Source organism: Nocardia salmonicida NBRC 13393 (assembly GCF_001613085.1).
Lineage (GTDB): Bacteria > Actinomycetota > Actinomycetes > Mycobacteriales > Mycobacteriaceae > Nocardia > Nocardia salmonicida.
Window position 1 is genome coordinate 1 of record NZ_BDBR01000053.1, and the last position, 57,671, is coordinate 57,671.

The 57,671-nt window shown below is 67.6% G+C and carries 50 protein-coding genes, 1 tRNA gene and 1 riboswitch (1 of these 52 running past the window's edge); of the genes, 18 read left to right on the plus strand and 33 right to left on the minus strand.

The features are described 5' to 3' along the window. Nucleotides 1–1,932, minus strand: a 1,932-nt coding sequence (gene ftsH / locus NS1_RS34545) for an ATP-dependent zinc metalloprotease FtsH (protein ID WP_062991377.1), incomplete at its 3' end; no start/stop codon positions are given. A gap of 224 nt (nt 1,933–2,156) precedes the next feature. Here ftsH and NS1_RS34550 point away from each other — a divergent pair. Then, complete coding sequence (locus NS1_RS34550; protein ID WP_235569727.1) at nt 2,157–3,146, plus strand: hypothetical protein; 990 nt, start codon at nt 2,157–2,159, stop codon at nt 3,144–3,146. Between the two features lie 23 nt (nt 3,147–3,169). Here the strand turns inward: NS1_RS34550 and NS1_RS34555 are convergent, their stop codons facing one another. After that, nucleotides 3,170–4,027 carry a DUF1266 domain-containing protein gene (locus NS1_RS34555; RefSeq protein ID WP_062991379.1) on the minus strand — a complete coding sequence of 286 codons (858 nt, stop codon included), beginning with the start codon at nt 4,025–4,027 and terminating at the stop codon, nt 3,170–3,172. A gap of 125 nt (nt 4,028–4,152) precedes the next feature. Between NS1_RS34555 and NS1_RS34560 the strand changes: the two genes are divergently transcribed. The 3 genes from NS1_RS34560 to NS1_RS34570 all read left to right on the plus strand — a co-directional run bounded on the left by NS1_RS34560 (nt 4,153) and on the right by NS1_RS34570 (nt 7,376). Further along, on the plus strand, nt 4,153–4,425 hold the full coding sequence (locus tag NS1_RS34560; protein ID WP_056819053.1) for a DUF2277 domain-containing protein: 273 nt from the start codon (nt 4,153–4,155) through the stop codon (nt 4,423–4,425). Between the two features lie 119 nt (nt 4,426–4,544). After that, a complete protein-coding gene (locus tag NS1_RS34565; RefSeq protein WP_062991381.1) occupies nt 4,545–6,095 on the plus strand; it encodes an aldehyde dehydrogenase family protein in 1,551 nt (516 codons plus the stop codon). A gap of 384 nt (nt 6,096–6,479) precedes the next feature. Further along, the gene (locus NS1_RS34570; RefSeq protein WP_056819057.1) at nt 6,480–7,376 is read left to right on the plus strand and encodes a LysR family transcriptional regulator; all 897 of its coding nucleotides are present in this window, start codon (nt 6,480–6,482) and stop codon (nt 7,374–7,376) included. A gap of 9 nt (nt 7,377–7,385) precedes the next feature. Here the strand turns inward: NS1_RS34570 and NS1_RS34575 are convergent, their stop codons facing one another. Then, complete coding sequence (locus NS1_RS34575) at nt 7,386–8,732, minus strand: amidase (RefSeq protein ID WP_062991440.1); 1,347 nt, start codon at nt 8,730–8,732, stop codon at nt 7,386–7,388. Between the two features lie 223 nt (nt 8,733–8,955). Here NS1_RS34575 and NS1_RS34580 point away from each other — a divergent pair, with 223 nt between their 5' ends. Together NS1_RS34580 and NS1_RS34585 are read left to right on the plus strand one after the other, a co-directional pair. Continuing rightward, nucleotides 8,956–11,361, plus strand: a complete 2,406-nt coding sequence (locus tag NS1_RS34580; protein WP_084504734.1) for a protein kinase domain-containing protein — start codon at nt 8,956–8,958, stop codon at nt 11,359–11,361. Nucleotides 11,362–11,412: 51 nt separating this feature from the next. After that, nucleotides 11,413–13,329: a serine/threonine-protein kinase gene (locus NS1_RS34585; RefSeq protein ID WP_255284808.1), complete on the plus strand. Its 1,917-nt coding sequence runs from the start codon at nt 11,413–11,415 to the stop codon at nt 13,327–13,329. Here NS1_RS34585 and hpt read toward each other — a convergent pair. The 4 genes from hpt to dacB are packed head-to-tail and all read right to left on the minus strand — an operon-like array spanning nt 13,307 to nt 17,433. Then, nucleotides 13,307–13,858: a hypoxanthine phosphoribosyltransferase gene (gene hpt / locus NS1_RS34590; RefSeq protein ID WP_062991383.1), complete on the minus strand. Its 552-nt coding sequence runs from the start codon at nt 13,856–13,858 to the stop codon at nt 13,307–13,309. The genes NS1_RS34585 and hpt overlap by 23 nt on opposite strands. Before the next feature lie 24 nt (nt 13,859–13,882). Continuing rightward, a complete protein-coding gene (gene tilS / locus NS1_RS34595) occupies nt 13,883–14,899 on the minus strand; it encodes a tRNA lysidine(34) synthetase TilS (protein ID WP_062991385.1) in 1,017 nt (338 codons plus the stop codon). Further along, a complete protein-coding gene (locus NS1_RS34600) occupies nt 14,900–15,961 on the minus strand; it encodes an Rv3626c family coenzyme F420 biosynthesis-associated protein (protein ID WP_062991387.1) in 1,062 nt (353 codons plus the stop codon). Nucleotides 15,962–15,975: 14 nt separating this feature from the next. Beyond that, entirely contained in the window at nt 15,976–17,433 is a 1,458-nt protein-coding gene (gene dacB, locus NS1_RS34605) for a D-alanyl-D-alanine carboxypeptidase/D-alanyl-D-alanine endopeptidase (RefSeq protein WP_062991389.1), read from the minus strand. A gap of 163 nt (nt 17,434–17,596) precedes the next feature. On the opposite strand from dacB, the gene NS1_RS34610 reads away from it, so the two are divergent. Beyond that, nucleotides 17,597–18,085, plus strand: a complete 489-nt coding sequence (locus tag NS1_RS34610) for an inorganic diphosphatase (RefSeq protein WP_062991391.1) — start codon at nt 17,597–17,599, stop codon at nt 18,083–18,085. A 59-nt stretch (nt 18,086–18,144) separates the two neighbouring features. Here NS1_RS34610 and NS1_RS34615 read toward each other — a convergent pair whose 3' ends face one another. Next, on the minus strand, nt 18,145–18,372 hold the full coding sequence (locus tag NS1_RS34615; protein ID WP_056819071.1) for a hypothetical protein: 228 nt from the start codon (nt 18,370–18,372) through the stop codon (nt 18,145–18,147). A gap of 200 nt (nt 18,373–18,572) precedes the next feature. Between NS1_RS34615 and NS1_RS34620 the strand changes: the two genes are divergently transcribed. Next, complete coding sequence (locus tag NS1_RS34620; protein ID WP_255284809.1) at nt 18,573–19,760, plus strand: serine hydrolase domain-containing protein; 1,188 nt, start codon at nt 18,573–18,575, stop codon at nt 19,758–19,760. 11 nt (nt 19,761–19,771) lie between these two features. Next, the gene (locus tag NS1_RS34625) at nt 19,772–21,265 is read left to right on the plus strand and encodes an alpha/beta hydrolase (RefSeq protein ID WP_062991448.1); all 1,494 of its coding nucleotides are present in this window, start codon (nt 19,772–19,774) and stop codon (nt 21,263–21,265) included. Here the strand turns inward: NS1_RS34625 and NS1_RS34630 are convergent. The 5 genes from NS1_RS34630 to NS1_RS34650 all read right to left on the minus strand — a co-directional run bounded on the left by NS1_RS34630 (nt 21,235) and on the right by NS1_RS34650 (nt 26,310). Continuing rightward, nucleotides 21,235–21,894: a response regulator transcription factor gene (locus NS1_RS34630; RefSeq protein WP_062991392.1), complete on the minus strand. Its 660-nt coding sequence runs from the start codon at nt 21,892–21,894 to the stop codon at nt 21,235–21,237. The two genes, NS1_RS34625 and NS1_RS34630, sit on opposite strands and share 31 nt — an antisense overlap. Next, nucleotides 21,882–23,132, minus strand: coding sequence for a sensor histidine kinase (locus tag NS1_RS34635; RefSeq protein WP_062991446.1), 1,251 nt, complete (start codon nt 23,130–23,132; stop codon nt 21,882–21,884). Before NS1_RS34635 ends, NS1_RS34630 begins: the two co-directional genes overlap by 13 nt. A 7-nt stretch (nt 23,133–23,139) precedes the next feature. Then, the gene (locus NS1_RS34640; RefSeq protein WP_084504740.1) at nt 23,140–24,903 is read right to left on the minus strand and encodes an MDR family MFS transporter; all 1,764 of its coding nucleotides are present in this window, start codon (nt 24,901–24,903) and stop codon (nt 23,140–23,142) included. A 5-nt stretch (nt 24,904–24,908) separates the two neighbouring features. Then, entirely contained in the window at nt 24,909–25,400 is a 492-nt protein-coding gene (locus tag NS1_RS34645; protein WP_062991396.1) for a MarR family winged helix-turn-helix transcriptional regulator, read from the minus strand. 88 nt (nt 25,401–25,488) lie between these two features. After that, entirely contained in the window at nt 25,489–26,310 is an 822-nt protein-coding gene (locus tag NS1_RS34650; RefSeq protein ID WP_062991398.1) for a crotonase/enoyl-CoA hydratase family protein, read from the minus strand. A gap of 242 nt (nt 26,311–26,552) precedes the next feature. On the opposite strand from NS1_RS34650, the gene NS1_RS34655 reads away from it, so the two are divergent. After that, nucleotides 26,553–27,029 (plus strand): YbaK/EbsC family protein, encoded by a 477-nt coding sequence (locus NS1_RS34655; RefSeq protein ID WP_062991399.1) that lies wholly within the window; start codon nt 26,553–26,555, stop codon nt 27,027–27,029. A gap of 172 nt (nt 27,030–27,201) precedes the next feature. Further along, complete coding sequence (locus tag NS1_RS34660; protein ID WP_228536961.1) at nt 27,202–27,669, plus strand: flavin reductase family protein; 468 nt, start codon at nt 27,202–27,204, stop codon at nt 27,667–27,669. Nucleotides 27,670–28,129: 460 nt separating this feature from the next. On the opposite strand, the gene NS1_RS42300 is transcribed toward NS1_RS34660, so the two are convergent. Next, entirely contained in the window at nt 28,130–28,384 is a 255-nt protein-coding gene (locus NS1_RS42300) for an excalibur calcium-binding domain-containing protein (protein ID WP_307620424.1), read from the minus strand. A 16-nt stretch (nt 28,385–28,400) separates the two neighbouring features. Between NS1_RS42300 and NS1_RS42040 the strand changes: the two genes are divergently transcribed. Beyond that, nucleotides 28,401–28,658: a hypothetical protein gene (locus NS1_RS42040; protein WP_062991401.1), complete on the plus strand. Its 258-nt coding sequence runs from the start codon at nt 28,401–28,403 to the stop codon at nt 28,656–28,658. 179 nt (nt 28,659–28,837) lie between these two features. Here NS1_RS42040 and NS1_RS34670 read toward each other — a convergent pair whose 3' ends face one another. Next, the gene (locus NS1_RS34670) at nt 28,838–30,154 is read right to left on the minus strand and encodes an aminotransferase class V-fold PLP-dependent enzyme (protein WP_062991403.1); all 1,317 of its coding nucleotides are present in this window, start codon (nt 30,152–30,154) and stop codon (nt 28,838–28,840) included. Nucleotides 30,155–30,194: 40 nt separating this feature from the next. Further along, nucleotides 30,195–30,309, minus strand: a riboswitch (SAM riboswitch). 239 nt (nt 30,310–30,548) lie between these two features. Here NS1_RS34670 and NS1_RS34675 point away from each other — a divergent pair. The 3 genes from NS1_RS34675 (at nt 30,549) to NS1_RS34685 (ending at nt 36,406) form a co-directional block, all read left to right on the plus strand. Next, nucleotides 30,549–30,983, plus strand: coding sequence for a MarR family winged helix-turn-helix transcriptional regulator (locus tag NS1_RS34675; RefSeq protein ID WP_062991405.1), 435 nt, complete (start codon nt 30,549–30,551; stop codon nt 30,981–30,983). A 156-nt stretch (nt 30,984–31,139) separates the two neighbouring features. After that, on the plus strand, nt 31,140–35,051 hold the full coding sequence (locus tag NS1_RS34680; protein ID WP_062991407.1) for a Pls/PosA family non-ribosomal peptide synthetase: 3,912 nt from the start codon (nt 31,140–31,142) through the stop codon (nt 35,049–35,051). Next, nucleotides 35,051–36,406, plus strand: coding sequence for a M1 family metallopeptidase (locus NS1_RS34685; RefSeq protein WP_062991409.1), 1,356 nt, complete (start codon nt 35,051–35,053; stop codon nt 36,404–36,406). Before NS1_RS34680 ends, NS1_RS34685 begins: the two co-directional genes overlap by 1 nt. Here the strand turns inward: NS1_RS34685 and NS1_RS34690 are convergent. Both NS1_RS34690 and NS1_RS34695 read right to left on the minus strand, forming a co-directional pair. Then, entirely contained in the window at nt 36,391–36,576 is a 186-nt protein-coding gene (locus NS1_RS34690; protein ID WP_056819096.1) for a hypothetical protein, read from the minus strand. The two genes, NS1_RS34685 and NS1_RS34690, sit on opposite strands and share 16 nt — an antisense overlap. Before the next feature lie 38 nt (nt 36,577–36,614). Next, on the minus strand, nt 36,615–37,079 hold the full coding sequence (locus NS1_RS34695; RefSeq protein ID WP_056819098.1) for a DUF2752 domain-containing protein: 465 nt from the start codon (nt 37,077–37,079) through the stop codon (nt 36,615–36,617). 224 nt (nt 37,080–37,303) lie between these two features. Here NS1_RS34695 and NS1_RS34700 point away from each other — a divergent pair, with 224 nt between their 5' ends. Next, complete coding sequence (locus tag NS1_RS34700; RefSeq protein ID WP_062991411.1) at nt 37,304–38,392, plus strand: alpha/beta fold hydrolase; 1,089 nt, start codon at nt 37,304–37,306, stop codon at nt 38,390–38,392. 95 nt (nt 38,393–38,487) lie between these two features. Here the strand turns inward: NS1_RS34700 and NS1_RS34705 are convergent, their stop codons facing one another. The 6 genes from NS1_RS34705 to NS1_RS34730 all read right to left on the minus strand — a co-directional run bounded on the left by NS1_RS34705 (nt 38,488) and on the right by NS1_RS34730 (nt 45,883). Then, nucleotides 38,488–39,861, minus strand: coding sequence for an alpha/beta hydrolase family protein (locus NS1_RS34705; RefSeq protein WP_062991413.1), 1,374 nt, complete (start codon nt 39,859–39,861; stop codon nt 38,488–38,490). A gap of 8 nt (nt 39,862–39,869) precedes the next feature. Then, the gene (locus tag NS1_RS34710) at nt 39,870–40,451 is read right to left on the minus strand and encodes an ArsR/SmtB family transcription factor (RefSeq protein WP_062991415.1); all 582 of its coding nucleotides are present in this window, start codon (nt 40,449–40,451) and stop codon (nt 39,870–39,872) included. 641 nt (nt 40,452–41,092) lie between these two features. Further along, nucleotides 41,093–41,165 (minus strand) — tRNA-Thr (locus NS1_RS34715). Between the two features lie 58 nt (nt 41,166–41,223). Next, nucleotides 41,224–42,423 carry a DNA polymerase III subunit delta' gene (locus NS1_RS34720; protein ID WP_062991417.1) on the minus strand — a complete coding sequence of 400 codons (1,200 nt, stop codon included), beginning with the start codon at nt 42,421–42,423 and terminating at the stop codon, nt 41,224–41,226. A 91-nt stretch (nt 42,424–42,514) separates the two neighbouring features. Continuing rightward, nucleotides 42,515–45,439, minus strand: a complete 2,925-nt coding sequence (gene topA, locus NS1_RS34725; RefSeq protein WP_062991418.1) for a type I DNA topoisomerase — start codon at nt 45,437–45,439, stop codon at nt 42,515–42,517. Nucleotides 45,440–45,676: 237 nt separating this feature from the next. Next, a complete protein-coding gene (locus NS1_RS34730; protein ID WP_019044597.1) occupies nt 45,677–45,883 on the minus strand; it encodes a cold-shock protein in 207 nt (68 codons plus the stop codon). Between the two features lie 435 nt (nt 45,884–46,318). Here NS1_RS34730 and sftH point away from each other — a divergent pair, with 435 nt between their 5' ends. Further along, on the plus strand, nt 46,319–48,709 hold the full coding sequence (gene sftH / locus NS1_RS34735; RefSeq protein WP_062991420.1) for a DEAD/DEAH box helicase: 2,391 nt from the start codon (nt 46,319–46,321) through the stop codon (nt 48,707–48,709). A 301-nt stretch (nt 48,710–49,010) separates the two neighbouring features. Here sftH and NS1_RS34740 read toward each other — a convergent pair whose 3' ends face one another. From NS1_RS34740 to ssd, 7 genes are all read right to left on the minus strand, one after another. Further along, the gene (locus NS1_RS34740) at nt 49,011–49,376 is read right to left on the minus strand and encodes an Rv3654c family TadE-like protein (protein ID WP_062991422.1); all 366 of its coding nucleotides are present in this window, start codon (nt 49,374–49,376) and stop codon (nt 49,011–49,013) included. Between the two features lie 83 nt (nt 49,377–49,459). Next, nucleotides 49,460–49,774, minus strand: a complete 315-nt coding sequence (locus tag NS1_RS34745) for a TadE family type IV pilus minor pilin (RefSeq protein WP_062991424.1) — start codon at nt 49,772–49,774, stop codon at nt 49,460–49,462. Between the two features lie 41 nt (nt 49,775–49,815). Beyond that, entirely contained in the window at nt 49,816–50,025 is a 210-nt protein-coding gene (locus NS1_RS34750) for a DUF4244 domain-containing protein (protein ID WP_157125554.1), read from the minus strand. A 72-nt stretch (nt 50,026–50,097) separates the two neighbouring features. Next, nucleotides 50,098–50,718, minus strand: a complete 621-nt coding sequence (locus NS1_RS34755) for a type II secretion system F family protein (protein WP_062991428.1) — start codon at nt 50,716–50,718, stop codon at nt 50,098–50,100. A 177-nt stretch (nt 50,719–50,895) separates the two neighbouring features. Further along, nucleotides 50,896–51,474: a type II secretion system F family protein gene (locus NS1_RS34760; RefSeq protein ID WP_373864384.1), complete on the minus strand. Its 579-nt coding sequence runs from the start codon at nt 51,472–51,474 to the stop codon at nt 50,896–50,898. A 271-nt stretch (nt 51,475–51,745) separates the two neighbouring features. After that, the gene (locus tag NS1_RS34765; RefSeq protein ID WP_062991430.1) at nt 51,746–52,927 is read right to left on the minus strand and encodes a TadA family conjugal transfer-associated ATPase; all 1,182 of its coding nucleotides are present in this window, start codon (nt 52,925–52,927) and stop codon (nt 51,746–51,748) included. Nucleotides 52,928–52,997: 70 nt separating this feature from the next. After that, a complete protein-coding gene (gene ssd, locus NS1_RS34770; RefSeq protein ID WP_062991431.1) occupies nt 52,998–54,167 on the minus strand; it encodes a septum site-determining protein Ssd in 1,170 nt (389 codons plus the stop codon). Between the two features lie 413 nt (nt 54,168–54,580). Here ssd and NS1_RS34775 point away from each other — a divergent pair, with 413 nt between their 5' ends. Beyond that, a complete protein-coding gene (locus tag NS1_RS34775; RefSeq protein ID WP_062991432.1) occupies nt 54,581–55,375 on the plus strand; it encodes an HAD-IB family hydrolase in 795 nt (264 codons plus the stop codon). A 422-nt stretch (nt 55,376–55,797) separates the two neighbouring features. Here the strand turns inward: NS1_RS34775 and NS1_RS34780 are convergent, their stop codons facing one another. From NS1_RS34780 to NS1_RS34785, 3 genes are all read right to left on the minus strand, one after another. Then, the gene (locus NS1_RS34780) at nt 55,798–56,544 is read right to left on the minus strand and encodes a Fic family protein (protein ID WP_062991434.1); all 747 of its coding nucleotides are present in this window, start codon (nt 56,542–56,544) and stop codon (nt 55,798–55,800) included. Between the two features lie 10 nt (nt 56,545–56,554). Next, nucleotides 56,555–56,719 (minus strand): hypothetical protein, encoded by a 165-nt coding sequence (locus NS1_RS40540; protein WP_156677517.1) that lies wholly within the window; start codon nt 56,717–56,719, stop codon nt 56,555–56,557. A gap of 169 nt (nt 56,720–56,888) precedes the next feature. Further along, nucleotides 56,889–57,671, minus strand: the 3' end of a protein-coding gene (locus NS1_RS34785) for an ABC transporter ATP-binding protein (RefSeq protein ID WP_062991436.1). The gene runs 885 nt beyond the window's last position; 783 of the gene's 1,668 nt are visible here — the last part of the coding sequence; its start codon lies beyond the right edge, outside the window — the gene reads right to left on this strand; its stop codon occupies nt 56,889–56,891.

The following is a 57,671-nucleotide window of genomic DNA, read 5'->3' on the forward strand; positions in this document are numbered from 1 at the left end:
GCCGCGCTCCACGGCCAGCTCGCCCGGCGTCTTCACCGGCGGCTTGTCCGACGGGTGCCGGTCACCGAAATCGTTGAACGCGGTGATCCGCGGACGCTTCTCGACACCGGCCAGAATCGTCTCGAGATCCTTGCGGTGCAGCGTCTCGCGCTCGAGCAGCGCGGTGGCCAACGCGTCGAGCTGCTCGCGGTATTCGCTGAGGATGGACCATGCCTCGGTGTGCGCGGCCTCGATGAGGTTGCGCACCTCCTCGTCGATTTCGCGGGCGACCTCGTGCGAGTAGTCGGCCTGCACGCCCATCGAGCGGCCGAGGAACGGGTCGCCCTGCTCCTGGCCGTAGCGCACGGCGCCGAGGCGGGCACTCATGCCGTACTCGGTGACCATGCCGCGGGCGATCTTGGTGGCCTGGTCGATATCGGAGGACGCGCCCGTGGTCGGCTCGTGGAACACCAGTTCCTCGGCCGCACGGCCACCCATCGCGAAGACCAGCCGCGAGATCATCTCCGAGCGGGTCATCAGGCCCTTGTCGTCCTCCGGCACCGTCATGGCGTGACCGCCGGTGCGGCCGCGAGCCAGGATGGTGACCTTGTAGACGGGCTCGATATCGGGCATCGCCCAGGCCGCCAGGGTGTGGCCGCCCTCGTGGTAGGCGGTGATCTTCTTCTCGTGCTCGCTGATGATGCGGCTCTTGCGGCGCGGGCCGCCGATCACGCGATCGACCGACTCCTCGAGCGATTCGCCGGTGATGACCGTGCCGTTCTCCCTCGCGGTGAGCAGCGCGGCCTCGTTGATGACGTTGGCCAGATCGGCGCCGGACATACCGACGGTGCGCTTGGCCAGACCCTCGAGGTCGGCGTCCTGCGAGATCGGCTTACCCGCCGAGTGCACCCGCAGGATCGCGCGGCGACCGGCCAGGTCGGGGTTGCCGACCGGGATCTGCCGGTCGAAGCGGCCCGGACGCAGCAGCGCGGGGTCGAGGATGTCGGGCCGGTTGGTGGCCGCGATCAGGATGATGTTGGAGCGATCGCCGAAGCCGTCCATCTCGACCAGCAGCTGGTTGAGGGTCTGCTCGCGTTCGTCGTGACCGCCGCCGAGGCCGGCACCGCGCTGGCGGCCGACCGCGTCGATCTCGTCGACGAAGATGATGCACGGACTGTTCTGCTTGGCCTGCTCGAACAGGTCGCGCACGCGGGAGGCGCCGACACCGACGAACATCTCGACGAAATCCGAACCGGAGATGGTGAAGAACGGCACCCCGGCCTCGCCCGCGACGGCGCGGGCCAGCAGCGTCTTACCGGTTCCGGGCGGCCCGTAGAGCAGCACGCCCTTGGGGATCTTCGCGCCGAGCGCCTGGTAGCGGGCCGGATTCTGCAGGAAGTCCTTGATCTCGTAGAGCTCTTCGACGGCCTCGTCGGCACCGGCGACGTCGGAGAACGTGGTCTTCGGCATGTCCTTGGTCAGCAGCTTGGCCTTGGACTTTCCGAAGCCCATCATTCCGCCACGGCCGCCGCCCTGCATGCGCGACATCACGAAGATGAACAGGCCGACCAACAACACCATCGGCACGATGAACAGCAGCAGCTGGGAAAGCCAGCTCTCCTGCTTGACCACGGTGTCGTACGGCGCGCCGGACTTCTGCACAGCGTTGAGGACCTGCGCGGAGTTCTCCCCGCCACTCGGGTACTTGGCGACGATCTTGGAGTTGTTGCTCGTGGCCTCGTTGCCGTTTTTCAGTTCGATGCGGAGCTGCTGCTCCTTGTCATCGATCTGCACGTTCTTGACGTTCGCTTTGTCCTCGAGCTGGGTCAGCGCAACGGAAGTGTCGACACTCTCCCAACCGCGCGTGTCATCGCTGAGAAAGCTGAACAGCCAGATCATGAGCATGATGCCCGAGATGATCGCCAAGGTGCGAAACACTGTCTTGCGGTTCATAGAGCGTCGGCCGGACGGCCCAGTCCTTTCCGGTTATTACTCCGGGTGTGCTTGCGAAGCGTCGAGATCGGCGGGTTTCGGATGCGGACATGCCACGTTACCGCGTACGGTCTAGTTCGATACATCGCGCAGTTCGGCTGCTGGTGCAGTTGCACTGGTAAACGGCCGGAGAACGCAAGAGGTTCCCGAACGCTCCGACCGGGTTGTGGCAAGTGGCCACAATCATGTCATGCCCGCCTTATCGTGGGCGACGACACAACTACAGCGCAGGGGGTATAGACATCGTCGAGCTACGAACACCCACAGCGATTCTGCGCCACGGCGGTGGACGGCTTGTCGTCCTCCGGCCGGGTACCGACGGCGAACGTGTTCTCGACGTTCCCATTGCCGACCTGCTCAAGGTGCGCCTCAATCGGCGCGCCGACGAAGCGGTGGTCATCGAAATCTATCTGCGTTATCCCACGGCGGTCCTCACCGGCGTTCCCGCCGACCGCACTCCGCTTCCGGTGCTCATCGCCGAGCACGACGTGCCTGCCGCCCTCGGCATCGTCGACCGGATCAACGACCAGATCATGACGACCCAGCGCATCGACGTGGCCGCGCCGGATCTGACCCCGCCCCCGCCCGAGTGGGGAAAGTCGGGCCCGACCCGCGCCGATGTCGAGCGCGCCGTGCGCCGGATGGCCCCGCGCAAGGACGCCCGTACGGCCGTCACCGCGCTGAATCGGTATGTCACCCCCGACGAATACGTCCTGGAAACGGCGATCGCCGTGGCCGCCCCGCCTGCGGGATCGGGTACCGGTCTGCTCGCGGCGACGACCTCTCGCGTGCTGTTCATCTCGATCGGCAGCAGCGGCGAACGCTATGCCTTCGAATTGGCGGTGGCCGCGATTCTCGGCGCCCGCACCATCGAGGGCACGCGCTCGGCGCCGGGCGAGGTCGATACGCGCCACGGCGGATCGGGCATCGACATCAACGACGGCAATCGCACCCTGCATTTCGCCGGCGTGGATCGCGCCGACACCGAGCGGGTCACCTGCGCGGTGAACTTCGCCGTCCGCAGACAAGCCGCCGACGGTGCCGCGGGCCCCGCCGATCCGGGCGTCAACCAGCTCTACGCGGAGTGGGAACTGCTGGTCGAGCGGCATTCGCTCGGCATGGTCGACGACACGCAATTCCAGCGCTACGGCCGCGGGATCCTCCGCAGCCTGTAGTCACCGGCGGCCGAACCGAATACTCAATTCGGTTCGGCCGCTTCGGTTTCCGCCTTCTGCTCGGGCTCGTTGAGCTCGATACGTCGCCACGGGCTCGTCGGCCGGGTCCACAGGCGCACCAGTTCCATCCGCCGGTCGACGCCACCGTTCTTGAGCTCGGCGAGGTCCTCGGTGGCCTGCCAGTAGGTCCAGCCGGTGAGGTAGGCGTCGCCGAATTGACGCCAGTTGCGGTAGCGGCGCTGCGCGGGCACCAATGCGCGCATGCAGTATTCCCACGCCACGTCGGCGTCGATATATCCCGCCGTGAACGCCATGCGGGCCACCGCGACGACGCGAGCCAGGTCCCAGGCATGGATGTCGTTGGGTAGCGGGCGCGACAGGTGGTCGGTGAAGCCGATCTTGATGGCTTGGGCCCAGATGTCGTAGTCGCGGACCAGCGCCTCGGGATTGTCCATCCCCCGAAACGAACCGACCTGACGCAGAAAGGCGCGCTGCTTGTCGGCGCGCTCACCGAAACGGTCGCGCTCGCTGGCATTGACCGAGGCCATCACCAGCGGATGCACCAGCGAATACAACGGTGCGTGCATGCCTTCGAGCAACTGCTCCATCGAGGCGCGGGCTTCGGTGCCGTCGGTGATGCCCCAGGCACCGGTGAGGGTGTCGATGGCGAGTTCACGGCGGTCACCGAGCGGATGCTCGCGTTCGGGGCCGAGCAGCATGGCGTCGTGGAAGGCGTCCCAGCGCGTGGAGTAGAAGGCTCCGAGCGCGAGCGCGCGCAGTTCGTCGTCGCTCACCCCCGCGCCCGACCAGTGGTCTTCTTCGCGCTCGTCTAGTTCCGGATACGGAAAAGTGGTCAGCGCTGGTACTCCCCTGGCAGGCATGCGGCCGAGTCTAGTGCGGTGACCGCGATCACGGGCGGCCTGCGAATCTCACCTGCATTACGAGATTTTCAGATCGCCTCATTCTTCACCTGTCGTGTCATGCCGCACAGGTCTATGGTTCTGACATGTGTAGAAATATCACCGTCTTGCGTGGTCTGGAGCCTGCCGCCACCGAGCAGGAGATCTACGCTGCCGCCTTGCAATATGTGCGCAAAGTCGGCGGCATCTCCGGCCTGAGTAGCGCCACCAAGCCCGCGGTCGACAAAGCTGTCGCGGCCATCGCCGCGGCCACCACGGCGTTGCTGGCGGAACTGCCCGATCGGCGAGTCCCGCCGCCTACCGAGCCACCGCTGCGCCGGATCGCGGCCCGCGAAAACGAGGTCAGCGAGACCTCGTAGGATCGGCGAACTCCATACTGCAACGTGTTCTAATTGACTCGAGCGGGCACGCCATTTCCTCTGGTCGCGCCGTAATAGTCGGTGGATCGAATTCAGCGGATGCACAAGGAGAAAGACCAGTGAGCGAACTCGACAAGACCGCCGCGGTGATCGAAGTACACAATCCGGCGTCGGGCGAACTCGCCGGCACCGTGCCGATCACCACGCCGGACGAGGTGGCGGCCGCGGTCCGGGAGCTGCGTCTGTACCAGCCCGAGTGGGAGGCGATCGGGCCCGCCGGGCGTAAGAAGTGGCTGCTGAAAATGCAGGACTGGCTGATCGACAACACCGAGCACCTGGCCGCGGTACTGCAGTCCGAGACCGCCAAGCCGCGCGTCGACGCGGTCATCGATTCAGCGTTCGCGGTCGACCTCCTCGGCTACTACGCGCGCCGGGCCGCCAAATTCCTCGCCGACGATCACCCGTCCCCGCACAGCCCGCTCGCGCGGGTGAAGACGCTGACGGTCGCCTATCGCCCGTATCCCGTGGTCGGGGTGATCACGCCGTGGAACTTCCCGCTCGCGATGCCCGCGATCGATGTGTTCCCCGCGCTGGCCGCCGGCGCCGCGGTGATCCTCAAGCCGTCGGAGGTGACGCCACTGTCGGCGGTGGAGCTGGCCCGCGGCTGGGCCGAGATCGGTGCGCCGCCGGTGTTCAAGGTGGTCACCGGCGCGGGCGCGACCGGCGCGGCTGTCGTCGAGAACGCCGACTACATCCAGTTCACCGGCTCCACCGCGACCGGCCGCAAGATCGCGGCCGCCTGCGCGGAGCGGATGGTGCCCTACAGCCTCGAACTCGGCGGCAAGGACCCGGCGATCGTGCTCGCCGACGCCGACATCGACCGCGCCGCGCACGGCATCGCCTTCGGCGGCATGTTCAACGCCGGTCAGGTGTGCATCTCGGTCGAGCGGGTCTACGTCGAGGCGCCGGTCTACGACGAATTCGTCACGAAGCTGACCGCGGCGGTGGCCGCGCTGCGCCAGGGCGCCGACGGTCGCGAGTCGAGCAACGACGTCGGCGCGCTGGCCAACGAGAACCAGGTGCTGATCGTGCAGCGCCACGTCGACGAGGCGATCGCCGCGGGCGCCCGGGTGACCACCGGCGGCAAACGCACCGGCGTCGGCACCTTCTTCGAGCCGACCGTGCTCGTCGATGTGGACCACTCGATGTCGTGCGTCGCCGAGGAGACCTTCGGCCCGACGCTGCCGGTGATGAAGGTGGCCGACGAGGCCGAGGCGATCCGGATGGCCAACGACTCGATCTACGGACTCTCGGCGTCGGTCTGGACCGGCGACAAGGCACGCGGCGAACGCGTGGCCAGGCAGTTGAACACCGGCGCGGTGAACATCAACGACGTGTTCGCGAACCTGTTCAATCCCGCGATGCCGATGGGCGGCTGGGGCCTGTCCGGCGTCGGCGCGCGCTGGGGCGGTGCGTCGGGCCTGCGGAAATACTGTCGCGCACAGGCGATGACGAAGCCGAAACTGCCGACCATGGGCAAGGAATTGTTCTGGTACCCGTACGACATGAACAAGCTGGTCTTCGCCGTCGCGGCGATGCGGGCCGCCGGTGCTCGTGGGATGCGCCGGATCGACCTGCCGACGGTGCTGCGCCTGAAGAAGAGCGACTAGCTGATTCCGGCTGCGACGCGTACTCGCGCGCAGCCGGATTCGCCGCTCGAAACTTTTTGTGATCAACGTCACCGATCGAGCCCTCCCCGCACCACACGCCGTGGTCAGCGGCACCTTTCGACGTGCCCGACGGCGACACGGCGGGGCTTACATTCAGGCAGCGAGTGTGAATGTCGACGCATTTTCGCTGGTCAGCCGCCCAGCTTCGCAGTCGATCCACTCAGCGACCGATCGCAGTGAACAAAACGCAATCCGATGGTGCAGCTCACCATGTCAGGCCATATGCTGTGCATTACCAACCTGGTGACTGTTTTGATCCACTTCCGCGAACTTCCTTGCCTGTTTTGGCTGGATTTTCCCGACCGATTCTGATAGCAAGGTGCTATGGACCCGCATTTGCGCGATCTGCGGTATTTCGTCGCCGTCGCTGAGGAACTGCACTTCACCAACGCCGCACAGCGGCTGCACATCGCTCAGCCGACGTTGTCACGCCAGATCCGTCAGCTCGAACGCCAGCTCGACGTGGTCCTGTTCGACCGCAACCAGCGCAGTGTCGCCCTGACCGTCGCCGGTAAGGAACTCCTCGAAGGCGCCCGCAAGATCCTCGAGCTGTGGGAGGTGACCAACGTGTCCCTCCAGGAAGCAGGCGAGGTGCTGCGCGTCGGTATCCAGTCCGCACTCGGCCGCGGCCTGCTCAACGACCTCGAGAGCGCGAGCGGGCATCGTCTCGCTCTGCACGCGGCGTCGTGGAACGACCCGTCCAGCGGTCTGGCCGGTCGACAGGCCGACCTGTCGCTGGTCTGGCTGCCGCTGCCCGACCCCAACCGTTATCGCTGGCAGGTGCTGCGCACCGAGCCGCGCTGGGTGCTGCTGCCCGAAACACACCCCCTGGCCGAGCAGGAAAGCATCGAGTTCGCCGATCTGCTCGACGAGTCCTTCGTCGCCCTGCCCACCGAAGCGGGCGCGGTCCGCGACTTCTGGCTCGGCAACGACGCCCGTGGCGGCAAGGCGGCCAAGATCGGCGCCGAGGCGGCCACCCCCGAGGACAAGCTCGAGGCCGTGAGCCTCGGCCTCGGTGTGTGCCTGCTGGCCGAGAACAATGTGCCGATGTACCGCTGGCCCGGGCTCACCGCGCGTCCGGTCGCCGGTCTCACCCCGTGTGAGCTGGCGGTGGCGTGGCGGGCCGACGACACTCGCCCGACCATTCTGGAATTCGCCGGTCGCGCCGTCGACGGCGGCTTCTCCGAGCCGACACCGCAGCCGCAGCCGATCGCGGTCTAGGGCGCGCGTCTAGTTCGACAGTTCCAGTTGGGCGGCGAGGCCGAGCAAGGTGGCCTCGCTGCCCGGCGGACCGATCAGTTGCGCGGCCAACGGCGTATGCGCCTCGGGGTGAGTACCCATCGGCAGTGACGCCGCGGGCCAGCCGAGCAGATTCCACAGTCCGGTGAACGGCGCGTAGCGCACCGAGGACACGACATTCGCGAGCCAACCACGCCCGCTCCACTGTCTGGCCTTCGGCGGCGGCGCGGCGAGCGTCGGCGTGATCACCACGTCGAAGTCTTCGAAGAATTCGAGCAGTCTGGCTTCGGTCCGGTCGATCTGGCTGGGACGGACCAGACCGAGCCGCCGGATCACTCTCCCGAGCGCCAGATGACGTCGGGTCCGTTGCTGGAGTAGTTCGGGCTTCGGGAGCGCGTCGGCGTCGCCGAGACCAGCGCTCGGCCAGCGCAGCAGCATCAGCAGCGCCGCATCGCCGTAAGGCAGCTCGACCGGTTGCACCTCGTGCCCGGCCACTGCCGCGCGCGCACCCGCGGTGCGCGCCGCCGCCGTCCAATGCCGATCCATGCGGACCAGTCGCGACGGCGGAGCCACGGCCAGTCCGATACGTAGTCGCTGCGGTTTGCGTAGTTCGGCCAGGTCGGAGCGGCCCGCCAACACCGAAAGCGCCAGCGCCGCGTCCGACACCGTTGTCGCGAGGACACCGTTCTCGGCGAGTCCGGCCCAGGAATCGGCGCCGATCTGTGAGGGCACCACGTGTCTACCCGGCTTGATTCCGAATACTCCGCACGCCGCGGCAGGCACCCGGATCGAGCCGAGGCCGTCGTTGCCGTGCGCGATCGGGACGAGTCCGGCGGCCACCGCGGCGGCCGCGCCACCCGAGGATCCACCCGTCGACCGGCCGACATCGCGTGGATTGCGCGTGACACACCCTTCGGAGTCGGTAGTCGCCCACAAACCCAGTTCCGGCATGGCCGTCAACCCGACGACGATCGCGCCCGCGGCCCGCAACCTGGCCACCACCGGGTGATCGGCGTCGGCCGGTTCGGCGGAGGTGGCCGCCGAACCCGCGCGGGTCGGCTCCCCCGCCACCGCGATGTTCTGCTTCACCGCCACCGGCACACCGGCCAGCGGGAGCTCGTCGAGGTCTTGTCTGGCGGCCAGTTCGCGCGCTTCGGCCCTTGCCCGCTCGCCTCGCACCACCGTGAACGCGTTGATCTTGCGATTCTCCGAGGCGATGCGGGCCAGTGCGTCGGCGGTGACGTCGGCGGGCGTGATGGTACCCGCGCGGACCCGGGCAGCCAGTGCTGCAGCGGGGCCCCCGATGGGGTATTCGTCGGCAGGGCGGGACGAGTCCATCGTCACCTCAGCGTCCGTTACGCCGTCGTCGTCGACGGACTCCCATGCTACCGCTGTGAGGTCTTCGTTCATCTGCGGATTCGCCCCCGTCGCATGGTCGTCGAAATTCGGGTGATCAGCTCTAGAGGCGCAAGTTATCATTTCTAGTACAGCTCTCCGGCGATGGCGGCGGGTGTGGCGGAATGAATTTCGCACCGATCCGCGCGAACACTTAGGTCGGGTGATGAGCGATAGCACCGCAAGCGGGCAACAACCCGACGCGACGCCCGGTCGGGCCAACATTGTGCGCGTCGACATGGTCGAGGCGTTCGCCGCCGCGTGGGGCACGGCCACCGAGCACCCGCCCGAGATCGCCGAGTTCCTTCCCGACGCGGCCACCTTGCGCGCGCAGGCGCTGCACGAATTGATCCGGGTCGACCTGCGCCAGCGCTGGCTCCATCACACGGGCACCGACATCGCCCGCAAGCGACTGATCAACTACTGCGCCGAGTTCCCCGAGCTCGATCGGGCATCGCTGCCCGCCGGGCTGGTGTTCGAGGAATTCGTCATCCGCAGGCACAGCGGCGAGCGCGTGGATCCGCGCGATTGCCTGCGCGAATACCCCGAGCACGCGGCCAGTCTGCGCGGCCTGCTCAATACCGAGGAACTCGACCAGAGCACCCACCGGGCCGACGATCTCGACGCGACGGTGAACCAAACGCTGGACTCGACCCGTAGTACCCAGATGACCAGCCCGCAGCTCGACCTCACCGCGACCGCCACCTCGGCCGCGACGTCGTCGACGGACGCACTCTCGAATCCCGGCGCGTTCGAGCCGCTCGACCGCATCGAAATCGGCCAGCGCATCGGCGATTTCGAGCTGCTCACCGGGCTGGGTACCGGCGCGTTCGCGCGCGTCTTCCTGGCCAGGCAGACCTCGATGCAGCGCCTGGTCGCGGTGAAGATCTCCGCCGACCGCGGCACCGAGCCGCAGACGCTGGCCCAGCTCGACCACGACTACATCGTGCGCGTGTTCGACCAGCAACTGATGGACACCGACTCGGCGCCCTCGGGTTCGCGTCGCCTCCGCCTGCTCTACATGCAGTTCCTGCCCGGCGGAACCCTGCTCGGCCTGCTGCGCTGGGTCCGCGCGACCCCGCCCGCCGAACGCAGCGGCAAACTGCTGCTCGACGCCGTGGACGCGGCCATGGAGGAGAAGGGCGAGATCCGCCCGACCGATTCGAGCGTGCGCTCCGAGATCGCCGCCCTGACCTGGCCGGAAACGGTGGCCTGGCTGGGCAGGCGGCTGGCCGAGGCACTCGACTACGCGTCCTCGCACGGTGTGCTGCACCGTGATGTGAAACCGGCGAATGTGCTGCTCACCGCCGAGGGCGTTCCCAAGCTCGCCGACTTCAACATCAGCTTCAGCCGCAGTGTCGAGGGCACCAGCCCGGTCGCCTACTTCGGCGGATCGCTGTCCTACATGTCGCCCGAACAGCTCGAGGCCTGCCACCCCGGCCTCGGCCGCAGCGCCGCCGACCTCGACACCCGCAGCGATATCTTCTCCCTCGGCGTGGTCCTGTGGGAACTGCTGACCGGCGCGAAGCCCTTCGACGACAGCACCGCCGCCGCCGAGGGTCGTGGCGACGAAACCACGCTCGAAGCGATGCTCGAACGCCGCACCGTCGGCGTCGACCAGGCCGCGCTGGACCGGGTTCCGGCGAACTGTCCCACTGCCCTGCGCCGGGTCCTGCTGACCTGCCTCGACCCGGACAGGTCGCGCCGCTGGGCCGAGGGCGCGGTGCTGGCCAAGCAGTTCGACCTGTGCCTGGACGCGCGCGCCCGCGACCTCGTCGACCCGCCGCCGAACAGCTGGCGGATGGTGTGGCGCAAATGGCCCTTGCTGGTGATGGTCTTGGCGATCGGCATCCCCAACGCACTGGCGTCCTGGTACAACATCCAGCACAACCAGACCCTGGTGGTGAGTCGGCTCAATGAGACCGCCCAGCAATCGTTCGTCGTGATCACCGCAGGCGTGAACCTGGTCTTCTTCCCGCTGGGCGCCGCGATGCTCATCTACCTCGCCCGTTTCGTGCTCTCCGTGCCGCGCGGCCTTCGCCACGGCCGCCGCTACGACCCGCCGACCCTGCGCCGCACCAGACACGACACCTTGCGCATGGGCGATCGGGTCGTGATCGTCGCGTTCTCGCTGTGGGCGATCTCGGGACTCACCTTCCCCATCGCCCTGCAATTGGCCGCGGGTGACGTCCCCGGCCATGCCGTGGTCCACTTCCTCGCGTCCCTGCTGGTCTGCGGCGCGATAGCGGTCGCCTACCCGTTCTTCCTCGTGACGTTCTACCTGGTCCGCTGCATCTACCCGATCTTCCTTCGGCACGGCGAAACCAGCACCGACGACGGCGTCTGGCTGCGTGCGCTGAGCCGCCGCTGCACCTGGTACCTCGCGGTGGCGGCCTCGGTCCCCCTCCTCGCCGTAGCCGGTGTCACCTTTCTCCCGCCCGGCGATATCCCGGCCGTGATCGTCGCCGTCCGGGTCCTCTGCGTCGGCGGCATCTTCGCCTTCATCGCCTCCTACCTGATGTTCCGAGCACTCGAAGCCGACTTGAAGGCGCTGGAACGCGTAGTCAGCTGACGCTGCCCGGCGCGGATGAACTTCCGCGCGCCCGCGTCCGTATCCCCCGTCGTGAGCTCGACAGTGATCACCGAGGCGACCCGCCCCTCGCTCGACCGCACCGCCACCATGCACCCCACCGTTCGTCGCGGGCTCGACCGGTTCGAGGTGGGTGCGCGAGTAGGCGACTTCGAGCTGCTCACCGAGCTCGGTTCCGGGGCGTTCGCCCGGGTCTTCCTCGCCCGGCAACGCTCGATGCAGCGCTTGGTCGCGGTGAAGATCTCCGCCGACAGCGGCACCGAGCCACAAACCCTGGCCCAGCTCGACCACGACTACATCGTGCGAGTCTTCGACCAGCTGCTGCTAGATCCGCCCGACGACGGCTCACCCCGCCTACGCCTGCTGTACATGCAATTCCTGCCCGGCGGCACCCTGCTCGGCCTGCTGCGCTGGGTCCGCGCGACCCCATCCGCCGAACGCAGCGGCCGACTCCTGCTCGACGCGATCGACGCGGCGATGACGGAGAAGGGCGAAATCCGTCCCGCGGATTCGAGCGTGCGCCGCGAGATCGCCGACCTCAGCTGGCCCGACACCGTAGCCTGGCTGGGTCGACGGCTGGCCGCGGCGCTGGATCACGCGGCCGACCGGGGTGTGCTCCACCGTGATGTGAAGCCGGCGAACGTTTTACTCACGGCCGAGGGTGTGCCCAAGCTCGCCGATTTCAACATCAGCTTCAGCGAGAACGCCGGTACCAGCCCGCTCTCGTATTTCGGCGGGTCGCTCGCGTACATGTCGCCCGAACAGCTGGAGGCCAGCCACCCCGGCCACGACCGCAGTGCCGCCGACCTCGACGCTCGCTCCGATCTCTTCTCGCTGGGCGTCCTACTGTGGGAATTGCTCACCGGCACAAAACCATTCGACGACACCGGTGCCGACGACCCGGCTTGGGGCGATCAGACCAGACTCGAGGCGATGCTCGCCGCACGGAGCGCGGGTGTGAGCAATTCCGCGCTGCGACAACTTCCGCCGGACTGCCCACCCGCACTGCGTCGAGTGTTGCTGCGCTGCTTGGAACCCGAACGAACAAACCGCTGGCCCGATGGCACCGTGCTCGCCGAACAGTTCGATCTGTGCCTCGACCCCCGCAGCAGAAACCTGGTCGACCCACCCGCTGGTTCCTATCGAATTCTCCTGCGGCCCTTCATGGTTGTGCTGATGGCACTGGCGATCGCGGTGCCCAACGCGCTCGCCGTGCGATACAAGACCTGGCAGAACTCCGGCCTGCTGGTGCAGCGGCTCGAGCCCGCCGCTCGCGAGGCGCTGCACATCGTCTCGGTGGTCACCAACGTGATCTCGTTCGCGCTCGGCGCGGTGATGCTTGTCTTCCTGTCCCGCCACGCGATCCTGATTCCGCGCGCGTTGCGGGCGGGACGGCGTGTGAGTACCGACGAGTTGGGGCGGGCCGGAAGGCAGTCGCTACTTCTGGGGGACCGGGCAGTTGTGGTCGCACTGCTGTTCTGGATCACCGCGGCCGCGATTCTGCCCGCCACGGCGAAGGCGAGCACCGGCGAATTGGAGACCCGGACCACGGTGCAATTCCTGACGTCGAACGCCATCGGCTGCGCGGTCGCGGCGACCTACGCGTTCTTCCTCATCACCTTTTACATGGTCCGCTGCGTCTACCCGATCTTCCTCCAGCAGGGCCACCTGTTCCACACCGATGCCGCAACGCTGCGCGGACTCCTGCAGCGCTGCGGCTGGTACCTGGCGGTGGCCGCGTCCATCCCGCTGATCGCGATGGTGGCCATCACCCTGCTCCCCACCGAGGATCTGCTGCCGACCCTGGTCTCGCTGCGCGCGGTCTATCTCGGCAGCGTCGTCGCCTTCATCGGCTCGTACGTGCTGTTCCGCGCGATCGAAGCCGATATCCGGGCACTGATCAGAGTCGTCGATCCCCCGGTCAGAACTAGGAGTACACGGCTGGGTTGAGGGTGCCGATGTAAGGCAGGTCTCGGTAGCGCTCGGCGTAGTCGAGGCCGTAGCCGACGACGAATTCGTTGGGGATGTCGAAGCCCACGTGGGCGACGTCGACGGGGGTGCGCAGGGCGTCGGGCTTGCGGAGCAGGGTGACTACTTCCAGCGAGGCCGGGTTGCGGGTGGACAGGTTGCGCTTGAGCCAGGACAGGGTCAGACCCGAGTCGATGATGTCCTCGACGATGAGGACGTTGCGGCCCGCGATGTCCTTGTCCAGGTCCTTCATGATGCGCACGACGCCCGAGGACGAGGTGGACGAACCGTAAGACGACACGGCCATGAATTCGAGCTGGGTGGGAATCGACAGCGCCCTGGCGAAGTCGGTCATGAAGAAGATCGCGCCCTTGAGGACGCAGATCAGCAGGAGGTCACCTTCGGGGGAATCGGGCGGGTATCGCTTGGCGACGAGCTCGGCCAGTTCCTCGGTCTTGGCTTTGATCTCGTCTTCGGTGATCAGCACCGATGCGATGTCGTCTCCGTACACGGAAGTGGGTGTCCCTTCGTGGCATCAAATGCGCGGCTGTGCTCGCACCGCCAGCGTGCCATGTTCGCGCGTCACGACCAACCTGTGGCCCCTCGGCCCGCCTCCCACCGCCACCCCGCCCTGCCCGCGCCAGTTGCTCACCAGCTCGTCGATCGCCTGTAAATGCGCATTCATGAGCCCGGTGACGCCTTGATCGGCGAGCCAGGCGCGCACGGCCCGGCGACGCAGTGCGGGCGGCGCAGTGGCCAGGATCTCGATCGAGACAGTGGGTCGATCGTTGTCGCCGGTGCCACTGCCGTGCGAGCGCGCCGCCCGAAGCAGCTCGTCGGCGTAGACATCGAGGACCGCCCCGTCCTCCCGGAGTTGATCGGCGGTGCGAACCAGCGCCTTGGCCACGCCACCACCCAGCACCTGTTCGAGCAGCGGGAGCACTTCGTTGCGGACTCGCACTCGCGTGTATCTGAGGTCCGCGTTGTGCGGGTCGTTCCACGGTTCGATCCCCAGATCGGCACACATCCGCACCGTCTGGGCCCGCCGCACCCCGAGCAACGGCCGCCCCCACGGGGGTTTCCACGCCACCATCCCCTGAATCGACCGCCCGCCTGACCCGCGCGCCAGCCCGAGCAACACGGTCTCGGCCTGATCATCGAGCGTGTGCCCGAGCAATACCGGCCGCCCCGCCCGCACCGACTCCAGCGCCTCGTACCGAGCCGCGCGCGCGGCCGCCTCTACGCCACCTTCGCGCCCCACCTCGACCGGAACGACCACCGCCGCCGCACACCCGAGCGCGCGCGCCCGCTCAGCGGCCCGCTCAGCGACCTCCGCCGAACCGTCCTGTAACCGATGATCGACCACGACGGCCGTCACTTCACCGGCCTCGACGACAGCGGCGGCCACCAAGGCCAGCGAATCGGCCCCGCCCGACAAGCCGACGACCACAGGCCTGCGCCCGCCCTGCGCGACCACCCACTCCCGCACCCCCCGCCGCACGGCGAGCACCGCCGCCGTCTCCGGCAGCCGGATACCGCCCGGTTCCTTCATCTACCCCAGCACCCGGCGAATCCACCGCTCGGGCTCGTCGACCTCGTCCAGCAACGGCAGTGTGTCCGCGTTCGTCCACACCGTGTTGAACTCCGCGATCCCCACCCGTTCGACCACGGCGTCGACGAACTTCTTGCCCCGTACGTACTGCGCGACCTTCGCGTCCACCCCGAGCAGCGCCCGCAGCAGCCGCTGAACCGGATTCGACGGCCGCTGCCTGCGCCGATCGAAGGCCGCCCGAATATCGGCGACAGTGGGCACCACCGCGGGTCCGACGGCGTCCATCACATGATCCGCGTGCCCCTCGAGCAGCGTGCCGAGCATCAACAGCCGATCCAGCGCCTCGCGCTGCGGCGGCGCCTGGGCCGCACGCAACAGCCCGACCACGCCACGGCTGTTCGGATCGTCGGCGTTGTCACCGTTGCGCCGCGACCGCACCTCGCCGACCAACCGGGTGAGCAGCTCGCTCATCGGTTCCTCGCCGACCTCACTCAAGATGTCGACGTTGGTGCGCATATACCCGGCCAACCAGGGCGCCGACGAGAACTGCACCCGATGCGTCACCTCGTGCAGGCACACCCACAACCGGAAGTCGCTCGAATCGACACCCAGCGCCCGCTCGACGCCGAGAATATTGGGCGCGACCAGCAGCAATGTGCCGTCCTCGCCGGTGAACGGGTCGTACTGCCCGAGAATCGCGGTGGACAAGAACGCCAGCATGGTCCCGGCCTGGACACCCGCGGGCTTCCCGACGAACTTGCCGCCGTCCGTGGATTCGGTGCCGGTGAGCACCGCCATCGAATCGGCGGCCGCGGCGATCCAGCCCGGCCGGTCGACGATCCGCGCCTCGGGTACCGGCCGATCGTCGAGCAACCCACTGACCTCACGGACCGGCAGTTCTGCCAGCACCGAGGCCGACGCCAACTCGGCAACGACCTGTTCGGCCGTGGCCCTGGACGCGCGCGGGCCGGAGGGCGCCAGCAGCGCCCCGGTCCGCGCGGCCAACGGCCAGTCCACCGCTCCGCTGAAGCTGGAACTCTTGCGCTCGGTCTTGTCGGTCATAAACCACCCGTTCTCTACGAGCATCCGCAGTTGCGCAGGGCACCCGCCACCGCGTCGAGCGCCGGCCTGCTGAGCTCCGGCAACCGGTCGTTCGACATGAGTGCGAAGGTGAGCACCCGGCCGTCGCGGTCGAGTACATATCCGACCAACGCGCTGGCCACACTCAGAGTTCCGGTCTTGGCCCGCACCCACCCCGCGCCCTGCCGGTTCTGGGTGACGAAGCGCGGTGCGAGCGTGCCGGTACCGCCCGCGACGGGCAGGTAGTCCAGCATCGGCGCGAGAGCCGCTGCGCGCGGGTCGTTTTCGGGCTTGGCCTGTGTTCCGGCAGGCGCTACCGCCGCGGCGCCGGTCGGCTCGGCGGCGGTGGCGATGATCGAATCGAGCAGCTTCGGCGTTACCCGGTCATCCACGGAAAGTCCGCTGTTGTCGGCCAAATGCAGCCCGGTGACATCGAACCCGGCCGCGGTCAGGGCCGCCGAGGTGGCCGCCACAGCACCGGTGAAGGACGCCGCCTGCCCCGACGCCACCGCCAGCTCACGTCCGATGGTCTCGGCCAGCACATTGTCGGAATGAATCATCATGTCGTGCAGCCGAACTCGCAGCGGCGCCGATTCGACCTTCGCCAGCTGGACCCCGCTCTGCGCGGCCGGACCGACCCGCACGGCGCCGGGATCGATACCGAGCTCGGCGGCCAGCGCCCGACCCGCGTCGAGCGCGGGGTTCGCGGTGCGCGGGGAATAGTCGGCCGACGGATCGAACCGGCCCCCGTCGAGCATGATCGGTTCGATCGGCGCAATCGACCCTTCCGGAATGTCGACCGGATCCCAGCCCGAAGCCATCGTCGGCCCCGTGTAGGCGGAGGTGTCGACCACGATCGCCTTCGCCTGCGTCCCCGCGGCCCGCACCTGCGCGGCCAGATCCGAGATCCGCGCGCCGTCGGTGTAGTAACCACCGGTGGCGCGCGTGGTCAGCGTCGGATCCCCGCCGGCCACCAGCACCAGCTCGCCGGGCGCACCGGCGAGCACCTTCGTGGCCACCCGCTGATCATCGGGCAACGTCAGCAACGCGGCCGCGACCAGCATGATCTTCGCCGTCGACGACGGAATCATCGCCTTGGTCGGGTCCTGACTCCACAGCACCGCTCCGCTGCTCGGATCGGTCACCTGACCCGCGAACGCACCGAGATCAGGGTTCCCGACCACCGGAGCGAGCGCCGCGGCGATTCCCGCTGCCGTCGGCGCGGGCGCGTCCGATCGCGCGGGCGCCACCTCGGGAAACACCTGACCCGTGTCCGGCGGCGGCGCCACCGTGAGCCCGCCGTGCCGGAATTCCTGCGTCCACGGCCGTGCGATCGCCGCGAAACCGCCCGCGATCACCAACAGCGCGACGATCACCGCCGACAACCAGATCCAGCGGGACCCGCGGCGCCCCTGCACCTGCGATCCCGGATTGCTGCCGCTTGTACCGACCACGCCCGTGTCTCCCTCAACGCCGCCCGACACGCCTCGACTGCGCGACTACAGCCGCCTGCCGCACCGGTGTACCAGCACACCACACTATCCTCGTTGCGCAACGGTTCCCCAGAACGATCTGGCGATTCGGCACAGACCAGCACCGAACGAACAAGGAGATGGCGTGGAGTTCGACGTCACCATCGAGATTCCCAAGGGTTCTCGGAACAAGTACGAGGTCGATCACGAGAGCGGCCGGGTCAAGCTCGACCGGTACCTGTACACCTCCATGGGCTACCCGGCCGACTACGGTTTCATCGAGAACACCCTCGGCGAGGACGGCGACCCGCTCGACGCGCTGGTGCTGCTGCCCGAGTCGGTGTTCCCCGGCGTGATCGTCGAGGCCCGCCCTGTCGGCGTGTACCGGATGACCGACGAGGCCGGCGGCGACGACAAGGTGCTGTGCGTGCCCGCGGGCGACCCGCGCTGGGACCACATCCAGGACCTGGGCGATGTCTCGGAGTTCGAACTGTCGGCGATCAAGCACTTCTTCGAGCGCTACAAGGATCTCGAGCCCGGCAAGTACGTCGAGGGTTCGGAGTGGCTGGGTCGCGCCGAGGCCGAGAAGATCATCGACGAGTCCTTCACCCGGCTGAAGGAATCCGGCCACTGAGCCGATAGCCCTACGAGAAACGGGAAGTCCGAAGAGTTTTCGGACTTCCCGTTTTCGTCTCAGTACCAGATGTACAGATCCCAGCCGTCCCAGGTCTCCGTGCACTCCCAGTAGTACCCGCCGGTGTAGGGATCCTCCCCGGCCGCGCGGCACTGGTAGAGCTCGTAGTAGGTGCCGTAATAGGTCCCATACGGCGCGGCGGCGGCACTGCCCGCACCGACCGCCGACACCCCGGCGACGGTCGCGACGGCCAGCAGAGCGGCGGCGATAGTGGATTTGATGCGCATGTTGTTTCTCCTGACGCGGGCAATTCCGACTTCTCGAAGTTATTGCGGCGCGGCGGTTCGAACAGCCACCCCTAGGGGTAGGTTCGCTCTCCCCTTGGTCGCTTCACCTACCCCACCCTCGGATCGGTAGTGCTGGCACCACCTTCGATTCGGGCGCGCACGGCATAGGCACGGCCGCCGCCCGTTCATAGGCTCGAATCATGCAGCTCAACACCACTTTTTCGAGTAAGTCACTGCGCGCCTTCGCGGCCGGAACCGGAATGCTCGCACTACTCGCCGTCACAGCGTGCGGGCCCGAGAACAGCGCCACCGCGGCGCAACCCGATCGTCCCGAGATCCGGCAGGCGCTCGAATCGGTGGTGCAGGCGGGATTCCCCGGCGCCCAGGCCGTGATCACCGACGCGGCGGGCGAACACACCATTACCGCCGGGGTCGGCGATATCGCCACCGGCGCACCGATTCCCGACAACGCGTACGTCCGAATCGGCAGCAACACCAAGAGTTTCGTCGCGACTGTGGTCATGCAGTTGGTCGCCGAGGGCAAGGTCGACCTCGACGGCCCCGTCGAGCGGTACCTACCCGGTGTCGTCCGAGGCAACGGCAATGACGGCGCTCGGATCACCGTGCGCCAACTGCTCCAACACACCAGCGGTCTTCCGGACTACCTGGCCGGTGGCGATCCCAACCTGCGCGCCGCCCCCGGAACCCAGCAGATCGCACCCGACCCGGAAGTCATCCGCCTGCGCCACTTCTCACCTGCCGAACTGGTCGGCATCGCAATGACCATGCCGCCGCAGTACGAACCCGGCGCCCGCTCGGTCTACACCAACACCAACTACATCCTGCTCGGCATGCTGATCGAGCAGGTCACCGGCCGCCCCGCCGCCACCGAGATCAGCACCAGGATCATCGAGCCACTCGGCTTGCGCGACACCTACTTTCCCGCGGCCGGCGACATCGGACTGCGCGCACCACACCCGCGCGGCTACCAGCAGATCGACGGCGCCCGTATCGATTTCACCGACTTCGATCCCTCCTGGGGCGATACCGCAGGTGCGATGATCGCCACCGGCTCGGACCTGAACCGCTTCTTCCTCGCCCTGCTGGACGGCAAGCTGCTGCCCGCGGCGCAGCTGCAACAGATGCGCCAGACGGTGCCGTTCGATCGAATGCCCTCGGCTGGTTACGGTTTGGGCCTGGTCGAGCAGACCACCTCGTGCGGTAGGAAGACCGTCGCCCACGGCGGCAGCATCCCCGGTTTCGACACCCGTACCGGCGTCACCGCCGACGGCGTCGCGATAACCATCACCGTGAACGAGCTGCCGAGCAGCAAGGAGCAGTCAGAGGTTGTCGAGCGAGCCTTCGACACCGTGGTGTGCGCCTCGTGAGACTCGCGATCATGGCCGTCGCGGTTTCCGCGGTCGCCGCCGGATTACTCACCGCTACAACGGCATCGGCCGATGCCGACCCGCTCGATCGCTTCCGCCACCAGTCGCTGACTTGGCAGCCCTGCGATGATCCGAGCCTTGATCCGGCGGGTGCCCAATGCGCGGAGGTGACCGTACCGGTGGATTACTCGGCGCCACAGGCGGAAACGATGACCGTGGCCATCTCCCGGCTCCCCGCCACGGACCCGGAGAAACGTCGCGGCGTGCTGCTGTCCAATCCGGGCGGCCCCGGGGCTCCCGGTCTCGACCTCATGATCGACGTGCGTGAGGGGATGAGCTCCGACGTCCGTGACCGCTACGACCTGATCGGCATGGATCCGCGTGGCATCGGCCGCTCCACTCCGGTGAACTGCCGCTGGCAACACGGGTTCGGGCTGGAGTCCGCCGGTCTCGACGGTGTCGGTTTCGCCGAAAGCGTTGCCCAGCAAGCCGAACTCGCCGCGCTGTGCGCGGCGAACGAGGGGCCCCGGCTCAACCACATCACCACGCGCAACACCGCCCGCGATATGGACGTCATCCGCGCCGCCCTCGGCGAAGACCGGATCAGCTACTTCGGCACCTCCTACGGCACCTACCTCGGCGCGGTCTTCTCCCAGCTGTTTCCCGAGCGCAGCGACCGGTTCGTCCTCGACAGCGCCGTCGACCCCGAGCACTACGGATCGGTCGGAATGATCCGCGCCATGGGCCCGGTCAACGAGGCGGCGTTCGACAGATGGGCCGACTGGGTGGCCGCGCACAACGCCGAGTTCCGTTTCGGCGCGGATCGTTCCGCGGTCAGGCTCAGCGTGCAGGACATGGTCCGCCGCGCGAACGACGTGCCGATCCGGATCGGAGAGTTCACCGTCGACGAACACAGCCTGCCGATGGTGCTCTATCGCGGGCTCGACGATCCGCGCAACTATCCGCTGCTGGCGCGCCAGATCCGGCAACTCGCCGACGCCGCTGACGGCATGGAGGTCCGGCCCGAACCCGAGCTGGCCGCCTCCCTCGCCTTCATGCTCACCGCGCAGCCACGCGACTACTCACCGGCGTTGGCCGTCCTGTGCGGCGATGTGGAAGTACCGCGCGATCCTGCCTGGTACTGGCGCAATATCGAGGCGAGCCGTGCCGATCAACCGCTGTTCGGCGCGTTCGCGAACAACATCCCGCCGTGCGCGTTCTGGGCGCCCCCGGTCGAGCGGCCGACCGTGATCGGCAATGCGGTGCCGAGCCTGATCGTCCAGTCCACCGACGACACCCGCACCACCCATGCGGGCGCGCAGGTCATGCACCGGGCAATGACGGGCTCACGCATGGTGACCTTGGAAGACGTTGCGGTGCACTGGATCTACGGCAATTACCCGAATACCTGCGTGGACACGACGGTCAACACCTATCTCCGCGACGGCACTCTGCCCGGCACCGACCTGATCTGTCAGGACGATCCGGGCCGCGAGTCCAGGTAGGCCAGTACGGCGAGGACCCGGCGGTGGCCCGATTCGTCGGCGGCGAGCCCGAGCTTGGCGAAGATGCTGCGAATGTGTTTGAGCACAGCGCCTTCGGTGACGACGAGGCGTGCCGCGATGGCGGAATTGTCCTGCCCTTCGGCCATCAGCGCGAGCACTTCGCGTTCACGGGCGGTCAGCGTGGACAGCGGATCGTCGGCCTTGCGGCGCACCAAGAGTTGCGCGATCACTTCCGGGTCCATCGCGGTGCCACCAGCGGCGACGCGGTGCAGTGACTCGAGAAACCGGTCGACCTTGCCGACCCGTTCCTTGAGCAGGTACCCGACGCCGCCGCCACCGTCTCCGAGCAGTTCGGAGGCGTAACTGTCCTCCACATAGGAGGACAGCACGAGCACCGGCAGCCCCGGGTGGACGGTCCTGGCGTGTACCGCGGCGCGCAGGCCGTCATCGGTGAAGGTGGGCGGGAGACGCACGTCCACCACCACCGCGTCCGGGCGGTCGGCGCAGACGATCGCGAGGAAATCATCGGCGTTGTCGACGGCGGCGACCACGTCGATTCCGGCCGTCTTCAACAGCAGGGCGAGACCTTCCCGAAGGAGGGCGTCGTCCTCGGCGATCACGACCCGCACGGCAACTCCACCCGCACCACAGTAGGCCCACCGGCGGGGCTGCTCAGCGTCATCTGCCCGTCGAGCGCCTCGGCCCTGCGCCGGATGCCTGCCAGACCACCGCCGTCGGTCACCCGCGCGCCACCCACGCCGTCGTCGCGGATCTCGACGGTGAGCAGATCGGGCGGCCCACCCAGTTCGATCGACAGCGTGGCGGCGCCGGAGTGTTTGGTCGCATTGGCGATGGCCTCGGCGATCACGAAATAGGCGGCGGCCTCCACCGCCATCGGCCGCCGGGTGATGCCGTTCGTCTCGAGTACGCACGGGATCGGACTACGGGCGGCCAGTGCGGAAACAGCGCTGTTCAGGCCCCGATCCGAGAGCACCGGCGGATACACGCTGCGCACCACATCGCGGAGTTCGGCCAGGGCCGCCGAAGCCGTGTCCTGGGCGGTCCGCACCATCCGATCGGCCGCCTCGGAATCACGGTCGCGCAATTGCTCGGCCAGCCCCAGTTGCATGATCACCGCCGCGATCCGGGCTTGGGCGCCGTCGTGCAGATCACGTTCGATGCGGCGCAGTTCGGCACCGTGCGCGTCCAACGCGGCGGCCCTGGTCGCGGTCAGTTCGGCGACCCGATCGGCCAGCAGGGCGTTCTCATCCGGTGCGAGCAACGCCGCCGCCACCCGGGCCTGCGCGGTCGCCGCCTCGGGCGCACGCAGCGCGAGGGCGCCGTAGACGATGCCGATCGCCGCGCTCACCACGGCGGCGGTCCCGGAATCGATGACGATGCCGCCGCTCGATACCGCACCCCGGCCCCCCGCACTCCAGTAGCTCGAAACGGCCAGATGCTGCACCGCACTCAGCGGCAGCGCCACCGCCAGCGCGGCCAGCGGCAATCCGATGATCGCGTGCAGCACCAGCCAGGCGAGATCACGCCGATTCGCCGGATCGGCGGCCAGCGTCGCGAGCTGATGACGCAGGTCGCCGGTCAACGGCTGATAGGCGGGCACGATCGGCGTGCCGAGCCGTTTGCCCGCCCTGCGTCGCTCGACCCCGAGCAGTGGCCGGATCAGTTTGACCGCCTCCGGCCACGCGGGAATCCCGATCCCGATCAGGCTCGCGGCCGCAACGATCGCCAGCGCGACCACCGCGAACAACGAGGCGACCCCGGTCAGCCCGCCGACCACCAGATAGCCGACAGCGGCGGGCAGCCGACGTAACCGTCGCACTACACCGCCGCTGCCGAATCGACTCACCCGATGATCATGCCGGGGGCGCACCCGTCCCCGGGCGACCGCCCTCCTGCGTGCCATGCCGATCTTCGGTAGGAGCACTGGACTGCGCGGCGGTGTCGATCAGCGCACCAACCCCTTCGGCGGCCTTGGCATCGCCGTCGGACTGGATTCCGCCCGACATGCGCAGCGGAACTTCCTTCCAGAACAGCACGAGCAGCAGTGCGATCAGGGCCACCGCGGCCGCGACGAGGAACACCGTCGACATCGAGTCGGCGAAGCCCACCTGGAACGGCTTGGCCAGTTCGGGGTCGAGCTGCTGGATGATCGAGCTGTCCTGCAATACCTTGCCCGCGGCCGACGTGTCGTGGGCGAGCAGGCCCTTCGCCAGGGCGGCGTCGGCCGGGTTGGTGCTCTGCGCACCCTCGATCACAGCCTGCTGATAGGTCGGATCGGACGCCGACTGCTGCATCTGCTCGGTGATGTTCGGGGTGAGCAGCGAGAACAGGATCGACAGGAACACCGCGGCGCCGAGGGTACCGCCGATCTGACGGAAGAAGGTCGCCGACGCGGTCGAGACGCCCATGTCCTTGGGCGGCAGCGCGTTCTGCAGAGCCAGGGTCAGCGGCTGCATCAGGTTGCCGAGGCCGAAGCCGGTGGCCGCCATGAACAGCATCGCCAGCCACAGCGGGCTGTCGGCGTCGAGCAGGTGCAGCAGGAACAACCCGAGCGTCAGCATGGTCGCGCCGATCACCGGGAAGGCCCGGTAGCGCCCGGTCTTGGAGATCAGCCGGCCCGAGAGAATCGAACCGGTCATCAGCCCGAGCACCATCGGCAGCATCTGCAGACCTGCCTCGGTCGGCCCGGCACCGCGCACCACCTGCAGGTACTGCGGCAGCAGCAGCATGCCGCCGAACATCGCCGCACCGACGACGAACGAGATCACCACGCCGAGGGCGAACGTCACGTTGTCGAAGATCCGCAGCGGGATCAGCGCCGCGTCACCCATGTACTTCTCGACCGCCACGAACCCGATCAGGCCGATCAAGCCGATCGCGTAACAGACCACCGAAGAGGTACTACTCCAACCCCATTCGCGACCCTGCTCGGCCACGATCAGCAGCGGAACGAGTCCGACGGCGAGCACCACCGCGCCCGCGAAGTCGATGCGATGAGTGGCGTGCGGCTTGCGCGGCAAGTGCAGCACCCGGGTCACCACTACCAGGGCGAGCAGCCCCAGCGGCACGTTCACCAGGAACACCCAGCGCCAGCCGGTGATGCCGAGAATGGTGTCCTGTCCGGCCAGCAGACCGCCGAGCACCGGGCCGAGCACACTCGAAATACCGAACACCGCGAGGAAATAACCCTGGTAGCGGGCACGCTCGCGGGGTCCGATGATGTCGCCCATGATGGCCAGCGCCAGCGACATGAGCCCGCCCGCGCCGAGACCCTGGAACGCGCGGAACGCGGCCAGCTGATACATCGAAGTGGCGAGCGTGCACAGCAGCGAACCGACGATGAACAGACCGATCGCCGCCAGGAAGAACGGCTTGCGGCCGAACATGTCCGAGAGCTTGCCGTAGAGCGGAGTGCTGATCGTCGCGGTGATCAGGTAGGCCGTGGTAGCCCAGGCCTGCAGCGAATAGCCGTCGAGATCGTCGGCGATGGTGCGAATCGACGTCGACACGATCGTCTGATCGAGCGAGGCCAGCAGCATGCCGAGCATCAGGCCCGACAGGATGGTCAGGATTTGGCGATGGGTGAAGCCTGCCGGTGATTCCACCGGGGCCGCGATTGTCGTCACGAAACGTTCTCCGTAGTGCTCAGTGCGGGCGGCTGGGTCAGCAGGTCCGGGCGGGCCGCGTCGTAGTCCTCGACGAACCGCGTCAGCAGTCCGGCGAAGAGAGCGCGATCGTCGGCCGACCAGTCCTCGGTGACGATGGCGACGGAGTTCCGGCGCCGTGACCGGATCCGATCGGCGGTCTCGCGCCCGTGATCGGTCACCTCGAGCACGGTGGCCCGCCCGTCGTCGGGGTCGGCGGTGCGGACCACCAGGCCACGCTCCACCAGCTGCGCGACCTGCCTGCTCACGGTCGACGCGTCCGAATGCACTGCCTCGGCGAGCGCACCCGAACGCATCGGCCCGTCACACACCAGCCGGAACAGCACCATGAATCCCGCCGGGTCGATCCCCGAGCGGTCCTTGATCTGGGCCATCGCCCGGTCGCGCAGCCGGTGCAGGCGCACGAGCTGGACAGCGATCGCGTCGATCGCGGGCTCACTCTCACTCACACTTTTACCTTTACTTGCATCAATCAATTAGTTGTGTGATGCAAGTATGTAGGCAGAACGGTCACCGGGGCAACCGTTTGAACTGCCTTTACTCGCCCTTGAACTCCGGCGCGCGCTTCTGGAACACCGCCGAAATTGCCTCCGGCAGGTCCTTCGACGGCAGGAACGCCGCGTTCCACGTCGACACATAACGCAGGCCGTCGGCCACCGCCGGGCTGGTCCGCTGCTCGAGCACGTCCTTGATGCCCTGCACCACCAGCGGCGGGTTGCTCGCGATCTCGCGCGCCATCGCGTGCGCGGCGGCCAGCACGGCCTCCTGATCGGCGAACACCTCGTTCACCAGACCCATCCGCTCGGCCCGTGCCGCGTCGATGTCCTTGGCGGTGAAGGCCAGCTCACGCAGATTGCCCTCGCCGATGATGCCGGGCAGCCGCTGCAGCGAACCGATGTCGGCGACGATCGCCACCTTCGCCTCACGCAGACTGAACTTGGCGTCCTCGCTGGCCAGCCGGATATCTGCCGCGGCGATCAGATCGAGGCCACCGCCGATGCACCAACCCGACACCGCCGCGATCACCGGCTTGGCGCACTCGGCCAGCGCCGTCACCGCGGCCTGCATCCGGCGGACCTCCTTGAGGAACTCAGTGCGCGGCGCCGCCTTCGCGTCGTCGGCCAGGACCGGCGCCAGCGTTCCCGCGGTCGCGGCCAGGTCGAGACCGAACGAGAAATGCTTGCCCGATCCCGTGACGACTACGGCCCGCACCAGCGGATCGGCATCGAGCTCGGCGAAGACCTCCGGCAGCTCGCGCCAGAAGTCGGGTCCCATCGCATTGCCCTTACCCGGCCCGATCAACGTGACCTGGGCAACGTTGTCGGCGATCTCGACGGTAAAAGCCTTCCATTCACTCATGCCCCGATTATTGCCACCACGCCAACATGCCGCCCACTCAGCCCCGACCCCCGACCCTTAGGGAGGGGCCGGACGCGCAGCGGCCGGGTTCGCGGCCGTCCCGTCGATCAGGCGCCGTTGCGTAGGCGACGAAGGAGCAAGCAACGGTGCCTGATCGACGGGACCGGCAGGGCCGCGAACTCGAGTTCGCCAGAACTCCAAGTAACACAGCGCATTTCCCGCAATCGACCTACTCTGGGTGTATGCGCAGGTCGTCATTGCCGCCGGTCGCATGCCGGGTCGCGGAAACTCTCATCGCCCGCGGGCACCACGGCGTCATCGTCTGCCCCGAGACGCCGTCGCTCACCGCGGCCGAGGCCGCCCGCGCCATGGGCGTCCATCCCACCGCGATCATTACCGCCCAGGTCTTCCTCCTCGACGACGACCCGGTCCTGCTGCTGGTAGCCGACCACCACCACGTCGACCTCGTCCGCACCGGCAAACGCCTCGAAGGCACCCTCACCCCCGCCCCCACGGCCCTGGTCGAACGCATCACCGGCCAACCCATCGACGGCACGGCCCCCCTCGGCCACCCCACCAACCTCCCCACCTGGGTAGACACCGCCCTGGCCGCCCACCCCGAAGTCTGGGCAGCGGGAGGCCACCCGAACACCGTGTTCCGCACCAACTTCCGCGAACTGGTCCGCATCACAGCGGGCCTGCCGATCGACATCGACTGAATTCGGGTTCTGATCCCGACCGGCGGGTTGGATCAAACGGACACAGTGGACGTAAGGGTGCGCGGTGGGCGGGCGTAAGTTGGGGGCGGTGGGCGATGTGCAACCTTCTGAGGCCGGACTGGTGGTTCCCGATGATCTGAGCGGGATAACGGCTGAGCAGTATCGAGGCTCTATGCGGCACTATCCGGCCGGCGTCACGGTGGTGACGCTCGGAGCCGAGAGTGGACCGGTGGGTTTCACGGCCACCTCGTTCGCCTCGCTGTCACTGGAACCGCCCCTGGTGTCGTTCAACATCGCGCACACCTCATCGAGCATCGACGCGTTGCGAGCCGCGGACTCGGTGGTGATCCATTTCCTCGGCGAACACCAACAACACCTGGCCCACCGCTTCTCCCGCACCGCGGCCGACCGCTTCACCGACCGCGCCCTCTGGACCACCCTCGACACCGGCGAACCAGTCCTGCACGGCACCCCCATCTGGCTGCGCACCACTCTGCACAAACTCATCGACCTGGGCGACCACACCCTCGCCGTCGGCCTGGTAACCCGAGTCCACGACCAAACCGAAGAGTCACCCTCAGCAGCACCGCTGCTGTACTACAACGGCAAATACCACCGCCCCACCCCACTCGACACCTGATCAGACCGTCTACCTCGGCCTGCGACAGCTAGTGTTGGTCCGGTGAGCGAGGCATACGACTGGTCGTGGTTGCGTGCCGGTGTTCCGGGCATCGACCTGGACACGTACTTGGCATGCCGGAAGACCTCTCTCGGGTGATACTGGATCGTCCGCATGGAGAACAACGTCGGCCGCGTCAAGTCCATCGAAATCCTCCGTCTCAACACCGCGGGCGTCTACCTACGTCTCCACCGAGACCCGCTTCCGATCCCACAGCCCCACCGCGATCGCGATCACCGATCCGCTAGACGTCACCATCACCTGGGACGCCCTCGACGCGGATCTCGACTGAGACCTGATCGAAAACTTGTCTCCATGAGTGAGTTTCGGGTGACCGGCATCTTCCGGTCAGCCTCAGACCGGACCCGTTTGTCGTCGGCCACGCGATGACGTGATCCACTCGATAAATACCTGATGGGCCCTATTCGCAGGCCACACCATCGCCGTCTCGATCCAAGCCGGAGCGATAGCCGGGGTCACCCGTGTGGAGTGGGGCCGCGCCTGCGGCTTTGGCAGCAGCACAATTCTTGTAATAGGCGCTGGCAGGCGCGGGCGCTTCCGGCTCTGGCACCGCCGCGATTCGCGGCGCGGGGATCTCGACTGTTGTAGTCGGCGCGGGGACAACGACGGGCGGCGGAGGTGCCGCGACAGTCGTAGTCGGCACAGCAGGAGCCACTGGTCGATCAACCGTCGTGGTCGGCGCGAGTGTCAGCGCACTCGACGCGATGATGGTCGGCGCCGGGGTAGTTGTCAAAGCCTTTGTCGTCGTCGATGATTCGACAACCCGGGTGGTGGATGTGGGCGATGTCCGTGCGGTCGGTTCGCCGTCGTTGAGACCGGCGACCACCGAGAGACCTAGCACGCCGACAACTCCGATTCCCGCCACCAACGGCCAACGCCGCTTCTTCTCGGACTGCCTGGGCGGACGCGCCCACGGATCGGGCGGCTGAATCGGTCGAGTCACTGTGTCCCCTTCGATTATCGGGCGATCTCGGGGGCTTCATCGCGACCGGTTCGGCATGCGTTACCCAGCTGGTAACACATCAAACCTGCGATTCTTCGGATGTATCGGCCGCCGAGAACAGCTCTCAGCGGCCGACATTCGGGGTGGCCTCGCCTTGCCTGCGATTCAGCCGATCAGGCAGGGTGCCGCGCCTTCGGCGGAAGAGGCGGTGAGGGGGCGGGTTTCGGGGGTGGGGTTCCAGTGGCCGTCGGTGGCGGCGTAGGTCCAGGTGGGACCGTTGGTGACCAAGGTGGAGACCGCGCCGATCAGGCGGTCGACGTCGGCGGCGGTGGTTCCGAGGCCGATGCTGGCACGGAGGGCCGCGTCGAGGCCGAGGCTGGTGAGCAGCGGGTGGGCGCAGAAACGGCCGTCGCGCACCCCGATGGCGTGTTCGGCGGAGAGGTAGGCGGCGACCTTACCGGGGGCGTGGTCGGCGACGATGAAAGCGACGATGCCGACACAGTCGGGGCTGTCGGACCAGATGGTGACCAGGTCGACGCCTGCGATCGCGGACAAACCGTCACGAAGACGGTCCGCCAGAAAGCGTTCGTGGGCAACGAGTTCGGTGGAGTCGATCGCGGCGAGTGCGTCGCAAGCGGCGGCGATAGCGGCCGCGCCCAACACATTCGGCGAACCGGCCTCGTGCCGCTGCGGCGCGCAAGCCCATTCGACCTCCGACACACCGACATTGCGCACCGCACCGCCGCCCGCCAGGTAGGGCTCACCCTGGTCCAGCCAGTCGCGTCGGCCGACGAGCACGCCCGAACCGAACGGGGCGTACAGCTTGTGCCCGGAGAACGCGAGATAGTCGATCCCGCTCTCGCGCAAGGAGATCCGTCGATGCGGAGCCAGCTGCGCGGCATCGACGAGGATGCGCGCACCGCACAGGTGGGCGATGGTCGCGAGGCGCTCCAGCGGCAGTACCTCACCGGTGACATTGGATGCCCCGGTCACCGCGAGCAGCGCGGCGGGCTTGCTGCACAGCTCGGCGACGACTCGCTGAATCGTCTCCTCGACGGTGGCGGCGGCCCGTACCACCCGGCGACCGTGCGCGGTCCACGGCAGGAAGTTGGCGTGGTGCTCGATATCGAGCACCACGGTCTCCCCCGGCACGCATCCGGCCAGCAGGTTCAGCGAATCGGTGGTGTTGCGGGTGAACACGACGACCTGGTCGTCGTCGGCGTCGAGGAACCGGGCGACCGCGCCACGGGAAGCCTCGTAGCACTCGGTCGAGATCCGCGAGGCGTAGCCCGCACCCCGATGCACGCTGGCGTAGTACGGCAGCAACTGAGAAATCCGGTCGGTGACCTGCTTCAATGCCGGCGCACTCGCGGCGTAATCGAAGTTGGCGTAGGAGCTGGTGCCGCCTTGAACGAGCGGAACCTGCAGGTCGGCACCGGAAACGGCGGCGATGGCACAGGTGGGGTCGAGTACAGCAGTCATGACGAAATCCCGTCGGCTCAGGGACCCGCTCCAAAGAGGTGGCCCGCGCTTGCCGCGCCCAATTCGGACGTCAGCCTGGTCGTCACCCGGAGCACCCCACCGCGGAGGAGGGTTGCCGACCAGCAAGCCGGGGCTGAACGCTGGTACTCGTGACCTGAAACGAGAGTGACAGACGACCGCCGGACCTGTCAACCACCTTTCGCCGACCGCGCTCCGAGTCGCCGCCGACCGCACACGACCTCGCCCGGTTCGACACGCCGACCCGGTCTCCGACGCGAATACGCGGGATTGCCCCCGAGTTGCCTGCTCACACCCAATTCTCAACCATCTACACACCCTATGATGGAGGAACCGAATGATTGGGCACCTCCACCATTTGCTAGAGTTCCCTCTCATGTCCACGAACACGAACTCCGTCCGCGGCCTGCCGCGCTACCCGGTGTACGCGCTCGGACGGCTCACCAAGGCGCTGCACGCCGAGATCGACGTCCCGTTGCGCGATCACTGGGTGCTCACCTTCATCTCCGAGAACGCCGACCTGACGCAGAAGAAAGTGGGCGACGCGCTCGGTATCGACCGCAGTGAAGTCGTCCGCCTGATCGACGCGCTGGAACGCGCCGAACTGGTCGAACGCACCCGCGACGGCAAGGATCGCCGCAAATACCGGCTGCGGATCACCGAGGCGGGGCGCAAGCAATGCAAACGCACCGACAAGCTGATCGCCGAGGCCACCGCGCGCGTGCTGGGACGCCTGAACGAAGAAGAACAGCGGACGCTGCACCGGCTGGCGGTCACCGCCCTCGGCGAGATGCCGGAATCGCCGTCGTGAACAGCGCCGACGGCACGCGCTTCGCTGCCGTCCGGCAATACCCGCACCGAGTACCGTTGGCATCTGGTGACCATCCTGTTTGCCCTCCGGTAACCCGCTCATGAAACAACAGACACCACCGATGGGGGTCAACCGATGAGAGGTGGACTGAGCACGATGCTCGAGCCACACACTGAGGTAGCGGCGGTTCTTCGCGACCCGCTGCTGCGCGCCGATCTCGCCGCACCGCCGCGCACCCTGGTCGACATCCTGACCAGCACCGCCCTCGCACACCCTGACGCACCGGCCGTCGACGACGGCACCGTCGTGCTCAGCTACATGGAACTGATCGCCGCGATCGAGGCCAGGATGGCCGAGCTCACCGAGGCGGGCGTGCGACCGGGCGACCGGGTGGGCGTACGGATGCCGTCGGGCACCGCCGCGCTCTACGTGACGATTCTGGCCGTGCTCTACTGCGGCGCCGCCTACGTTCCCGTCGACGCCGACGACCCGCAGGAGCGAGCCAAGCTCGTCTTCGGCGAGGCCAGGGTGAGCGCGATCGCCACCGGCGACGGCATCGAGTCGGCCACCACGGCTACGGGCGAACACGACTGGAACACCCTGCCCACCCCCGCCGACGACGCGTGGATCATCTTCACCTCCGGCTCCACCGGCACCCCCAAGGGCGTGGCGGTCACCCATCGCAACGCCGCCGCCTTCGTCGACGCCGAAGCCCGCCTGTTCCTGCGGAAGGCCCCGATCGGTCCCGGTGACCGCGTGCTGGCCGGACTCTCGGTGGCCTTCGACGCCTCCTGCGAGGAAATGTGGCTGGCCTGGCGCAACGGCGCCTGCCTCGTCCCCGCCCCGCGCGACCTGGTGCGCACCGGCGCCGACCTCGGCCCGTGGTTGATGCGCCGCGAGATCAGCATCGTCTCCACGGTGCCCACGCTGGCCGCGACCTGGCCCGCCGAAGCGCTGGAATCGGTGCGGCTGCTGATCTTCGGCGGCGAAGCGGTGCCCCCGGAACTTGCCGAACGGCTCGCCGGCGCCGACCGCGAAGTGTGGAACACCTACGGCCCCACCGAGGCAACCGTCGTCGCCTGCGCCGCGCTGCTCTCCGGCGAGATGCCCGTTCGCATCGGCCTGCCCCTCGACGGCTGGGATCTGACCGTCGTCGACCCCCAGGGCAACCCGGTTGCCGAAGGCGAAACCGGCGAACTCGTGATCGGCGGCGTCGGCCTCGCCCGCTATCTCGATCCCGCCAAGGACGCCGAGAAATACGCCCCGCTGCCCTCACTCGGCTGGGAACGCGCTTATCGCAGTGGCGATTTGGTGCGTAACGACTACCGGGGCCTGATCTTCCTCGGCCGCGCCGACGACCAGATCAAGATCGGCGGGCGTCGCATCGAACTCGGCGAGCTCGACAATGCGCTACAGCACCTGCCCGGTGTCAGCGGTGCCGCTGCCGCGATCCGAACCACCAAGGCGGGCAACAAGATCCTCGTCGGTTACCTCACTGGTCCTGGTCCCGACTTCGACGTGAAGAAGGCCAGAGAGATTCTGGCCGAACAACTTCCGGCGCCGCTGGTGCCGCGCCTGGCGATCGTCGCCGATCTGCCTACGCGTACCTCCGGCAAGGTCGACCGCGACGCACTGCCGTGGCCGCTGCCGAGCACCGACGAACCCGCCGAGACCGGACTGTCGGGCACGGCGGCGTGGGTGGCCAGTCTGTGGGACGCGATCCTGGGCGCCGAACCCACCGACCTCGATGCGGAATTCTTCGATCTGGGCGGTGGTTCGCTTTCGGCGGCACAGCTCGTCGGCGCGTTGCGTGAGCGGTACCCGCACGTCACCGTCGCCGATCTCTACGACCACCCGCGCCTCGGCTCGCTGGTCGAGCTCCTCGACGGCAGCGCACCGGTCGCGGCCGTCGACGTGCGCGTCGTCGAACCGACCCCGCTGCGCGCGCAGATCACCCAGGTCCTGGCCACGATTCCGCTGACCACCCTCACCGGGTTGCAGTGGGTCACCTGGCTGACCGTGGTCTCCGGCATCGCGGGCTGGTCGGGTTCGCTGCCGTGGCTGCCGCGCCTGTCGTGGTGGTGGATCCTGCTGGCGTTCGTACTGTTCATCTCGCCGATCGGCCGGATGACGATCTGCGTGGCCGGTGCGAGAATCCTGCTCGCCGGGCTGCGTCCCGGGTCCTACCCCCGCGGGTCGTCCGTGCACTTACGGCTGTGGGCCGCTGTCCGGCTGTCCGAAGCCAGTGGCGCCGAAAGTCTTTCCGGCGCACCGCTGATGGTCCCGTTCGCGCGGGCACTCGGCGCCAAGATCGGCAAGGGCGTCGACCTGCACAGCCTGCCCCCGGTCACCGGCATGCTCGAACTCGGCGACGGCGCCAGCGTGGAACCCGAAGTGGACCTGTCCGGCTACTGGGTCGACGGCGACATCGTGCACATCGGCGCCATCACCATCGGCGACGGCGCGGTGATCGGCGCCCGCTCGATCCTGTTGCCCGGCACCAAGATCGGCAAGAAGGCCGAGATCGCGCCCGGCTCCGCGGTATCGGGCAAGGTCAAGGGCGAACAGGAATGGGCAGGCTCACCCGCCACCAAGACCGGCAAGGCCCCGCGCCGCTGGCCCGACCACTCCCCCGAACGCGCCAGGCACTGGCTGGTCGTATTCGGTCTGTCGTCGATGGTGCTGGCCGCGATGCCCGTGTTCGGCCTCGCCGTCGGCGGCACCTTCATCGCCTGGTGGGTCCGCGAGGAGACCACCATCAGCGCCGCCGCCGTGGGCGGTTTTGCCATCCTGCCGCTCGCCACGCTACTCAGTCTCGGCGTCTACGCCGTGGCCACCGTGATCGCGGTGCGCCTGCTCAGCATCGGTTTGCGCGAGGGCTATCACCCCGTGCGCAGCCGCACCGGCTGGCAGGTGTGGGCCACCGAGCGTCTGCTCGACTCCGCCCGCACCTTCCTGTTCCCGCTCTACGCCAGCCTGCTCACTCCGGTCTGGCTGCGGTTGCTCGGCGCGAAGATCGGCAAGAACGTCGAGGCGTCGACCGTGCTGATGCTGCCCAAGTTCACCGTGATCTCCGACGGCGCTTTTCTGGCCGACGACACCATGATCGGCAGCTACGAACTCGGCGGCGGCTGGCTGCGCATCGGCGAATCCAAGGTCGGCAAGCGTGCCTTCCTCGGCAATTCGGGGATGACCGCGCCCGGTCGACGCGTGCCGAAGAACGGCCTCGTCGCGGTGCTCTCGGCCGCTCCGAACAAGGCGAAGGCGGGCTCGTCGTGGCTCGGTAGCCCGCCCGTGCGGTTGCGTCGCGCGACCGAGTCCAGCGACACCTCGCGCACCTTCGATCCGCCGCTGCGGTTGAAGCTGGCACGGGCCTTCGTGGAGACGTGCCGCTTGATCCCGGTGATGGTGACCTTCGCCATCGGTCTCGGGGTACTGCTCGTGCTCGCGTTGATCGCTCAGCACACCGATTACCTGGTCGCGGCTCTTGTCTCGGGCCTGGTCCTGATGGCCGCGGGCGCGCTGGCGGGAACCATCGCCGTGGCGGCGAAGTGGTTGATCGTCGGGCGAATTCGCGCGATCGAATACCCGCTGTGGAGCTCGTTCGTGTGGCGCAACGAGGTCTCCGACGCCTTCGTCGAGACCGTCGCGGCGCCGTGGTTCGCGCGTGCCGCCACGGGTACTCCCGTCATGAATCTGTGGCTGCGCGGACTCGGTGCCAAGATCGGCCGCGGGGTATGGTGCGAGTCCTATTGGCTACCGGAGGCGGACCTGGTGACACTCGGTGACGGCGCGACCGTGGAGCGCGGCTGCGTGGTGCAAACGCACCTGTTCCACGACCGAATCATGTCCATGGACACGGTGACCCTCGAAGCGGGCGCCACCCTCGGACCGCACTGCGTCGCCCTGCCCGCCGCTCACATCGGCGCGGGCGCCACCATCGGACCGGCGTCGCTGGTGATGCGTGGCGATGTGGTTCCGCCCTCGACTCGCTGGTGGGGCAACCCCATCTCGCACTGGACCGATCCTGCCGTGACGCGGGAGTCGAGGCAGCGCGGAGCCGCCTGATGCGGAGCAAGTTCTACGAGGAACCCGTCGATGCCTACCTGCCGCAGAACGGCAATCGCGGCTATCGCGTGTCCCGCTACGAGCTGGAGCTGAGCTACAAACCGGCCAGCAACCGGCTCGCCGGACGCGCGGTGATCATCGCGGTCACCACGACGGTGCGGCCGTGGTTCACCCTCGACATATCGCAGGCGCTGATGGTGTCGAAGGTGCTCGTCAACGGGTCGAAGGCGGTGAAATTCGTCCATCAGCAGGGCAAGCTCGCGCTCACGCCGCAGCAGAAGATCCCCGCCGGTGGCGTTCTCGAGATCACCGTCCATTATGCGGGCACCCCCAAGCCGGTGCGCGGGCCGTGGGGCGAGGTCGGCTGGGAAGAGCTCACCGAGGGCGCGCTGGTCGCGAGTCAGCCCAACGGCGCGGCCTCCTGGTTCCCGTGCGACGACCACCCGAGTTCCAAAGCGTCCTACCGGATTTCGATCACCACCGACAGCCCGTTCTACGCGCTGGCCAACGGCACCCTGCTCAGCAAGCAGCCCAAGGCCAGCCAGACCACCTGGGTGTACGAGATGGCCGAGCCGATGGCGAGCTATCTGGCGACGATCCAGATCGGCAGCTACCGCAAGTACCGGGTCGGCGCCGCAGGCGAACCGGTGCCGATGCACGCTGTCATCCCGCCGCGATTGCGAGCGAGCTTCGACCACGACTTCGCGCGCCAGCCCGAGATGATGGCGTTGTTCACCGAGCGGTTCGGGCCGTACCCGTTCGACGATTACACCGTGGTCGTCACCGACGACGAACTCGACATCCCGATCGAGGCGCAGGGGATCTCGATCTTCGGCGCCAACCATTGCGATGGCAAGCGCGGCGCGGAACGCCTTGTCGCACACGAACTCGCGCATCAGTGGTTCGGCAACAGCCTCACGCTGAAGCGGTGGCAAGACATCTGGCTACACGAGGGTTTCGCCTGTTACGCGGAATGGATCTGGTCCGAAGCCTCCGGTGGGCCGACCGCCGATCAGCTGGCCCGGGCCGCGCGGGCGAACCTCGCGCGTCAGCCGCAGGACATCATCATCGGCGATCCCGGACCCAAGGACATGTTCGACGACCGGGTCTACAAGCGTGGCGCGCTCACCCTGCACGCGCTGCGGCTGGAACTGCGCGATCACCTGTTCTTCGAACTGATCAAAGAGTGGACCGCGCGGTACCGGCACTCCTCTATTACTACGGAGGAATTCGTCGACCTGGCGGGCCACTACAGTGTGGCGCCGCTGCGCGGTCTGTTCGCGATCTGGCTCGGGACCAAGCCGCTGCCACAACTACCGCCGCTGGGCGGGCAGGCGCATCAGAACACCAGGTAGCGCTGGGCCAGTTCCTCGATGAGCGGATCCTCGGCCTGCACCATCTCCAGTGCCTCGAGGTCATCGGCCACCGAGATGGTCCTGGCGTCGTCGTGCTCGGGGTCCGGCCCGTCCTGGGCGAGCTGGCGCTGCAATTTCTGTCTGACTCTGTCCTTCAGTGAATCGCCCATAGGTCCAGCTTGCCCGGTATTCGGATTGCGAACCACTGTCAGACAGGCGTGAGCCAGGTTCCCCACGGCGTGTTGCGGAGTACGGAGTAGACGGCGAGTAGCCCGAAGAAGGACCACACGATCACCGGGCTCAGACTGGGCAGACGCCACCGTTGTCCACGGCGAGCACGCAGGATCCAGTCGATGACGAAGACCGCGAACGCCACGGTCAGCGGTACGGCGAGCAGATTGCTGTGCAGCGAGTCGATGATGTTGCCGTCGGTGAGGTTGTGCATCGCGCGCATGCCACCACAGCCGGGGCAGTACACCCCGAACAGCACGTAGACCGGGCACAGGCCGTAGGAACCCTCGACGTGCGGGTCGCGGAAATGCAGCAGGGCCAGCGTCCCGATGCCGAGACCGGCGGCGATCACCGGGGGTGTCATCCGCTGCCAGGTCGAGCGCGGGGCACCCCGGTTCGGGTCTGCACCGGAAAACTCGGCCGTGACGTGCGTTTTGTCCACTCCCCTACGGTAGCGGCGACCGATCACCGCCGCCAGCAGAAGCCTGGCGCGAACGATGCCTGATCGTGCTCTTTCGGTGTAATTTTTCGCCGGATTCTGGCGATTTCACAATGCCGGCATACTCGGTGACTCAGTTCACAACAAGTGGGACACTGTGACCCGCTAACACTAGCTAGCACCCCAGCTCGCACTGTACGGTGGCCTACGACACAAAGGAGTGCCACATGCTTGCGAAGTCGATGATGACGCTCGCGGCAGCGCGAACCATGGTCTCTCACCTCGAGACCGGCGCACTGACCGCACAGTTCCGTGCCGGGCTGCGTACCCGCAGTTTCGCCACCGCGAAACTCAACGCTCCCACCGCCGAGCATCGGGTCGTCCCGGTGGCCACCGCGGACGGCGCGCAGCTCCGGGTTCACGTCTACGGTCCCGATACCGCCCCCACCCTGGTCCTCATCCATGGCTGGGCCTGCAGTATCGAATACTGGAACCCGCAGATCACCGCCTTCGCCGGCGAGTACCGCGTGGTCAGCTACGACCAGCGCGGCCACGGCGAGTCCACCCTCGGCACCGCCGTCCCCAGCGAGCACACCCTCGCCGATGATCTGTCCGCCGTCCTCGACGCGACGCTGCGCGGGGACGAGAAGGCCGTCCTGGCCGGGCACAGCATGGGCGGGCTCACCATTCAGGCCTGGGCCAAGCATCATCCCGCGCAGGTCTCGCAGCGCGCGTCCGCCGTGCTGCTGGCCAACACCGCCAATGCCGCGATCCGCTGGGAAACCGACATGGTGCCGGTGCTGAACAAGCAGCTCACCGTCGGGCAGTACCCGGTCACCCTGCTCGGCGCGCCGGTGCGGATGCCGCAGCCGGTCAGCGAGTCGCTGCTGTTCGCGCCGCTGCCGATCCCCGGCGGCTGGCTCACCCAGCAGATTCTCCGCAGTCGGGTTCTCACCGCTGAGGCCACCGACGACGAGGTCGACTTCGCGATGGGCATCGTCCGCTCCTGCCGCCCGGTCGCGCGGGCCCGCCACGCCGCCGCCATGGCCGACATGGATCTGTCGGCGGGCACCGCCAACCTGACCGTGCCGACCACCGTGATCGCCAGTGCCAGGGACCGGCTGCTCCCGCAGCGCCTTTCGCGCCCGATCGTCGACATCCTGCGCCGCACCGGCCACCTGGCCGATTTCCATGTGCTGCCGCACGGTCACCTGAGCAATGTCGAAGACACCGACGCCTTCGACGCCGTGGTGCACCAGATCCTGCGCAGCTCCTCGAACTCTCGGGCCACCCGCCGCAACGTCGCTGCCCGCTGACCCGAGCCAGTTCTCCTGAGACCGATCAACGGCGATCGGCTCAGGAGTAACCGCGAAGAAGGCCCCCGACCTCGTCGGGGGCCTTTGTCGTCGAGTCATGGCAGCAGCAGGCCCCAATACAGCGCCCAGAGCACGAATCCTGTTCCGCCGCAGACCAACAGGGCCCATCGGATCCGCGCACCAGCACTTGCTCCGCCCAGGGTGTGGCGGGCGCGGGCGAGCACGATACCTAGCGCGACCACCGCGCCGAGGGCGACCAGTTGCAGTGCCAGCCACGGCAGAGTGCGGCCGAACAACAAGGGGCCGAACGAGGTTGCGCGGGCGGTGAGGATGTAGCCGAGCTGGACCACAGTGCCCACGATGCCGATCACTGTCGCGCACACCAATACTCGCGCGGGCAGCCGATCGGGCAGCCGCCATCGCCCGACCATCCCGGTGAACGCGTAACCGCTCAGCGCCAGGATCATGCCGAACGACAGGGTCAGTTGCACCGCGGTCGATTCCCACCAGGAGGCCGGGGCCAGCGCCCGCACCGGATGTCCCTGTTCCGCTGGCTGATCCGTGATCGGCGGTGTCGCCGAACCGGGAAGACCGTTGACCCAATCACCCATGAGCTCGCCGTATCCCGACGCCAAGCCAGGGAGTTTGTCGAAGCCGTCGGTGGTCGGCTGTCCGGCGTGCTGGGCGTTCGGGAGCGTGCGCAGCGTGTAGTTCGTCTTTCCGGCGTGGTCGAAGGCGGTCTGAAAGCCGCGCAGGCTGTCACCGGGTGGGGTGAGGCGGTCCTGGTCACCCCAGATCGCGAGGACCGGCTGTGTGATTCTCTCCAGTACCGGGATCGGGTCGTAGTCGGCCTGCGCGAATTGGTCGGCGGCTACCAGCTGACGAATACCGTTGCGGGCCAGTACATCGACCATCGAGCCGCGTACGCCTGCCGCACCGAACCGGGTCTCGTTGGCCCACGCCTGTTGCGCGGCGGGTTGGGCTGAGTTGGCGCCGATCGTGATCAGGAAGGCGGCCTCGGTGGATCGTGAAGCAGCCAGTGGTGCGACCCATCCGCCCTCCGACAGTCCCCACAGACCGACGCGCGCCGGATCGACTTCGGGCCGATTCCGCAGTGCGGCAAGACCTGCCAGTGCATCGTCGGCCAGGAGTGAGTAGTCACGGTGCGATGGCGTATATCCCTCGGTGCGCTTGTCGTAGCGCAACGCGACGATGCCCGCTCGGGCGAATGCCTCGGCGACCACGTCGTAGTGCTCGCCGCTACCGTTGCCCGAGCCGTGGACGAGCACGACACCCGGCCTGCCGGTCGCTCCCGCCGGGGCGTGCACTGTGCCGGAGGTGGTTGTGCCGTCTGTGCGGGTGAACGTGATGTCGACGGTGACGGTGTTCTGTGCGTGCGCCGCCGGAAACCCAGCGACGGCGGCGATCATGATGGCGAGCAGAATGATGCGTCGGAAGATCAAGAGCACGCCATGTCCTAGTCTGCGGTGTTCGGGCGAGGTGCCGGGAAGGCGAGAAAGCGCGTCAGCACGCGGCGGACACCGGGGCGACCCTGCGGGTGAGACTGCTGAAAACGCTTGAGCAGCACCATGTAGTCCTCGAAGAATTCCTCGAGTTCGGCGGGTGTCGCGTAGATCGCGCCGCGCGAGAAGGGCATCATGTCGGCCCACTCACCCAACTCGGCACGCTCGGCCTGGAAGCGCTGGAACATCTCGATGTCTTCGGTGATGTGCTGGGCGACAAGACCTTCCATCAGCTCGCGTAACTCCGGCGACTGTTCGCGGTCCATCCGGTAGCGCAGGTCCTTCGGCGGCGAACGCCACCACCGCTCCTTGCCCTTGGCCAGTTCGGGCGCCTCCTCGATGAAGCCGTGTTCGGCGAGTTGGCGCAGGTGATAACTGGTCGCGCCGGTGTTCTCGCCCAACTGCGCCCCCAAAGCCGTCGCGGTCGCAGGCCCGTTCTCGGCAAGTGCGCGCAAGATCCGCTGCCGCAGCGGGTGCGCGAGCGCGCGGAGGGCTGCGGGATCGGTGATCTCTCTGGGTGTTACCTCGTCGGCCATAGTTGCACAGTACTATTTGCACAATTATCTGTGCAAAGAATTTTATGCAACAACACTCTACGACGGGGTTCGAAACCAGCAGGCCCCGGCGCACATGCGCCGGGGCCTGGGACTACGAGGTTGGATTCAATGTCAACTCTGCTCACCGGCCGAGTGGGCCGATGCCGTACACCGCATCCGACTTTCCTTGAGACGCGGAACTGATAAATGACTACTCAGTGGGCACCACCTCCTGGATCGCCGGTCTTATCCTCATTGCTTGTTCACTTCGTTCTTCGTCTTGCTTCTTCGCCCTCTCCGGCGGCCCGGCCTACTGCACCGGATTCTCTTCTCCGCCGGAAGGGACGGTCGAACTACCTACTCCCGGGCAGCTCACCTGCCCGGCCTCTGGACTTATCTTCTGAACGACAGTGACTGTATACCGACTCCAGATGAATGTCTACACTCAACACCACAGATTTTTTCCGGCCACGACGATGGCTTACCCCACCAGCATCAGCCGTGGTCATCGTGCCGCAGGCCGCGACAGGTGGGCTGATTCGCATCCGAGCGCGGACGACCTGACCCCGGTCCATGTTCTGAGAAATGCAGAAAGGGCGGGCACCGGATGTGTCCGGTGCCCGCCCTCTACTGGCGTTTTGAGCCGCCTGCGAGAATCGAACTCGCGACCTTTTCATTACGAGTGAAGCGCTCTACCGACTGAGCTAAGGCGGCGTGCCATTTCGGCGACGCGAGTCTATCGCGGGAACGGGTAGAACGCGAAAACGGGTGGTCAGGTGGTGCGGGCGGTGATGAGGGTGGCGACCATGGCAGCGATGGCGAAGCGGGGTTTCACGTTGAGGTCGAGGGCTTCGCGGCAGGCCAGGACGGCGTCGATGCTGCGCAGGAGGCCTTCGGGGCGGACATTGGTGGCCAGGTCGGTGATCTCGCTTGCCATGTCGGGGTGGGTGAGGGTGATGGGGGTGCCGCGGCCTGCGAAGCGCATGGCCAGGGCGTCGCGGTACATGCCTGCGATGTCGATGAGGGCGCGGTCGAGTGCGTCGCGGCCGGTGCGAGTGGCGCGGGATTTCTGGCGGCGTTCGAGGTCTTTGAGGACACCGGCCGAACCGCGGGTGGCCGAGGCGGAGCCCTTGCCGGTGCCGCCGGCGCCGAGGGCGGTGGCGAGTTCGTCGCGTTCGCGGTCGTCGCGGTCGGCGCTCATCAGCTTGGCTTCGTCGTCGGCGGATTTCACCAGTTCGTCGGCGGCGGCATAGGCGGCGCCGGGGCGTTCGGTGGCAGTGACCAGGGCAAGGGCGCGCTTGCGTCGTTGGCGGGAGTCTTCGTCGGTGGCGAGGCGGCGGGCTCGGCCGACGTGGCCGCCGCTGACCGAAGCGGCCCAGTCGGCGGTTTTCGCGTCGAGCTGGTCGCGCTCGCGCAGGACCTGTGCGATAGCGGGGACGGTCGGGGTCACCAGGTGTACGTGTCTGCAGCGTGAGCGCAGGGTGACGGAGATGTCCTCGGGGTCGACGGTGGGGGCGCACAGCAGGAAGACGGTGCGGTCCGGTGGTTCTTCGACGACCTTGAGCAGGGCATTGGCAGCACCCTCGGTAAGGCGGTCGGCGTCTTCGACGACTACCACCTGCCAGCGACCGGTGCTCGGACGACGGGCCGCGATCTGCACGATCGCGCGCATCTCCTTGGTGCTGATGCTCAGACCCTCGGGGATGATGCGGCGCACGTCGCCGTGGGTACCGGCCATCGTGGTGGTGCACGCGTGGCACTTCCCGCAGCCGACGATGTCGGGATCGGTGCACTCCAGCGCCGCCGCGAAACACAGCGCCGCGACGGACCGCCCCGACCCGGGCGGCCCGGTGAACAGCCACGAATGCGTCATCGCCCCGGTGACCACCCCGGCCCGCGCCGCCTTCGCGGCAGCGGCCAGCTCGGTCTCGACCACGTCCTGGCCGACCAGTCGATCGAAGACACCTGCCACGCGCTACACCCTAGCCACGGGGTCCGACAACACTTCCGGACGCCTGGGTCATCGACAACCAGCGGATGCGGCAGCCAGGTTCACCGCTTGCTCAATCGTCTTCGGTCCCAGCAGATTTCGCTGCGGCCTTCTTCGCCGGAGCCTTCTTGGCAGCGGTCGTCTTCTTGGCCGCGGTCTTGGTGGCCGTCTTGGTCGCGGTCGACTTCGCCGCGGCCTTCTTGGCCGGCGCCTTCTTGGCCGCCTTCTTCGCGGTCGTCTTCTTCGCCGCCTTCTTCACCGGACCACGCGCCCGGCGATCGGCAAGCAGTTCGGAGGCGCGCTCGTCGGTGATCGACTCGACCTCGTCGCCCTTGCGCAGGCTGGCGTTGGTCTCGCCGTCGGTGACGTACGGACCGAAGCGGCCGTCCTTGATCACCATCGGCTTGTCGGTGGCGGAGTCGTTGCCCAGCTCACGCAGCGGTGCCGCGGCCGAGGCCTGACGTCCGCGACGCTTGGGCTCGGCGTAGAGCTTCAGCGCCTCGTCGAGGGTGACCGAGAACAGCTGATCCTCGGTCGCCAGCGAACGGGAGTCGGTGCCCTTCTTCAGATACGGGCCGTAACGGCCGTTCTGCGCGGTGATCTCCTCGCCCGAGGTGGGGTCGTTGCCGACCACGCGGGGCAACGAGAGCAGCATCAGCGCGTCGTCGAGGGTGATCTCGGCCAGGTCCATCGACTTGAACAGCGAACCGGTGCGCGGCTTGACCTCCGCGGCCTTCTTGGTCTTCTTCGCGGGCGCGGCGTCCGGGTCGGGTGCGGGCGGTTCCGGCAGTACCTCGGTGACGTACGGGCCGAAACGTCCTTCCTTGGCGACGATTTCGTGCCCCGACACCGGGTCGACACCGAGCGAACGACCCTCCTGCGGCGTGGAGAACAGCTTCTCGGCGACCTCGGGCGTCAGCTCGTCGGGCGGCAGATCGTCGGGCAGGTTCGCCCGCTGCGAGATCCGATCACCCTCGGGGTCATCGGGATTGATGATCATCCGCTCCAGATACGGACCGAAGCGGCCGACGCGGACCACGACATCGCGGCCCTCTTCGTCGACGAACATCTTGATCGAGTTCACTTCGCGCGCGTCGATGTCGTCGAGCTGCACGGAGACCATCTTCTTCAGACCACCCGAGCGCGCGACCGAACCCTCGGCGCCGGATTCGCCGCCGAAGTAGAAGCTGGACAACCAGTTTCCGCGCTGCTCGCGTCCACCGGCGATCGCGTCGAGGTCGTCCTCCATCGCGGCGGTGAAGTCGAAGTCGACGAGCCGACCGAAGTAGGCCTCGAGCAGTCCCACCACCGCGAACGCCACCCAGGCCGGGGCCAGCGCGCTACCGCGCTTGTAGACGTACCCACGATCGAGGATCGTCTTGATGATCGAGGAGTAGGTCGACGGGCGGCCGATGCCGAGGTCTTCCAGCGTCTTGATCAGCGAGGCTTCGGTGTAGCGGGCGGGCGGGTTGGTGCTGTGGCCGTCGGGGGTGAGTTCGACGGCGGTGACGCTCTGGCCCTGTTCCAGTGCGGGCAAACGAGATTCGGCGTCGTCGGACTGGCCGCCCGCCTCCTCGTCCACACTCTCGACATAGGCCTTGAGGAACCCGGCGAAGGTGATGGTGCGGCCAGAGGACGAGAACACGCACTCCTCGCCGGTCCGCGCGGTGCCGGTGATGCGCAGGGTCAGCGTGGTGCCGCGCGCGTCGACCATCTGCGAGGCGACCGTGCGCTGCCAGATCATCTCGTAGAGCTTGAACTCGTCGTTGTCGACCTTGGAGGCCAGCTGACCGGGCGTCATGAAGGTGTCACCCGAGGGACGGATCGCCTCGTGTGCCTCCTGCGCGTTCTTGACCTTGCGGGTGTACTGGCGCGGCGACGGCGAGACGTACTCCGCGCCGTAGAGCTGAGTCGCCTGCGAGCGAGCCGCCGCGATGGCCGACTCCGACAGCGTCGTGGAGTCGGTACGCATATAGGTGATGTAGCCGTTTTCATACAGCCGCTGCGCGACCCGCATCGTGCGCTCGGAGGTGAACCGCAGCTTGCGGCCCGCTTCCTGCTGCAACGTGGAGGTCATGAACGGCGGATACGGCTTGCGCGTGTACGGCTTGGCCTCGGCCGAGCTGACCTCGAGCGCGGCGCCGTCGAGCGCCTCGGCCAGCCTGCGGGCGTAGGCCTCGTCGAGCACGACGACGCCGGTGGCCGACTTGAGCTGACCGTCGGAACCGAAATCACGACCGGAGGCGACGCGGTCGCCGGAGACCTGCACCAGGCGCGCACCGAACGTGCGCGGGTTGGTCGAATCGGACTTCTCGTCGGGACCCGCGTCGAGCTTGGCGGCGATATCCCAGTATCCGGCGGAGCGGAAAGCGATGCGCTCACGCTCACGCTGGACGATCACCCGGGTGGCGACGGACTGCACGCGACCGGCGGAAAGCCGCGGCATGACCTTCTTCCACAGCACCGGAGAGACCTCGTAGCCGTAGAGGCGGTCCAGGATGCGGCGGGTTTCCTGGGCGTCTACCAGGTCGTTATCGAGCTCGCGCGTGTCGGCGGCGGCGGCGAGGATGGCGGGCTCGGTGATCTCGTGGAAGACCATCCGGCGAACCGGGACCTTCGGCTTGAGCGTTTCGAGCAGGTGCCAGGCGATCGCCTCGCCCTCACGGTCGGGGTCGGTGGCGAGGTAGAGCTCGTCGGCGTCGGCCAGCAAGCTCTTGAGCTCGGCGACCTTGGCCTTCTTATCCGGGTTCACCACATAGATCGGCTCGAAGTCGTGGTCGACGTCGACACCGAGGCGCGCCCACGGTTGGCCTTTATATTTGGCCGGCACGTCAGCGGCACCGCGCGGCAAGTCACGGATGTGGCCCACCGAGGCCTCGACCGTGTAGTTGCGACCTAGATAGGGCGCGATCTTGCGGGCCTTGGTCGGCGACTCGACGATCACGAGACGACGCAGGGGTCGGCCCTGATCGGCTGAACTGCGGTCTCGTGTTGCCACCGGCGAACACCTTCCTTCTAGATCCGCGCGTCGGGAGGTCCGCTCGGTGCGCGGCTGGGGCAGACGGCGACGTTCGGACATCACCACCAGTGACGTTTATACCCTGCGCACTTGGGGTAGAGGCATTTGCGGCGTTTCACGTCGCGGCCGCTGTCCTGGGCGATGCTACCCGGAAATGACTCGTCCCCCTCCTCCGCATGCGGAGGAGGGGGACGAGGCGTTGTTGTGTTTCGCAGCTCAGGAGAGCGCGCGAACGCCGGTGGCCTGGGGGCCCTTGGTGCCCTGGCCGACCTCGAACTCGACCTTCTGGTTTTCCTCGAGGGTACGGAAGCCCGTGCCCTGGATCTCCGAGTAGTGGACGAAGACGTCAGCTGAGCCGTCCTCAGGCGCGATGAAGCCGAACCCCTTCTCCGCGTTGAACCACTTCACAGTTCCCTGTGCCATTCTGTTTCCTTCTCTTTCTACCGGAAACGGCGGACAACTGGGTTCGTCCACCGGGCCCGTTCCGACCGCTGTACCGTTGGTCCCCCTGCAAGGAAATCCTGAGCACGGCGTTCGCAACAACGATCCTGCTGATGGTTTGGACCTTGGATCCGTCCCTCGAACACAGAAGCTTGCGACCGAGACCCAGTGAACCATGTCTCTGAGCAATTCGACAGTCGAGTTACCGAGTATTTGCAAAATTCATGATCTTGCGAATGTGCAGGTAAGGGAGAGATTGGGTGTATCCGTACTTTCGGTCTGTTTGCTTCTTGATAACCGAGTGAGCTTCCAGCAAACATGCTGTGACCCAGATCGCTACTGGGTTACGAAATACCAGGTAGTGGTTGTCGCACACACACGTTTCACACTTCGCGTGTCGCGTGAGAGGAGGACTGGATGAATCCGGCAGACCGGACCGGCGTTCGGGAGCGCGATACGGGCGAGAGCTACGGGCGATCGTTGCTGAATCGTGTCCTGACCGAAGCGGCCGCCGGCGGCAACCCGCTCACCCATGTGGCGGAGCTGCCCGCACAGCGCGCCGACACCACAGCGTGGCCGGAATGGGTGCCATCGAAGCTGGTCACAGCCCTGGACGCGCAGGGAATCGAACTGCCGTGGGGACACCAGACCCGCACGGCCGACCTCGCGGCAACCGGAAACCACGTTGTGGTGAGCACCGGAACCGCATCGGGGAAATCGCTCGGCTACCAGTTGCCGGTGCTCACCGCGCTGCTCGACGACCCGCGCGCCACCGCGCTGTACCTCTCCCCCACCAAGGCGCTCGGCGCCGATCAGCTCCGCGCCGTCGGCAGCCTGATCCACGACAATCCGCTGCGTGAGGCGCATCCGGCGAGCTATGACGGCGACACTCCCGCCGAGGTCAGGCAGTGGGTTCGGGCCAACGCACGCTGGATTTTCACCAATCCCGACATGCTGCACGTCGGGATTCTGCGCTCGCATCAGCGCTGGGCGCGGGTGCTTCGAAACCTGAGGTATGTGGTCGTCGACGAATGCCACGCATATAGAGGAGTGTTCGGTTCGCATGTCGCGCTGGTACTGCGCAGGCTGCGTCGGCTCGCCCGGTTCTACGGCGCCGATCCGGTGTTCATCCTGTGCTCGGCCACCAGCGCAGATCCGGCCGCGTCGGCGAGCAGGCTGATCGGCGCGCAGGTCGTGGCTGTCACCGAGGACGGGTCGCCGCGCGGCGCGCGGACCGTCGCGCTCTGGGAACCGCCGCTGAGCGCGTCGCTGACCGGGGAGAACGGGGCGCCGGTGCGGCGGACCGCGACCAGCGAGGCAGCCAAGATCATGGCGGCGCTGGTGACCGAGGGCGCTCGGACTCTCACTTTTGTTCGCTCGCGGCGCGGTGCTGAACTGATCGCGCTCGACACTCGGCGCGTCCTTGCCGAAACCGCCCCTGAGCTCCAAGATCGAGTTGCCGCCTATCGGGCGGGCTATCTGGCCGAGGACCGGCGCGAGCTCGAGCAGTCGCTGTCGCAGGGGACGTTGCTCGGCGCCGCCAGTACCAACGCGCTCGAACTCGGTGTCGACATCGCGGGCCTCGATGCCGTGGTCATCGCCGGTTTTCCCGGGACGGTCGCCTCGTTCTGGCAACAGGCCGGGAGGGCGGGCAGGCGGTCGCAAGGTTCGCTGGTGGTGCTCGTGGCTACCGACGACCCGCTCGACACCTACCTGGTCCATCACCCGGAAGCGCTGCTCGACCGGCCGATCGAGGCCACCATCACCGACCCGTACAACCCCTATATCCTCGGCCCCCAGCTGCTGTGCGCCGCGATGGAGCTGCCGCTCACCGATGAAGAGGTGAGCGAGCTCAGAGCCGATGAAGTGCTTGCCGACCTGGCCGAACAGGGCTTGATCCGGCGCAGGCCGAGTATCCGTGGCGCGGGTGCGCGCTGGCATGTCACCGCGCACACCCACCCGCACGACGACGTGGATGTGCGCGGTGGGCTCGGTTCGCCGGTCGCGATCGTCGACGCCGAAACCGGACGACTGCTCGGCACCGCCGACGCGGGCCGAGCCCCGGCCACCCTGCACACGGGGGCTGTACATCTGCACCAGGGCGAGACCTATCTCGTCGACGAGCTCGACCTCGAGGGTGGCGTCGCGTTCGTCAACGAGGTGGATCCCGGCTTCACCACCAGTTCCCGGCAGATCACCTCGATCACAGTGGAAGGGGTGATCGAGGAATGCGTGTTCGGCGCGGTGACCGCGGCATCCGCGCAGGTCGCGGTCACCAACCAGGTCGTCGGCTACCTGCGGACGCTGGTGACCGGTGAGGTGCTCGACCAGGTGGAGCTCGATCTGCCCGCACACACGCTGCACACCAAGGCTGTCCTCTATACCGTCACGCCCCGGCTGCTCGCCGCCGCGAACATCTCCGACGAACAGCTACCCGGCGCACTCCACGCGGCCGAGCATGCCGCCATCGGCATGTTGCCGCTGGTCGCGGGCTGCGACCGCTGGGATATCGGCGGTGTCTCCATCGCCGAACATCCCGATACGGGTGCGCCGACGGTGTTCGTCTACGACGGGCAGCCCGGCGGCGCCGGCTTCGCCGAGCGCGGATTCGCCCAGCTCACGGACTGGTTGGCCGCCACCGCGAGCGTGATCCGCAGCTGTGCGTGCCAGGACGGGTGCCCCTCGTGCGTGCAGTCGCCCAAGTGCGGCAACGGCAACAATCCCCTGGACAAGGACGCTGCCGCACGCTTGCTGGCCGCTGTTCTCAGCGAACTGCGAACCCACTGCGACGGGCCCGCCGGCACATGATGTCCACCGACCCACTACGTGACCGGGGATACACCTCTCTCAAAGAATGCTGGTCACTCGTCCGAATTGGTGTTGACCAGCGAAGATATCGCGATAGGTACCCGGCCGTCGATTAAAAAGGACCACTCTTCGATTAACTGGTTCATAGCCAACCGGGATCACCGGGCAGGACTACATCGTTCTTTTCATTTTTTTCAGGCCAAGATCAAAGAATGCGCATGAAATAGCGCAAATGCGCTTCCGGTAAATTCAGAATTGGTTCGGTGCGGAACAACCACCGACCAGTGATAACTCTTCCGAGTCACTCATTCTCTTCCGCCGGACCCGCGCGTGCCGAAGCCCGCACAGTGCGCACGCCGAACACTCCCGCCGATACATTCGCCTCGACCTCGACAACGACATCCCACTGCGCGACGACGCACCGCCGCACCCGAACCCCCATCCGCCGAGCAATCTCCCCGGCTTCTCCACAACCCGACTCGGCGCCCTCCGCCAATACCCCCGCCGCGGCCAACGCCCCCAGATCAGCGGCCCCCTGCGCCCGGTGCCGAGCCACCGCCACCCCGCCCACTTGCCCGACTGACAACGTCAGACAGATCAATCCCGCCAACGCCACACAAACGAACACCGTCGCCCCGCCGGCATCGCCAGCCAGTCCACGCCACATCGATCTCCGGGAGACCGACCCGGACTCTCGCGGCAGCTTCACCGCCCGGATCTGTGCGTTCGCCGATCCATCGTGGCTTGCCGTCACGGTTCCACTCCCGGCTCGGTGACGGCTATGGCTTCGGCGCGCAGCCGCAGGCCGGGCAGGAGCGGAGTGTTCGCGGCGACGGTGGCTATCACTCGGTCTCCTTCGATCCGGAGTTCGACGCTCGCCCCTGCCGGAGCAACGGTCTTGCCCGCGGTGATCGCGCGCGAAGTGTCACCGCGAGCGGCCAGGCGGGCGGTCTCGCGGGCCGCGTCGGTGCAGCGGACCTGGGTGGATCCGGCGAGGAGGGCGCCGACACACAGAGCGACGGCGCACACCAGTGCCGCGAGGGCGATGGCGGCCTCGACCGTCACCGCGCCCGCATCGGCACCGAGAGTGCTTGTGTCGCGATGGTTTACACGCTGGTGTTGAGCGCCTTGTCGATGATGCCGGTCAGCGCGTTGACGATGCTGTCCCCGGTGACGACCCCATAGAGCACGGCCCCGAAGGCTGCGGCGGCGATCGTGCCGATCGCGTATTCCGCTGTGGACATGCCGTCGTCGTCGAGCAGCAGACGCGTGAATCGACTGCGGGCCCCCAGGTATACGGCGTGGACGAACATCATCGTGATCCCCTCTCTGGTTGCACCGCGCGGCTGGTCCGCGCGGTGAAGCTTCGGTGGCCTCGTCGAGGCCGGTCACAGCAGTACTCCGTCGCCGAGCACGCTGTCGGCGAGGCCGATGACGACCGGGACGATGCCGAGACAGACGAACGCGGGCAGGAAGCACAGACCGAGCGGTCCGCCGATCAGCACGCCCGCGCGTTCGGCGCGTGCGACGGCAGCGTCTTCCACGGCTTCCCGCCGCTGCATGGCCAGTTCGCCGACCGCCGTCGCCAGCGAGGCACCGGAGCGGGCCGAACGGCGGGCCATCCTGGCCAGCGACTCCACGTCATCGGCGCCGACGGACCCGGCGGCGTCGGTGGCTGCCCGCTCCCATGCCGTCGCCGGGTCGGCGCCCAGTGCGAGAAGGTCCGCGGCCCTGCGCAATGCGGCCCGAAGAATCGGCGGTGCGGTCGGAGCGCTCGCTCGCGCGGCCGCGGCCATCGGCAGTCCCGCGCGTAGACACGCGGCCAGCAGATCGAATGCGGAGGCGGACCCGAGCGGGTCGACCTTCGCGGCGTTGCCCTGTGCCCCGGGCACGCCGACTGATGCCGGTCCGAGCGCACGCACCCGTCGACTGACGGCAACGCGCCCTGGTAACACCACGATCGCCAGCGCCGCGATCAGCAACGCCTCCGGCGAGGCAACTCCAGCCATCCCCTGCACAAACAATCCCTCCTCGAAGTTTGATCCACACCTGTCCACACCTGATCCGAGCCGACCTCCCGAACACCACGCGGGTCAGCATGCGGTCTGGTGGGATGCACATCTGTCCACAGGCATTCGAGTCGGCGGCCGCTTCTGCCGACCGTTCAGTAGCGATGGCGCGGGGAGTCAGGCTGTGCTCTTACGTGTGATGACATCTGTCCACAGGAGTCCACAGCAGGCGAGAGCGGCGCCCAGTGGAAGAAGTAGTTCGCCGGCCGGAGATGTGAACAGGATTGTGAGCGGAGCGGCGCCCATCAGCTGACCCAGGCCGATGCCGACCAGCGGGAGGCCCGCGAGGACTGTGGCCGATGCTCGGGCGCCGGCCAGTGCGGCTTCGGTGCGGTCTCGAAAGCGGATGCGACCGAGTAGATCCGATCTGGCGGCCGAGAGCAGTTCCGCCAGGGCAAGGCCGTGTTCTTCGGCCACTCGCCAGGCGGCGGCGATCCTCGACAGCTCCTCGGCGACAATCGAATCCGGTTGGATCCAGCCGTCGGCGCCGGACCCGCCGAGACGGCTGCGGCCCGCGCTGATCGCCAGTACGCGCGCGGCTTCGCCGCGCGATTCGCCTGCGGCGGATTCGGCCGCCGAGCTCGGGTGCGCACCGACGCGGAGCTCGCCGACCACGGCTTCGAGGCCGGCCAGTAGATATCCACATTCACGGCGTCGCTCGCGGTCACCTCGACCGCGGCGCTTCCGCACGGCCACAGTGGCTCCCAACATGAGAGCCGCGAGCCCGACACCGGGGCCGAACGTGAATGCCGTACACCCGAGTCCGATTCCTGCACACCACTCCACAGGTACCCGCCTCGGTGCACTGCGCCCGCCCGCGCCGAACAACCGCGTGAACCGCCATTGCCCGCCCGCCACAGGAAGTACCAGCATCGCCACCGCACAACAGAGCAACGCGCTACCCACGAACTCACCCCCTTCAGAACGAAACCTGCCGCTCGGTCACCGACCCCCTGCTGCCGACTTCTCATCCGAGTCGCACCTCGAGTAGTCGCTGGAGTTCGCCGGCGGCGGGAGTCGGGTGGGTGTCCGATCGCCAGGCCGGGGTGATGTGGACACCCTCGGAATCGCGTTGCAGGACGCCGATTTCGCGAAGCGCGCGGGTGCCGTCTGATCGCCGGTGGACATGCAGGACCACCTGAACCGCCGCCGCCAGTTGGCTGTGCAGGGCAGCGCGGTCCATACCGCCCAGGGCTGCCAGTGCTTCCAGACGAGCGGGGACCTCCTGGGGCGAGTTGGCGTGGACCGTCCCCGCGCCGCCGTCGTGACCGGTGTTGAGTGCGGTCAGTAGGTCGACGACTTCGGCGCCGCGTACCTCGCCGACGACTATGCGGTCCGGACGCATTCGCAATGCCTGGCGAACCAGATCGCGGACCGTAACAGCGCCCACCCCTTCGACATTGGCGGTCCGGGCGACCAGGCGTACGACATGAGGATGGACCGGAGCGAGTTCGGCGGCGTCTTCGACGCACACGATTCGTTCGGCGGGATCGACGGCGGCGAGCAGCGCCGAGAGCAAGGTGGTCTTCCCGGCGCCGGTGCCACCCACGACGAGGAATGCGAGGCGGGCGCGAACGATGTCGCCGAGTAGTCGGCGGGCGTCCGGGGGTATCGAACCGGCGGCGGCCAGCGCGTCGAGGCCCTGCGTGGCCGGGCGGAGGATGCGTAGGGAAAGGCAGGTGCCGTCATGGGCGACCGGTGCCAGCACCGCGTGCAGTCGGACGCCGAACGCATCACCAAGGGCCGCTTCGGTTCCGGCGAGTTTGCCGTCGACCCAGGGTTGGGCGTCGTCGAGTCGGCGGCCCGCTGCCAGAGCCAAGCGCTGGGCGAGGCGGCGAACAGCGGCTTCGTCGGCGAAGCGGACATCGGTCAGCTCCAGCCCGCGACCACGGTCGACCCAGACCGAATCCGGTGCTGTGACAAGCACATCGGCAACCTGCGGATCGTGCAGCAACGGTTCGAGCAGCCCCGCCCCGGTCATCTCGGTTTGCAGCAGCCGTAGCGCCCGGAGCAGGTCGGTGTCGGCGAGTACACCGCCCGCTTCGGTACGGATCGCGGCCGCAAGTTGTGCGGGGTCAGGGACGCCCGGGTGTTCGGCAAGGCGCTCACGGACGCGCTCGAGGAGATCGACGGTGACGAATGTGGTCATAGCGCGCCTGCTCCGTCCCTGCGAACGGCCCTACCCGAGTGGCTCGAATGTCCGGCGAGGGCAGAAGTAGTCACGAGGCCTCAGCCCCTACCATCGCCAGGACGGCGTCGGCGGCGTCGCGCAGCGGGCCACGACGGCGCACACTCAGTCCTCCGCGTTCGAGGCGCGACGCCAGTCCTGCTTGTCCGCGAACCGCGGCCAGGAGCGGCAACCCGAGTAACTCCGCCACTTCCGCGCCGCGCAGGCCGCCCGGCGCCGGACCACGAACAACCAAGCCTCGGTTGGGGTTTCGTTCGCCCAGATATGCCGAGACGACTTCCGCCGCGGCGATGGAGCGCAGCCGCGCCGGGACGATGAGGACGACCAGGTCGGCGGCGTCGAGCATCGCGTCGGCCGCGGGGCCACGCTCGGACGAGACATCGCAAACGACGAGATCGCCCGCATCCCTGCCGGATTCGATGACCGCGCGCACCGCCGCCGGAGACAGCTCGGTCGATGTGCAGCCGATCCGCGGGGGCTCGGCCTCGGCAGCCGAGACAGTCGGTGACCGGCCCTGGCCTGCGGCAGCTGGGCGCGCTCGCCCGCAGGACAGCACCGCCAGGCCCGCAGACGCGGCGGGCAACGCATTGTGCAGTGCCGCGGCCGATACCCGGCCGTCCTCGATGATCAGGTCGGGCCATCGCAGCCCCGGCACGTTCTCCATCCCCAACACCAGATCTAGCCCGCCGTCGAGCGGGGCGCCATCGATCAACACTGTGTCGCGACGGACCCGGCGCGCGGCCCCGCGCAGCGCGGTGGCCGCGGCGAGCGTGGATGCCCCGGCGCCGCCACCCGCGCCCACCACCGCGACGACTATCCCTTCACCCGTGCGGGATTCAGCGTGTTCGGCGAACTGTTCGACCAGTGCGACCGCGCCCGAGGGCAACGCGACAACCCGCTCGGCGCCTACCGCGGTCGCCGCCTGCCAGTCGGGCACGGCAGGCTCCCCCTCGGTGACCAGGACCACGCCCGACCGGCGAGGACAGCCGGCGACCGTGGCCGAAACAGCGGCGGCGGTATCGAGGATCACCATCCCGGCCCCTGCCCACGCGTGCCTGCCGACCGGCATCACCCGTTCGTCGGTGACACGCTCGGCGGCCGCCGCGACTCGGCGTACCTCCGCACGCAACCGGTCGTCACGTACGAGCACGAGAGCGGGCGCGATAGGTGGGGAGCCACTGCGTATCGGGGCTGGGTTCATGCGACTCAGCGTTGCCGAGCGAGGAGGTTATCAACACCCCGAAAAGGGCGATTGTGGATAACTCGGGGGTGTGGAGAACTTTACGATCGTCCCCGAAATAGAGGACGGCCCCAGCCGGGGGGGAGGAGGCTGGGGCCGTCGGGTTCAGCCCCGGGGGGTCGGGCTGAACGCGCCTGGACTAAGTCCAGGTGCCAGCAATACTACACCCACCCCCTGCTGCGGGCGCAAGTAGCATTCGCCGACATTCTTCGGCGATTCGCGCCGCCGGGCGTCCTCAGGGCAAACCCTTTTCCACGGTGCGGACAGTCGAATCTGCGGTGGGCGCAGGTCGTGCCTATTCTGTTGACGTGACGCCAGAACGCGACCAGACCTCGCCTACGGACGCAAGACTCGGCAAAACGGGCTCGGGCCCGGTGCCGGGCGGGCGGGTGGCCGCGTTCTTCGATCTCGACAAAACGGTGATCGCGAAGTCGAGCGCTTTCGTGTTCAGCAAACCCTTCTACGCACAGGGTCTGCTCAACCGCAGAGCCGTGCTGGAGAGCAGCTACGCACACTTTTTGTTCCTCCTTTCCGGTGCCGATCACGACCAGATGGAACGGATGCGGGCAAACCTCGCGAACATGTGCGCGGGCTGGGATGTGGAGCAGGTGAAAAGCATTGTCGCCGAGACACTTCACGATCTGGTCGACCCGCTGATCTACGCCGAAGCCGCCGATCTGATCGCCGATCACAAGATCCGCGGGCACGATGTGGTGATCGTCTCCGCCTCCGGCGAGGAGATCGTCGGGCCGATAGCCGACGTGCTCGGCGCCTCGCACACCGAGGCGACCCGGATGGTGGTCGAGGACGGCAAGTACACCGGCGACATCGAGTTCTACTGCTACGGCGAGGGCAAGGTCGCCGCGATCGAGAAGCTCGCCGCCGAGCAGGGCTACGACCTGTCGCGGTGCTACGCCTACTCCGACTCCGTGACCGATGTGCCGATGCTCAGCGCCGTCGGGCATCCGACCGCGGTCAACCCCGATCGCGCGCTGCGCAAGGAGGCGGCGAACCGCGGCTGGCCCGTGCTCGCGTTCTCCAATCCGGTATCGCTGTGGTCGCGATTCCAGGCGCCGTCGACCACCACCGTCGCCGCGACGGCCGCCGTCGGACTGAGCGCGATCATCGCCGGCGCGATCAGCTACCGACTGCTCCGCAAACGGCGCTGACCAGCTCCCGTCAGCACGAATCTCCGAGCGACACGCCGAGTTCGCCGGGATTCGGCAATGCCTCCGAAACCCTTGATGTGAGTGCCGTCACAGTGTAAGAATGGAGGCACGGAAGGACGGAAGGCCAAGACGGAGCCGGAAGAGAAGGTTTCGCCTCCCATCCCACCCTTCCCAGCACGGACACCAGGCACCCACGCGGAGCGCGCCGCGACAAGGCCGAAAGAGTTGTGGGCCTGCGAAATTCGAGCCGACGTCGGCGAACGCCTCGCACAGGTTGCGGGGATGAACCGGCGAGGTTGGGATGATCGCCGAGGCCACCGAACACAGCCCACCCTGCACGCTTGGTAACCGGGTGTTCCGTGCTAGCGGGCGGTGAGGTCGAGCAATCGACAACGCCGCCCGTTTCGATGTGTGCGGCCGGCTCAGCCTGCCGCCGCGTCGGCGATCGAGTTCGCTTCGCGGGCACCGTCTTCCAGTGCGCCCGCGCAGAACAGCACCCAGCCGCCGACGCCCTCCGCGGTACCCAAGCCGAATCCAGCGGCCGCGTCGAGGTAGGCCTGACGGCGACGCAACCAGAACACCTCGGGCACGCCGAGGCTGCGCGGATCCAATCCGCTGGCCACCGCGACCAGGCGCGAAGCAGCGCGCGCGACCACCCCGTCGCCGGTGCCGAACGGACGCAGCGACAGCAGCTCGCCGTGCACGATCGCCGCGACCACCGGGGCGGGCGCCTTACTCGACTGGACGGTTTGCGCGAGCACGTCTAGCCGTTCGGCGACGCCGGGAGCCGAACGCGGGCGGCCGAGCTCCTGCTCGTCGGTCACCAGATCGGCGGCGGCGAGGAGGTGCAGCCGAGCCAGCGCTTGCAGCGGCGCACGCTGCCAGGTCCCGACGAGGTTGGTGAGCGCGTCACCGTCGAGCGCCTGACCCACCCGCAACGCGCCGGCCAGCACCGGGTCGCTGACCTTGCCGTCGGCGGGCAGGTCGGTGCTCGCGCCTTCGATGGCCGCCGAGGAACGGGCGGCCCGGACGGCGGCTTCGGCGGCGGTGGTCGCCCAGCCGCGACGGTTCGACTTGTGCCGGTGCACGGCCGCGAGCGCGTCGCGCGCCTTGTCGGCGGCCTCGCGCACGCCGGGCAGGTCGACCAGGGGCTGCAGCGGATCAGTCACAGCATGGAGGTTACCGCTCGTACAGTGCGGCCCCCACGGTCACGTATATCCCGCGCACCGTCGGCCAGCTGCGATCGGGCCACGGCACCTCGGCGAGCCGCTTGGCCGCCGGGGTCACCGCCCTACGCCGCCGCGCTTCCCGCTCGGCCAGTCGTTCAGCATCGATCCGATCCACCGGCGTCTCCAACCCCTGCGATCCACACCGCACCACCTCGGACGAACCACGGTACGCCGCTGCGGGTGAACGCTCGAAGAGTTTCGAGAGCCCAACTACCCACCAGCCAGTCCCGACTTTCTCCACACCCCGCCCACCGCACTCCTGGCCCTCAGGGCCGAACACCTCTCTATCCCGTGAGCAACTCCCGCCCCGGAATCGCCTCGAGCAACGCCCGCGTGTACTCCTCACGCGGCGACGCGAACACCTCGTCGGTCGTTGCCGCCTCGACCACTTTCCCTTCACGCATAACCAGTACGTTGTCCGCGATCTGCCGGACGACGGCCAGGTCATGGGTGATGAACAGGTACGTCAGCCCCAGCTCCGCTTGGAGGTCGTTGAGCAAGGTGAGGATCTGCGCCTGGACCAGCACGTCCAGGGCCGAGACAGCCTCGTCGCAGACCACCATCTCCGGTGAGAGGGCGAGCGCGCGGGCGATCGCCACCCGCTGACGTTGCCCACCCGACAACTCGTTGGGATACCGCCGCAGCACCGTCGTCGGCAGCGACACCTTGTCGAGCAGATCGCGCACCACCGCTTCGCGCTCGGCAGCGGTACCGATCTTGTGCACCCGCAGCGGTTCCTCGATCGTGCGGAAGATCGAGTACATCGGATCGAGCGAGCCGTAGGGATTCTGGAAGATCGGCTGCACCCGACGCCGGAAAGCGAACGCGCCCTTGCTGTCCAGCTTCGCGACGTCCTTGCCGTCGAAAGCCACGGTGCCCGAAGTCGGTTCGAGAAGGCCGAGCACCATCTGCGCGATGGTCGATTTGCCCGAGCCCGACTCACCGACGATCGCGGTGGTGGTACCTCGGCCGACCGTGAAACTCACGTCGTCGACGGCGACGAAGTCGGCCGACTGCCACGGACGCTTGCCGCGAATCTTGAACGCCTTGGACAGGTTTCGCACCTC

Excerpts from the sequence above, each read along its gene's own strand:
- NS1_RS34550 (WP_235569727.1), top strand. The coding sequence starts at position 2,157 with ATGTCATGCCCGCCTTATCGTGGGCGACGACACAACTACAGCGCAGGG.
- NS1_RS34555 (WP_062991379.1), bottom strand. The coding sequence starts at position 4,027 with ATGCCTGCCAGGGGAGTACCAGCGCTGACCACTTTTCCGTATCCGGAA.
- NS1_RS34560 (WP_056819053.1), top strand. The coding sequence starts at position 4,153 with ATGTGTAGAAATATCACCGTCTTGCGTGGTCTGGAGCCTGCCGCCACC.
- NS1_RS34570 (WP_056819057.1), top strand. The coding sequence starts at position 6,480 with ATGGACCCGCATTTGCGCGATCTGCGGTATTTCGTCGCCGTCGCTGAG.
- NS1_RS34575 (WP_062991440.1), bottom strand. The coding sequence starts at position 8,732 with ATGGACTCGTCCCGCCCTGCCGACGAATACCCCATCGGGGGCCCCGCT.
- NS1_RS34580 (WP_084504734.1), top strand. The coding sequence starts at position 8,956 with ATGAGCGATAGCACCGCAAGCGGGCAACAACCCGACGCGACGCCCGGT.
- tilS (WP_062991385.1), bottom strand. The coding sequence starts at position 14,899 with ATGAAGGAACCGGGCGGTATCCGGCTGCCGGAGACGGCGGCGGTGCTC.
- NS1_RS34600 (WP_062991387.1), bottom strand. The coding sequence starts at position 15,961 with ATGACCGACAAGACCGAGCGCAAGAGTTCCAGCTTCAGCGGAGCGGTG.
- NS1_RS34615 (WP_056819071.1), bottom strand. The coding sequence starts at position 18,372 with ATGCGCATCAAATCCACTATCGCCGCCGCTCTGCTGGCCGTCGCGACC.
- NS1_RS34620 (WP_255284809.1), top strand. The coding sequence starts at position 18,573 with ATGCAGCTCAACACCACTTTTTCGAGTAAGTCACTGCGCGCCTTCGCG.
- NS1_RS34625 (WP_062991448.1), top strand. The coding sequence starts at position 19,772 with ATGGCCGTCGCGGTTTCCGCGGTCGCCGCCGGATTACTCACCGCTACA.
- NS1_RS34650 (WP_062991398.1), bottom strand. The coding sequence starts at position 26,310 with ATGAGTGAATGGAAGGCTTTTACCGTCGAGATCGCCGACAACGTTGCC.
- NS1_RS34655 (WP_062991399.1), top strand. The coding sequence starts at position 26,553 with ATGCGCAGGTCGTCATTGCCGCCGGTCGCATGCCGGGTCGCGGAAACT.
- NS1_RS34660 (WP_228536961.1), top strand. The coding sequence starts at position 27,202 with ATGCGGCACTATCCGGCCGGCGTCACGGTGGTGACGCTCGGAGCCGAG.
- NS1_RS34670 (WP_062991403.1), bottom strand. The coding sequence starts at position 30,154 with ATGACTGCTGTACTCGACCCCACCTGTGCCATCGCCGCCGTTTCCGGT.
- NS1_RS34675 (WP_062991405.1), top strand. The coding sequence starts at position 30,549 with ATGTCCACGAACACGAACTCCGTCCGCGGCCTGCCGCGCTACCCGGTG.
- NS1_RS34680 (WP_062991407.1), top strand. The coding sequence starts at position 31,140 with ATGCTCGAGCCACACACTGAGGTAGCGGCGGTTCTTCGCGACCCGCTG.
- NS1_RS34685 (WP_062991409.1), top strand. The coding sequence starts at position 35,051 with ATGCGGAGCAAGTTCTACGAGGAACCCGTCGATGCCTACCTGCCGCAG.
- NS1_RS34690 (WP_056819096.1), bottom strand. The coding sequence starts at position 36,576 with ATGGGCGATTCACTGAAGGACAGAGTCAGACAGAAATTGCAGCGCCAG.
- NS1_RS34700 (WP_062991411.1), top strand. The coding sequence starts at position 37,304 with ATGCTTGCGAAGTCGATGATGACGCTCGCGGCAGCGCGAACCATGGTC.
- NS1_RS34710 (WP_062991415.1), bottom strand. The coding sequence starts at position 40,451 with ATGGCCGACGAGGTAACACCCAGAGAGATCACCGATCCCGCAGCCCTC.
- NS1_RS34730 (WP_019044597.1), bottom strand. The coding sequence starts at position 45,883 with ATGGCACAGGGAACTGTGAAGTGGTTCAACGCGGAGAAGGGGTTCGGC.
- sftH (WP_062991420.1), top strand. The coding sequence starts at position 46,319 with ATGAATCCGGCAGACCGGACCGGCGTTCGGGAGCGCGATACGGGCGAG.
- NS1_RS34740 (WP_062991422.1), bottom strand. The coding sequence starts at position 49,376 with ATGTGGCGTGGACTGGCTGGCGATGCCGGCGGGGCGACGGTGTTCGTT.
- NS1_RS34750 (WP_157125554.1), bottom strand. The coding sequence starts at position 50,025 with ATGATGTTCGTCCACGCCGTATACCTGGGGGCCCGCAGTCGATTCACG.
- NS1_RS34755 (WP_062991428.1), bottom strand. The coding sequence starts at position 50,718 with ATGGCTGGAGTTGCCTCGCCGGAGGCGTTGCTGATCGCGGCGCTGGCG.
- NS1_RS34765 (WP_062991430.1), bottom strand. The coding sequence starts at position 52,927 with ATGACCACATTCGTCACCGTCGATCTCCTCGAGCGCGTCCGTGAGCGC.
- ssd (WP_062991431.1), bottom strand. The coding sequence starts at position 54,167 with ATGAACCCAGCCCCGATACGCAGTGGCTCCCCACCTATCGCGCCCGCT.